This is a genomic window from Neorhodopirellula pilleata (assembly GCF_007859915.1).
Lineage (GTDB): Bacteria > Planctomycetota > Planctomycetia > Pirellulales > Pirellulaceae > Rhodopirellula > Rhodopirellula pilleata.
In genome coordinates this window covers 189,346-247,016 of sequence record NZ_SJPM01000002.1, presented here as the reverse complement: position 1 = coordinate 247,016, position 57,671 = coordinate 189,346, and the positions used below count along the sequence as shown (strand labels likewise).

The 57,671-nt window shown below is 56.0% G+C and carries 52 protein-coding genes and 1 tRNA gene; 28 read left to right on the top strand and 25 right to left on the bottom strand.

Going from position 1 to position 57,671, the window contains the following annotated elements; genetic code table 11:
• Window positions 1-79: 79 nt before the first annotated feature.
• Window positions 80-1,771, bottom strand: a complete 1,692-nt coding sequence (groL, locus tag Pla100_RS06080) for a chaperonin GroEL (RefSeq protein WP_146576805.1) — start codon at window positions 1,769-1,771, stop codon at window positions 80-82.
• Window positions 1,772-2,216: 445 nt separating this feature from the next.
• On the opposite strand from groL, the gene Pla100_RS06075 reads away from it, so the two are divergent.
• From Pla100_RS06075 to Pla100_RS06055, 5 genes are all read left to right on the top strand, one after another.
• Complete coding sequence (locus Pla100_RS06075) at window positions 2,217-2,873, top strand: hypothetical protein (protein ID WP_146576804.1); 657 nt, start codon at window positions 2,217-2,219, stop codon at window positions 2,871-2,873.
• Window positions 2,870-3,520 carry a sigma-70 family RNA polymerase sigma factor gene (locus tag Pla100_RS06070; protein WP_146576803.1) on the top strand — a complete coding sequence of 217 codons (651 nt, stop codon included), beginning with the start codon at window positions 2,870-2,872 and terminating at the stop codon, window positions 3,518-3,520. The genes Pla100_RS06075 and Pla100_RS06070 overlap by 4 nt, the downstream gene beginning before the upstream one ends.
• Entirely contained in the window at window positions 3,517-5,787 is a 2,271-nt protein-coding gene (locus Pla100_RS06065; protein WP_146576802.1) for a serine/threonine-protein kinase, read from the top strand. The genes Pla100_RS06070 and Pla100_RS06065 overlap by 4 nt, the downstream gene beginning before the upstream one ends.
• 234 nt (window positions 5,788-6,021) lie before the next feature.
• Window positions 6,022-6,333 (top strand): hypothetical protein, encoded by a 312-nt coding sequence (locus tag Pla100_RS06060; protein WP_146576801.1) that lies wholly within the window; start codon window positions 6,022-6,024, stop codon window positions 6,331-6,333.
• A gap of 214 nt (window positions 6,334-6,547) precedes the next feature.
• A complete protein-coding gene (locus Pla100_RS06055; RefSeq protein WP_146576800.1) occupies window positions 6,548-8,815 on the top strand; it encodes a SulP family inorganic anion transporter in 2,268 nt (755 codons plus the stop codon).
• Between the two features lie 147 nt (window positions 8,816-8,962).
• On the opposite strand, the gene cysC is transcribed toward Pla100_RS06055, so the two are convergent.
• Together cysC and Pla100_RS06045 are read right to left on the bottom strand one after the other, a co-directional pair.
• Window positions 8,963-9,673: an adenylyl-sulfate kinase gene (gene cysC, locus Pla100_RS06050; protein ID WP_146576799.1), complete on the bottom strand. Its 711-nt coding sequence runs from the start codon at window positions 9,671-9,673 to the stop codon at window positions 8,963-8,965.
• Entirely contained in the window at window positions 9,670-11,163 is a 1,494-nt protein-coding gene (locus Pla100_RS06045; RefSeq protein ID WP_146576798.1) for an SMI1/KNR4 family protein, read from the bottom strand. Before Pla100_RS06045 ends, cysC begins: the two co-directional genes overlap by 4 nt.
• A 122-nt stretch (window positions 11,164-11,285) precedes the next feature.
• Between Pla100_RS06045 and Pla100_RS06040 the strand changes: the two genes are divergently transcribed.
• Window positions 11,286-12,701 (top strand): glucuronyl esterase domain-containing protein, encoded by a 1,416-nt coding sequence (locus tag Pla100_RS06040; RefSeq protein ID WP_231602771.1) that lies wholly within the window; start codon window positions 11,286-11,288, stop codon window positions 12,699-12,701.
• A 132-nt stretch (window positions 12,702-12,833) separates the two neighbouring features.
• Here the strand turns inward: Pla100_RS06040 and Pla100_RS06035 are convergent, their stop codons facing one another.
• A complete protein-coding gene (locus Pla100_RS06035) occupies window positions 12,834-14,303 on the bottom strand; it encodes a DUF6513 domain-containing protein (RefSeq protein ID WP_146576797.1) in 1,470 nt (489 codons plus the stop codon).
• Window positions 14,304-14,591: 288 nt separating this feature from the next.
• On the opposite strand from Pla100_RS06035, the gene Pla100_RS06030 reads away from it, so the two are divergent.
• From Pla100_RS06030 to Pla100_RS06015, 4 genes are all read left to right on the top strand, one after another.
• On the top strand, window positions 14,592-17,885 hold the full coding sequence (locus Pla100_RS06030; protein ID WP_146576796.1) for a fused MFS/spermidine synthase: 3,294 nt from the start codon (window positions 14,592-14,594) through the stop codon (window positions 17,883-17,885).
• A 184-nt stretch (window positions 17,886-18,069) separates the two neighbouring features.
• Window positions 18,070-18,249 carry a hypothetical protein gene (locus Pla100_RS06025; protein WP_146576795.1) on the top strand — a complete coding sequence of 60 codons (180 nt, stop codon included), beginning with the start codon at window positions 18,070-18,072 and terminating at the stop codon, window positions 18,247-18,249.
• 3 nt (window positions 18,250-18,252) lie between these two features.
• Window positions 18,253-18,513, top strand: a complete 261-nt coding sequence (locus Pla100_RS06020; RefSeq protein WP_146576794.1) for a GlsB/YeaQ/YmgE family stress response membrane protein — start codon at window positions 18,253-18,255, stop codon at window positions 18,511-18,513.
• 46 nt (window positions 18,514-18,559) lie between these two features.
• Window positions 18,560-19,393: an MBL fold metallo-hydrolase gene (locus tag Pla100_RS06015; protein ID WP_146576793.1), complete on the top strand. Its 834-nt coding sequence runs from the start codon at window positions 18,560-18,562 to the stop codon at window positions 19,391-19,393.
• 55 nt (window positions 19,394-19,448) lie between these two features.
• On the opposite strand, the gene lepA is transcribed toward Pla100_RS06015, so the two are convergent.
• The gene (gene lepA / locus Pla100_RS06010) at window positions 19,449-21,248 is read right to left on the bottom strand and encodes a translation elongation factor 4 (protein WP_146576792.1); all 1,800 of its coding nucleotides are present in this window, start codon (window positions 21,246-21,248) and stop codon (window positions 19,449-19,451) included.
• A 110-nt stretch (window positions 21,249-21,358) separates the two neighbouring features.
• Between lepA and Pla100_RS06005 the strand changes: the two genes are divergently transcribed.
• Entirely contained in the window at window positions 21,359-22,975 is a 1,617-nt protein-coding gene (locus Pla100_RS06005) for a cation:proton antiporter (RefSeq protein ID WP_146576791.1), read from the top strand.
• 155 nt (window positions 22,976-23,130) lie between these two features.
• Here the strand turns inward: Pla100_RS06005 and Pla100_RS06000 are convergent, their stop codons facing one another.
• Complete coding sequence (locus Pla100_RS06000) at window positions 23,131-23,580, bottom strand: hypothetical protein (protein WP_146576790.1); 450 nt, start codon at window positions 23,578-23,580, stop codon at window positions 23,131-23,133.
• Between the two features lie 374 nt (window positions 23,581-23,954).
• The gene (cutA, locus tag Pla100_RS05995) at window positions 23,955-24,317 is read right to left on the bottom strand and encodes a divalent-cation tolerance protein CutA (RefSeq protein WP_146576789.1); all 363 of its coding nucleotides are present in this window, start codon (window positions 24,315-24,317) and stop codon (window positions 23,955-23,957) included.
• A gap of 491 nt (window positions 24,318-24,808) precedes the next feature.
• Between cutA and dnaN the strand changes: the two genes are divergently transcribed.
• The 6 genes from dnaN to Pla100_RS05965 all read left to right on the top strand — a co-directional run bounded on the left by dnaN (window position 24,809) and on the right by Pla100_RS05965 (window position 31,797).
• Entirely contained in the window at window positions 24,809-25,927 is a 1,119-nt protein-coding gene (gene dnaN / locus Pla100_RS05990; RefSeq protein WP_146576788.1) for a DNA polymerase III subunit beta, read from the top strand.
• 357 nt (window positions 25,928-26,284) lie between these two features.
• Window positions 26,285-26,635 (top strand): DUF721 domain-containing protein, encoded by a 351-nt coding sequence (locus Pla100_RS05985; RefSeq protein WP_231602770.1) that lies wholly within the window; start codon window positions 26,285-26,287, stop codon window positions 26,633-26,635.
• Window positions 26,636-26,669: 34 nt separating this feature from the next.
• A complete protein-coding gene (hisF, locus tag Pla100_RS05980) occupies window positions 26,670-27,437 on the top strand; it encodes an imidazole glycerol phosphate synthase subunit HisF (RefSeq protein WP_146576787.1) in 768 nt (255 codons plus the stop codon).
• Window positions 27,438-27,716: 279 nt separating this feature from the next.
• Complete coding sequence (gene purH, locus Pla100_RS05975) at window positions 27,717-29,288, top strand: bifunctional phosphoribosylaminoimidazolecarboxamide formyltransferase/IMP cyclohydrolase (protein ID WP_261344777.1); 1,572 nt, start codon at window positions 27,717-27,719, stop codon at window positions 29,286-29,288.
• Window positions 29,289-29,290: 2 nt separating this feature from the next.
• A complete protein-coding gene (gene trpC / locus Pla100_RS05970) occupies window positions 29,291-30,073 on the top strand; it encodes an indole-3-glycerol phosphate synthase TrpC (protein ID WP_146576786.1) in 783 nt (260 codons plus the stop codon).
• Window positions 30,074-30,411: 338 nt separating this feature from the next.
• A complete protein-coding gene (locus Pla100_RS05965; protein ID WP_197167733.1) occupies window positions 30,412-31,797 on the top strand; it encodes a VWA domain-containing protein in 1,386 nt (461 codons plus the stop codon).
• Window positions 31,798-31,833: 36 nt separating this feature from the next.
• Here the strand turns inward: Pla100_RS05965 and Pla100_RS05960 are convergent, their stop codons facing one another.
• The 3 genes from Pla100_RS05960 to Pla100_RS05950 form a co-directional block, all read right to left on the bottom strand.
• Entirely contained in the window at window positions 31,834-32,166 is a 333-nt protein-coding gene (locus Pla100_RS05960) for a hypothetical protein (protein ID WP_146577300.1), read from the bottom strand.
• 38 nt (window positions 32,167-32,204) lie between these two features.
• Window positions 32,205-32,735, bottom strand: a complete 531-nt coding sequence (gene tsaE / locus Pla100_RS05955) for a tRNA (adenosine(37)-N6)-threonylcarbamoyltransferase complex ATPase subunit type 1 TsaE (RefSeq protein WP_231602769.1) — start codon at window positions 32,733-32,735, stop codon at window positions 32,205-32,207.
• Window positions 32,736-32,799: 64 nt separating this feature from the next.
• Window positions 32,800-33,003 (bottom strand): hypothetical protein, encoded by a 204-nt coding sequence (locus Pla100_RS05950; RefSeq protein ID WP_146576784.1) that lies wholly within the window; start codon window positions 33,001-33,003, stop codon window positions 32,800-32,802.
• A gap of 366 nt (window positions 33,004-33,369) precedes the next feature.
• On the opposite strand from Pla100_RS05950, the gene Pla100_RS05945 reads away from it, so the two are divergent.
• From Pla100_RS05945 to Pla100_RS05920, 7 genes are all read left to right on the top strand, one after another.
• Entirely contained in the window at window positions 33,370-33,897 is a 528-nt protein-coding gene (locus Pla100_RS05945) for a malate synthase (RefSeq protein ID WP_146576783.1), read from the top strand.
• Between the two features lie 264 nt (window positions 33,898-34,161).
• Window positions 34,162-35,112, top strand: a complete 951-nt coding sequence (locus Pla100_RS05940; RefSeq protein ID WP_146576782.1) for a transglutaminase family protein — start codon at window positions 34,162-34,164, stop codon at window positions 35,110-35,112.
• Window positions 35,113-35,236: 124 nt separating this feature from the next.
• Window positions 35,237-35,692 (top strand): 50S ribosomal protein L13, encoded by a 456-nt coding sequence (gene rplM / locus Pla100_RS05935; RefSeq protein ID WP_146577298.1) that lies wholly within the window; start codon window positions 35,237-35,239, stop codon window positions 35,690-35,692.
• Window positions 35,693-35,704: 12 nt separating this feature from the next.
• The gene (gene rpsI, locus Pla100_RS05930) at window positions 35,705-36,118 is read left to right on the top strand and encodes a 30S ribosomal protein S9 (protein ID WP_146576781.1); all 414 of its coding nucleotides are present in this window, start codon (window positions 35,705-35,707) and stop codon (window positions 36,116-36,118) included.
• A gap of 13 nt (window positions 36,119-36,131) precedes the next feature.
• Window positions 36,132-36,353, top strand: a complete 222-nt coding sequence (infA, locus tag Pla100_RS05925) for a translation initiation factor IF-1 (protein ID WP_146576780.1) — start codon at window positions 36,132-36,134, stop codon at window positions 36,351-36,353.
• 66 nt (window positions 36,354-36,419) lie between these two features.
• Window positions 36,420-36,518 carry a 50S ribosomal protein bL37 gene (locus Pla100_RS32385; protein ID WP_390620563.1) on the top strand — a complete coding sequence of 33 codons (99 nt, stop codon included), beginning with the start codon at window positions 36,420-36,422 and terminating at the stop codon, window positions 36,516-36,518.
• A 3-nt stretch (window positions 36,519-36,521) separates the two neighbouring features.
• The gene (locus Pla100_RS05920; RefSeq protein ID WP_146576779.1) at window positions 36,522-37,058 is read left to right on the top strand and encodes a 3-hydroxyacyl-ACP dehydratase FabZ family protein; all 537 of its coding nucleotides are present in this window, start codon (window positions 36,522-36,524) and stop codon (window positions 37,056-37,058) included.
• Between the two features lie 329 nt (window positions 37,059-37,387).
• Here Pla100_RS05920 and Pla100_RS05915 read toward each other — a convergent pair whose 3' ends face one another.
• Window positions 37,388-39,505: a family 16 glycoside hydrolase gene (locus Pla100_RS05915; protein ID WP_146576778.1), complete on the bottom strand. Its 2,118-nt coding sequence runs from the start codon at window positions 39,503-39,505 to the stop codon at window positions 37,388-37,390.
• A gap of 252 nt (window positions 39,506-39,757) precedes the next feature.
• Window positions 39,758-39,889, bottom strand: coding sequence for a hypothetical protein (locus tag Pla100_RS32150; RefSeq protein ID WP_261344776.1), 132 nt, complete (start codon window positions 39,887-39,889; stop codon window positions 39,758-39,760).
• Window positions 39,890-40,113: 224 nt separating this feature from the next.
• On the opposite strand from Pla100_RS32150, the gene Pla100_RS05910 reads away from it, so the two are divergent.
• Both Pla100_RS05910 and Pla100_RS05905 read left to right on the top strand, forming a co-directional pair.
• A complete protein-coding gene (locus tag Pla100_RS05910; RefSeq protein ID WP_146576777.1) occupies window positions 40,114-40,335 on the top strand; it encodes an addiction module protein in 222 nt (73 codons plus the stop codon).
• Entirely contained in the window at window positions 40,332-40,631 is a 300-nt protein-coding gene (locus tag Pla100_RS05905; protein ID WP_197167732.1) for a type II toxin-antitoxin system RelE/ParE family toxin, read from the top strand. Before Pla100_RS05910 ends, Pla100_RS05905 begins: the two co-directional genes overlap by 4 nt.
• Before the next feature lie 848 nt (window positions 40,632-41,479).
• On the opposite strand, the gene Pla100_RS05900 is transcribed toward Pla100_RS05905, so the two are convergent.
• From Pla100_RS05900 to Pla100_RS05850, 11 genes are all read right to left on the bottom strand, one after another.
• Entirely contained in the window at window positions 41,480-41,947 is a 468-nt protein-coding gene (locus Pla100_RS05900; RefSeq protein ID WP_146576775.1) for a four helix bundle protein, read from the bottom strand.
• 172 nt (window positions 41,948-42,119) lie between these two features.
• Complete coding sequence (locus tag Pla100_RS05895; protein ID WP_146576774.1) at window positions 42,120-42,323, bottom strand: hypothetical protein; 204 nt, start codon at window positions 42,321-42,323, stop codon at window positions 42,120-42,122.
• Window positions 42,320-42,748, bottom strand: coding sequence for a DUF6932 family protein (locus Pla100_RS05890; protein WP_146576773.1), 429 nt, complete (start codon window positions 42,746-42,748; stop codon window positions 42,320-42,322). The genes Pla100_RS05895 and Pla100_RS05890 overlap by 4 nt, the downstream gene beginning before the upstream one ends.
• A 319-nt stretch (window positions 42,749-43,067) precedes the next feature.
• Window positions 43,068-45,047, bottom strand: a complete 1,980-nt coding sequence (locus Pla100_RS05885; protein ID WP_197167731.1) for a hypothetical protein — start codon at window positions 45,045-45,047, stop codon at window positions 43,068-43,070.
• Window positions 45,044-47,386 carry an ABC transporter substrate-binding protein gene (locus tag Pla100_RS05880; RefSeq protein WP_390620578.1) on the bottom strand — a complete coding sequence of 781 codons (2,343 nt, stop codon included), beginning with the start codon at window positions 47,384-47,386 and terminating at the stop codon, window positions 45,044-45,046. Before Pla100_RS05880 ends, Pla100_RS05885 begins: the two co-directional genes overlap by 4 nt.
• A 40-nt stretch (window positions 47,387-47,426) precedes the next feature.
• Window positions 47,427-50,837 carry an outer membrane protein assembly factor BamB family protein gene (locus Pla100_RS05875; RefSeq protein ID WP_146576771.1) on the bottom strand — a complete coding sequence of 1,137 codons (3,411 nt, stop codon included), beginning with the start codon at window positions 50,835-50,837 and terminating at the stop codon, window positions 47,427-47,429.
• A 141-nt stretch (window positions 50,838-50,978) separates the two neighbouring features.
• Window positions 50,979-51,470, bottom strand: a complete 492-nt coding sequence (locus Pla100_RS05870) for an ExbD/TolR family protein (protein WP_146576770.1) — start codon at window positions 51,468-51,470, stop codon at window positions 50,979-50,981.
• Between the two features lie 98 nt (window positions 51,471-51,568).
• On the bottom strand, window positions 51,569-52,423 hold the full coding sequence (locus tag Pla100_RS05865; protein WP_146576769.1) for a biopolymer transporter ExbD: 855 nt from the start codon (window positions 52,421-52,423) through the stop codon (window positions 51,569-51,571).
• 22 nt (window positions 52,424-52,445) lie between these two features.
• Window positions 52,446-52,889, bottom strand: a complete 444-nt coding sequence (locus Pla100_RS05860; RefSeq protein ID WP_146577297.1) for an ExbD/TolR family protein — start codon at window positions 52,887-52,889, stop codon at window positions 52,446-52,448.
• Window positions 52,890-53,035: 146 nt separating this feature from the next.
• Entirely contained in the window at window positions 53,036-53,746 is a 711-nt protein-coding gene (locus Pla100_RS05855) for a MotA/TolQ/ExbB proton channel family protein (protein WP_146576768.1), read from the bottom strand.
• Window positions 53,747-53,797: 51 nt separating this feature from the next.
• On the bottom strand, window positions 53,798-54,826 hold the full coding sequence (locus Pla100_RS05850) for a hypothetical protein (RefSeq protein ID WP_146576767.1): 1,029 nt from the start codon (window positions 54,824-54,826) through the stop codon (window positions 53,798-53,800).
• A 114-nt stretch (window positions 54,827-54,940) separates the two neighbouring features.
• On the opposite strand from Pla100_RS05850, the gene Pla100_RS05845 reads away from it, so the two are divergent.
• Window positions 54,941-55,013, top strand: a tRNA-Phe gene (locus tag Pla100_RS05845).
• Here the strand turns inward: Pla100_RS05845 and Pla100_RS31510 are convergent.
• Window positions 55,007-55,348, bottom strand: a complete 342-nt coding sequence (locus Pla100_RS31510; RefSeq protein WP_231602767.1) for a hypothetical protein — start codon at window positions 55,346-55,348, stop codon at window positions 55,007-55,009. The two genes, Pla100_RS05845 and Pla100_RS31510, sit on opposite strands and share 7 nt — an antisense overlap.
• On the opposite strand from Pla100_RS31510, the gene Pla100_RS05840 reads away from it, so the two are divergent.
• Window positions 55,338-56,261, top strand: coding sequence for a substrate-binding domain-containing protein (locus Pla100_RS05840; RefSeq protein WP_231602766.1), 924 nt, complete (start codon window positions 55,338-55,340; stop codon window positions 56,259-56,261). The genes Pla100_RS31510 and Pla100_RS05840 overlap by 11 nt on opposite strands.
• 208 nt (window positions 56,262-56,469) lie before the next feature.
• Here Pla100_RS05840 and Pla100_RS05835 read toward each other — a convergent pair whose 3' ends face one another.
• On the bottom strand, window positions 56,470-57,444 hold the full coding sequence (locus tag Pla100_RS05835; protein WP_146576765.1) for a transposase: 975 nt from the start codon (window positions 57,442-57,444) through the stop codon (window positions 56,470-56,472).
• Window positions 57,445-57,671 lie beyond the last annotated feature (227 nt).

The window sequence follows — 57,671 nt, the reverse complement described above, 5'->3', positions numbered from 1 at the left end:
TGATTGGTTGAAGATTTGGTTGAAACGATAAGGGTCAGTGTCACTCGCGGCTGGGAACCGGCCGAGAGCCAACGGCGGCTTACATCATGCCGCCCATGCCGCCCATGCCACCCATGCCACCCATGTCGGGCATTCCGCCGCCCATGCCGTGGTCGTGGTGATCGCCGCCGCCTGCTTCTTCCTCGACAGGAATCTCGACGACGAGCGATTCGGTGGTCAACAGCAACGAAGCGACCGAAGCGGCGTTGGTCAACGAGGTGCGGACGACCTTAGCGGGATCGACGATCCCGGCGGCGACCAAGTCACAATACTTGTCGGCGTTGGCGTCGTAGCCTTCGGTCTTGCCCTTCATTTGCAAAACGCGATTGACGACGACGGCACCATCGAGGCCGGCGTTGTTGGCGATCGCACGCAGTGGTTGGTCGAGGCAATTGCGGATGATGCGGACGCCGAGCTTTTGATCGCCTTCGGTTTCCTTCTCCAACTTCTCGACAGCCTTTCGGCAATGCAGCAAAGCCGTTCCGCCACCGGGGACGATGCCTTCTTCGAGAGCCGCTTGGGTGGCCGCACGAGCGTCGTCGATGAGGGCTTTGCGTTCCTTCATCTCGGTCTCGGTGGCCGCACCGACGTTGATTTGAGCCACACCGCCGGCGAGTTTCGCCAAACGTTCTTGCAGCTTCTCTTTGTCGTAATCTGAATCGGTGTTTTCGATTTCGCGACGGATTTGGGATACGCGGCCTTCGATGTCCGCTTTCTTGCCGGCACCGCCGACGATGGTGGTCGCTTCGCTGGTGATACGAACCTGTTTGGCACGACCGAGGTCGGTCATCTTGACACTTTCCAGGTCGATGCCGAGGTCCTTGAAGATCGCCTTGCCGCCGGTCAACACGGCGATGTCACCGAGGATCGCCTTGCGACGGTCGCCGTAGCCGGGAGCCTTGACCGCACAAGCCGACAGGATGCCACGCATCTTGTTGACAACCAACGTCGCGAGGGCTTCGCCTTCGACGTCTTCGGCGATGATCAATAACGGCTTCTTGGCTTGGCTGATCGCTTCGAGCAACGGGATCAACTTCTTGTTGTTGCTGATCTTTTCTTCGAACAACAGAATGTGGCAATCATCTAGTTCGACCGAAACTTCGTCTTGGTTGGTGACGAAGTGCGGCGACAGGAACCCACGATCGAACTGCATTCCTTCGACGACGTCGACATAAGTTTCGTTGGAGCGGCCTTCTTCGACGGTGATCACACCGTTCTTGCCGACCTTGGTGAAGGCGTCGGCCAGGACGTCACCGATTTCAGGATCGTTGTTACCGGCGATGGTGGCGACTTGCTTGATGTCGCTCCTGCTTTTCTCGTTGATCGGCGTGGCCATCTTGGCGATTTGGGCACAGCACGTGTCGACGGCCTTTTGAATGCCTCGCGACAACGCCATGGGGTCGGCACCGGTGGCGACCATCTTCAAGCCTTCGCGGAAGATCGCTTCGCTGAGCACGGTCGCGGTGGTAGTTCCGTCACCGGCGACGTCGTTGGTCTTCGAGGCGGCTTCCTTGACGAGTTGGGCACCGAGGTTTTCCAGCGGGTCATCGAGTTCGATGTCTTCGGCGACGGTCACGCCGTCTTTGGTGACCTTGGGTGACCCCCAGCCTTTGTCCAAAACGGCGTTGCGACCACGGGGGCCGAGGGTGCTGCGAACGGCACGAGCGAGTTTGCTGACGCCGGCCAGCAAGGCTGCTCGGGCTTCATCGTCAAAAACGATTTGCTTTGCCACGATGTGAATCTCCTGAGGGGGTGAAGGGGGGCGGGACATCCCGGTGGGCTGGCGATCGGCCGGCTCCAGGTCTCGACGCCCGTTCACCGGTTGGGAACGAGGTAGTGGATACGAAGTAATGGGTCGTTGTGGGTACAGCGAGACCGGTCGCGTCGGTCAGACGGGCACACTCCCACTGCGAGTGGAAGCAGGGAGCAATCGGCGTACCGAACACCCGAATGCATCCGTAAGGTGTTTGCAGGCAATCACTTACGCGTGTCCAGTGCTCGCCCGACAAAATCGGTCACGGGGTCGCCATGCCAGGGTGGCAGAGATCGCCCGGGACGGACGCGGCTTGAGATCGACCAAGAAACTTCGCACGAGGCCCCCGCCGAACGCTACTCAGCGGCCCGCCGGTGGGTACGATTGAGGGGACCAACCAGCTCTTTTCTTTGGCGATCGCTTCATGACGGCTTTCAATCCTTTCGGCTCCCCCGCGCTGGCACAAGACTCGTTCGACCAAGAACCGGGTGCCGCCAAGGGCACATCGACGACCCTGCACGGTTATGCGTTTACCGGCCAAATCATCACGTTGGCCTTGGCGAAAGGGATCCTCATCATCGGCTTGATTTTCGGCGTTTTACTGATGGACGACGAACGTGCGTTTGGCAATGCAGCGATCCTGTTGCCGCTCGGCGGCGGATTATTCGTGGTGATGTTGGCCGGTGCGTTCTTCGTTTCCAAGATGTTGCGGTCCGCAGGCGTCACGCGACTACGACAACACCCCGAAGTCCATGCGATGCACGAAGCCACGCCGGCGAACACGACGATGGCCGTGATGCGAGAGGAGTGGATCCAGTGGGACAACAAATCGCCACTGCCTTTGCCCTTGCGACCGTTCCTCGCCGGCGAACAGTCGGCCACGATCGTTGGTCAAGCGATGCTCGAAGGATCCGCCGTCATCAACTTAGTGTTCGCCTTGCTCGACGGATCCTACGCCCATTTCTTGTTCGCGTTCTTGGCCATGGTTGGTTTGGTATCGATGATCCCCACGACCGGAAAGTTGCGAAAACGGATCGAGATCGCGATCTCGCCCGAATCGATCGAAGGGCCCCGACGATGACAGGCAATCCAGACCTGCAGTCCGAATCGACGACGGGGTTGGTGGTGGCATCCAAAGCGGGCAACAACGAAGCCTTGGGGGCGTTGCTGTTGCGATATCGTGGTTTTCTGTTGATGCTCGCTCATCGCTATCTTTCCGAACAACTGCGTCGCCGGATCGATCCGGCCGATATCGTGCAGGTCACCTTTTTGGAAGCAAAACGCGACCTGCACGCGTTCCGCGGCGACACGCCGGCCGAGTTCGCCGGATGGTTGCGCGGAATGCTCAAGAACAACGTCGCGTCGGCGCTGTCGCACCATGTCATGACTCAAAAACGCAGCACCCGCAAAGAGGTCTATGCGGGCGGTGAAGACGACGGCAGCTCGCGTCAAAATTGGATCCACCAATTACCCGGCGGCAAGACCAGTCCCAGCGGCATCGCGGTGCGCCAGGAAGCCGTGTTGGCGATGATGAACGCGCTGCACGAACTTCCCGAAACCCAAGCCGAAGCGATTCGGTTGCGTTACATGGAGGGTTTGCCACTGAAGGAAATCGTCGAACGAATGGGCAAGAGCGAGACCGCCGTGGCGGGGCTTCTCAAACGCGGCCTGCAAAAATTGCGCGCCCTGCTCGACACCGGTAGCAGCCCTTGGTGGACATCCGCATGAATCAACCACCTTCAGATCCATCCATTGACGAACAGTCCTTTGACGACCGCCCCGACGATGCCGAATTGAACTCGCAGCTTGACGAAGCATTCGCACTTTACCTGAGCGCCTGCGATACCGGCGAATTGGACTCCCGCGAAGATTTTCTCAAACAGTTCCCGAGCCTGTCGGGGCAACTCCGCGAGTTGATGGAAGCCGCCGACATGATCGGCAACTTCACTCAAATCAGACCCGCCATCTCCGACCCACTGGATTCCCCCGGACCACTGGATCGATCGAGTCCGCCTGAGACGATCGGCATCTCTGAAATGGGAGCCGGCGAATCGGCCGGTGACTTTTCCGCGATGGACCCGCACGCGACCTTGCCGATGGCCAACCGACCGACCGGCGACTTGGGACCCTCGTTGCCGTTCGAAATGGAAGACTACACGTTGTTGAAGGTCCTCGGCGTGGGCGGCATGGGCGTGGTTTACCTTGCCAAACAGCGTGACCTCGAACGACTCGTCGCGGTCAAAATGATCCGCAGCGGGATGTTGGCAGGCACCGAAGAAGTCAAGCGTTTCTATACCGAAGCCAAAGCTGCCGCGTGTTTGCGGCATCCCAATATTGTCGCCGTGCATCAGTTCGGCCGACGGGCCGGTCACCACTTCTTTTCGATGCAATACATCGAAGGCGAAGACTTACAGCGGGTGCTCAAGAAAGACGCCCTGCCACCTCGCCGTGCCGCTGAAATCGTTCGCGACGTCGCCCGCGCGATCGATCACGCTCACCAACGAGGCGTCTTGCATCGCGACCTGAAACCGGGCAACGTGCTGATCGATCCTCACGGCCAAGTTCACGTGACCGATTTCGGACTCGCCAAACATGTCGACGCCGACAGCAGCCTAACGGGCACGGGCGAGGCCGTCGGCACGCCACATTACATGGCTCCCGAGCAAGCGATCGGCAAAAGCGAGCAAGCCACTCACGCGACCGACATCTATTCGCTCGGCGCGGTTTTGTTCGCCGCCGTCACCGGGAATCCGCCTCTGGTCGGCGACACGATCATGCAAACGTTGATGAAGGTCGCCCATCATCCCGCCCCGACGTTGCGATCGGTTTGCCCGGAGGTCGATGCCGACTTGAGTGCGATCGTCGAGAAATGTTTGCAGAAAGAACCCGCCCGGCGGTATGCGTCCGCGTCGGCCTTGGCGGACGACCTGCAACGCTATTTGACCGGCGAACCCATCGCCGCCCGATCGATGGGGCCGATCGGGCGGATCGTGCAATGGACCAAACAAATTCCCGTCGTCGCGGCCATCGCCGGGCGTCATTCCACCGACGCGCCGATCAGCCAACGTCGACTGCAAACGGCCATGATCGCGATGTTGTTTTTGATGCCGGTCGGACTGCTCAGTGGGGCTTGGTTGCAACATCGCGCCGCCTCGGCGATGCCGAAGCAAGTTCGATTGGCGGGCGGTCTGGTAGGCGGTTTGTATACCGAAACGTCTCGCCTCCTCGGCTCGAAGATGCACGAGATCAGCGGCGTCGAATTCGAAGTCACACCGACCGGGGGAACGTGGGACAACCGCGATCGCTTGATCCGTGGAGAGGTCCATTTGGCACCGATGCAAGCGTCCGCCGTCGGTGGCGAACAACTCTCCGTCGTGGCACCTTTGTTCTACGAAGCCGTCCATGTCTTGATCCGCAAAGACGGTCCGGTGCGCTCGATCGGTCAGCTTCGAGGTCACTCGATCGCCGTCGGCCCCGAAGGCAGTGGATCTCGCCGGGCAGCCGAATTGGTGCTCGATTCGCTCCAACTAGGCCCCGCCGAATGCCCGCGCGTGGTCATGAAGTGGCCGCAGTTAAAAAACGCTTCGCGGGAAAGCTCCATCGATGAGATTCCTTCGGTCGCGATCATTTGCATCGGTCCAGGCAGCGACCTCGTTCACGATCTTCTCGTCGATCAGCAGTGGCAGTTGATGTCGCTAAGCGGCAGCGTCACGATCGCCTTACAACACCCGACCCTGCGACCGATGACGCTTTCGGCGGAAGCTTATCCCGAGGCGATGCTGCCGGCCGAAGGCATCGAGACGGTGGGCACGACCGCGTTCCTGGTCTCGCACCAAAACGCGCCGGACCGCTTGGTGGAGTTGGCTCTCACAGCTTTATATCGCGAGCCGGGGATCGTCGGACTAATCCCCGCCGAGCGAGCCGCCGAATGGCAAGGCCTCGCTTTTCACCGCGCCGCCCGGGCGTATTTTGACGCCGTGGCGATCATTCGATAGCGACTCGACCCTGAGGCGAATCACGCAGGATCGGTATCGAAGCCGTAAGGCATCAATATCGATCAATCCACCAGCCCGTCCTCGTTATCGCTTGTTCCGAGGCCGGAAAACTGTCAGACTAAATAGACTGGCGCTATAACATCTTAGCCTGGCGCTATGGATTCTATTTGTCTCTCTGGTTGTGAATTGTTGATTCGAACGTTATCCCCCCATCGACCCGCTCGATTAATCGGCATGATGCTTTGCACCACGTTGATGTTGGCCGTGTTGCCGAGCATAGGGCTCGGCGTGGTGGGAACGGAAGCATTGCTCGACGGCGAAACGTCGCCTTTTTCGGAAGAAGATTTCGAAGGACGCAGCTTCCATTCGCGTTCTCGTAAGGAACGAATCACGATCGCTCGTCAATCATCAATGACGATGGCCGCACTTACATCGCCGTGGCAGTATCCGGCTCGGATCGCCTCGCGAGCACGGCCGTTCGGTCCAACACGGGCGATCGAAGGGCATCGACGCGCCGACGGCTCGCTCGCTCCGATGCGTTGTTAGTGAGTTCTTGTGCCCGTCTTTACCGGGCACCTTCGTTCAATCTCATCGGAGGCCTGCATGCCCAGGGGACGATCTGGTCTCACCTTTGCAGCACCGTTTGGGCCGGTACTCGTGGCATCGCAATGCTGCCGCAGCGGGACAGGATCGGTACCCCATTGGGGAACTCATCAGTCTCACTAAGCGAATCTCATACTCAATTGTCCAAGAATCATTCATGACTTCACCATCGCCCACCTTTTCGTTTTCGAATGTTCTCAGAGACTTAGTCGCGGGTCTTGTCGTTTTCTTGGTCGCGTTACCACTTTGCCTTGGTATCGCACTGGCATCGGGCGCGGAGTTGTTTTCGGGTTTGTTAGCTGGGATCGTGGGAGGCCTCGTCGTCGCCACAATCAGCGGTTCACATACCAGTGTGAGTGGTCCTGCGGCCGGTTTGACGGCGATCGTTGCGGCGCAGATTGCCTTGCTCGGTTCGTTCGACGCCTTCTTGCTGGCGGTCGTGATTGCTGGTCTTATCCAAATCGGTTTTGGGATCGCCAAAGGTGGAGCGCTCTCCGCGTTCTTTCCTTCGAGCGTGATCAATGGGTTGCTCGTGGCGATCGGGGTGATTCTGATCTTGAAACAGATTCCACACGTCGTCGGTCACGATACCGATCCCGAAGGCGAGATGTCGTTCATTCAACCTGATAAAGAGAACACGTTTTCTGAAATCATCGATACCATCGCCGGCGATATCCACGTCGGTGCCATGGTGATTGGGATCTTCTCGATCATCTTCCTTGCGTTGTGGGATCGATTCCCGGCTCTCAAAAAGTCAATCGTGCCCGCACCGCTGCTGGTGGTATTGGCGGGCGTGGCGATCAGCCTTGGCTTTGAAGGGATGGGTCCCGATTGGGAAATCGGCGAGTCGCATTTAGTGCTGATCCCGATCGCCAAGAGCGCGTCGGAATTCTTCAGCTTCATCCGACTGCCTGACTTCTCGCAACTGGCCAATCCAGCCGTTTATATCGCTGCGATTACGATCGCGGTGGTGGCCTCTCTCGAAACGCTGCTCAACCTCGAAGCGGTCGACAAGATCGACTTTGAAAAACGCAGCTCACCGCCGAGCCGCGAATTGATCGCCCAGGGCTGCGGTAATTTTGTTTGTGGGATGATCGGCGGATTGCCGGTCACGTCGGTGATCGTCCGGGGCAGCGTCAATGTCAACGCCGGCGCGAAAACCAAGGTCTCTGCAATCTTCCATGGCCTGCTGTTGTTGCTGAGCGTGGCGATTCTGCCACGTTACATGAACATGATCCCATTGTCGGCCCTCGCCGCCATTCTGCTTGTAACCGGGTTTAAACTGGCCAGCCCGGCCATGTTTCGTCGAATGTGGGACGAGGGACGTTATCAATTCATTCCGTTCATCGTGACCGTACTTGCCATCGTCTTCACAGATCTGTTGATCGGAGTCTTAATCGGCCTGGGCATCGCGGTTTTGTTCATTCTCAACAGCAATCTACGTCGCCCCATTCACCGAATGGTTGAATCTCATTCGGCGGGCGATATAACGCACATCGAATTGGCCAACCAAGTCAGCTTTCTCAATCGAGCGGCGATCGAAAGAGTACTTGACGAAGCTAAACCGGGAAGCCGATTGATGATCGATGCGAGCGGTTCCGACTATATCGATCCTGATGTTCTGAGCCTGATTCGAGAATATACCGAGACCACCGCTCCGGCCCGAAAGGTACTGGTGAATCTTGTCGGCTTCAAAAGGAAGTATCAACTTAGTGATAACGTTCAGTTCGCCGACTACACCACCCGTCAACTACAACGCGATGTCACTTCCGATCAAGTAATTCGAATCCTTTACGAGGGCAATCAACGTTTTGTCAGTGGCCTGCGGTTGAACCGCGATTTAGGACGCCAAGTCAACGCGACCGCGATCGGGCAAAACCCTTTGGCGGCGATCCTGAGTTGCATCGATTCCCGTGTTCCCACCGAGCTGGTTTTCGATCTCGGCGTGGGGGATATTTTTAGCGTCCGCGTGGCAGGCAATGTGATCGGAACCAAATCACTCGGCAGCGTCGAGTACGCGGTCGGCGTTGCCGGCGTCAAATTGGTCGTGGTCCTCGGACATACTCGCTGCGGTGCGGTCACCTCTTCGGTCCAATTGGTCTCCACCGGACAAAATGCCAAAGATGCGACTGGTTGTGACCATTTGCAATCGATCATCAATGAGATCGCACCCAGCGTTGTCGACCTGCCTTCCACGCCCATCAGCGAATTGCCAGCCGCCGAGGCCGAGTCATATATCGATGAAGTCGCACTCCGAAATGTGCTGCACACGGCCGAACAGATTGTGACTCGCAGCGAAGTCATTCGGACCGCTGTGTCGGAAGACCGCTTGAAAGTCGTCGGTGCCGTCTATGACGTGAAAACCGGGAAGGTCGATTTTCTAAACCTCTCGCTCAATGAAATCAAAGACGAGCTATCTCATTGATCGTACGCCGGTTTATCACCTATCCGATCGAATGAAATTCCGATTACGACGTCAAAACAAAGACGAACTCCCACGATGCCCGTCGCTGATCGCAACGGGCATCGTGTCTTCAACAGAGACTCAGACGCCTAGAACTCGGCATCTCGCCTAATGACTGATCACACCGCACCGAAGTAGTGCGTCAAAAATCTCTTTTGCTTGATCTGTCGGTGTCGCGTCTTCACGGTGCGTCAGATGAATCTCTGGTTTCTCGGGTGCCTCATATGGATCGCTGATCCCGGTAAAATTCTTGATCTCGCCGGCGATGGCTTTCTTGTACAAACCTTTGGGGTCGCGTTGTTGGCAAACCTCGATCGGCGTGTCCACGAACACTTCAAAGAAATCTCCTTCTTGCCCGGACGTTTCGACCATTTTGCGGACTCGGTCGCGGTCACGCCGGTACGGACTGACGAACGCCGCCAAAGTGATCAATCCGGCCGATGCCATGAGCGTCGTGACCGCACCGATCCGGCGGATGTTCTCTTCACGATCGATCGCGGAGAACCCCAACCCGAATCGAGTCGCAAATTCATCACCGTGTTCGACCGCCAATACCGCCGGAGGCGCGCACAAGCCGTGACGGACGTTGTCCCCGTCGAGCAAGGTCGACGCCGCTCCGTGCTCGATCAACAACCGGTCCAGTTCATTAGCAATCGTGCTCTTGCCACAACCGCTCAAGCCGGTGAACCACACCACGCACCCGCGTTGGTCCAAATTCACCTCGCGATGTTCGCGCGTGACGGTGTCTTCGTGCCAGACAATGTCTTTTGAAACGTCGTTGTCTTTCGATGCGCCGTTCGGGCTGAGTGATTCATTCATAAGTTGTATCTCGATTGGAGCCCACGTCGGTGGACGCGGGCGAGTCGTTCATGACCGGACCAACCGGCTTGATGACAAGCGTGGATGTAGTTGTCAAGCAGTTCGCCGTAGCACTTCAACGGCTCCGCCCCGAGATCCCAGCCGGCGCAGTAATACAACCGAGCGGCCGTCGCCGGAGACTCGTCAACGGCGGCTTTGGCGGCGTCCATCAACATCGCCGAATAACGACTGCGAACCGATTCGGCATTCTCCGAGGTCGGCTCACCGAGCTGCCGTGCCAGCGTTACCGAGTCGATCCGCCCGGGAACCATACCTAGCTGCTCGATCGTGGCAGATGTCAAGTCGCCGGAAACACCGCTTTCGGGCATGCTGTTTTCGTAATGCTGGTGAATCAAGAGCAGTTCTTGAGTACCCAAAAACCGAGCCGCAAACTTGGCAACGCCGTTGGACGACGTGGCCCAGTGAGTCCGCAATCGAACGCTCTGATCGGTGAAGACGCTGCACCGGATCGCTAAGCGAAACGACTCGCAAGCCGCACGATGGTCGCCGCGACGAAAACGACAATAGCCAAGCAGATCGTGACCCCACGACAAATCGCTGGCTTGTTTCGCGATCGCTTCGGCATGCTCTTCGATTACGTCCCATTGTTGTTGATCGGGTTGGAAGTCGGCCGGCGTGACGCCGAGTTCGTTCTGCAATCGCATCGCCACCGATTCAGGAAGTTCTCGCAAATCGAAACACCATCGCATCAAGTCGTTCCAAGACAATCCGAGTTGATGAGCGGACTTGGGTTCGAGTTGATTCAACAGAACACTATCGAGACTATCGATCGTCAATTGACAACGCACAGGGATTTCGCAAAGCCCGGCGGCGATTAACTCCTGTCCGAGTTTGAGAGGAGAGCAATGATTGAAATCAATGGAGTCAATCGCGGGTAAACACGACTTGGCCCATTGAACCCAAGGATGATCGGTTTGCTCAAGCGGCGAACGGTCGTTTGAATCGGTCGACGACCCGCCCATCCATTCCGCCGGGTCGGCATGACGTCGATCGGCCTGCGGAAGACGCGGCAACATCCAATCGAACAACAAAGCTTCCGCCAACGTGTTACCCCAAGGCAACCAGTCGCCACCCCCGTGATACCAATGGCACACGTCGGTCGCCCGGCCGGTCGCCGCGGCGACATCCGGATCAAGCAATCGCAAACACAGCCAATCGCCAATACCGTTGCCCACCAATGGGAGAAAATTGGGCGGCATCAACGGCGGCCAAACCGCGTCGGGGACTTCCGACAACAACGATTCGGGAGTCGCCGGGTGCCGGTATTCTCCCGGACCGAGCGTTTTCCAAAGTGGGACGCGGCCTTCGCCGGCGTCCCACCATTGACGCAGCGGCTCGGTGATCGGGATGCCGAAACGTTCGCAAACCGACTCGGCGTACGAACCCTGCGCAGGGTCTTCGTCGTCGGCAGTCGAATCGGCAGCGTTCACGAGTTATGATCCATGGGCCGATCAATCGGCCCTGTTTTCGTGCGAAAAGATAAGAAAAGATCGAAACAGAGTAACGACGAAGGACTACCAAAGGCAAGCGAAGTGATTCTATGTCAAAAATAATGAGATTTTTCGGGCCCGCATTTCGGTTGACGGTGTTCTTGGTGGTCGCTTCGCCATTGACCGCATTGCCGCTCAACACGGTTTGGCGACGGCTTGAAGCAGCTTCGCCCGCTGACACAAAGCCCGCACCGACGAAATCCGCAAAGTTTGTTCCGAATTACGACGAATCGAAGATTCCCGAGTTCACCCTCCCAGATCCACTCATCGATGCCAACGGTGAACGCATTGACACACGGAATGATTGGGAATCCCGACGCCGAGAGACGCTGCTGAAGTTCGAACACCACGTTTTCGGATCCATGCCCACCCAACGCCGCATCCACACCGAGATCGTCCGTCGCGATCCGACTTGGAACCATGGCAAAACGACGCGGTATGAACTCACAGTCACCCTGTTGCCGCTAAGTGAATCCAATGAGCAGCCCGATACCAACCAGCCCGGCTTGGACCTGATGGTCCTGATCGACGTCCCCTCGTCCGCATCCGCCGACAACCCCGTACCGGCTTTCTTGGGATTGAACTTCCAAGGCAACCACACCGTCACCGACGATCCGTTGGTTCGCATTTCACCGTCGTGGGTACGCGACCGTCGAGATGCCACCAGCCGAGGCAACACTCCGCTGGATGCCGGACGGGGCGTCGCGTCGGATCGTTGGCCGTTGTCGATGATCAACGACCGAGGCTACGCAGTGGCGACGTTGTATTACGGCGACATTGATCCCGATTTCGATGATGGGTTCCAAAACGGCGTTCACGGGTTATTTGCCGATTGGATCGAACGATTACCCGCCGACATCCGCCCCGGTTCGATCGCCGGTTGGACCTACGGATTGCAATGCGTGCTGGACGCGATTGTACAAACCCCTGCACTGGGGATCGACGCCGACCAAGTCGCCGTCATCGGTCATTCGCGTCTGGGCAAAACCTCGCTTTGGGCGGGCGCGGTCGATCCGCGTTTCGCGGTCATCATCAGCAACAATTCAGGATGCGGTGGCGTGGCACTGTCGCGTCGAGCGATCGGGGAAACCGTAGGACGAATCAACACCTCGTTCCCGCATTGGTTCTGTGATCGCTTCAACGACTACAACGAAAATGAAAACGCCCTTCCTGTCGATAGCCATCAACTGATCGCGCTTGCTGCCCCGCGCCCGGTCGCGATCGGAAGTGCCACCGAGGATACGTGGGCCGATCCGAAAGGCGAATTCCTGGCGGGCGTGCATGCCTCACCGGTTTATCAATTATTTGACAAACCGGGCTTGGTCGATGCCAACGGGCAATCCCCGACTCTGATGCCAGCCCCGAATGAAGCGTACCCCGACGGCACGATCACTTATCATCTCCGCGACGGAAAACACGACTTGACCGAGCATGATTGGAAACGATACCTCGACCTGTTCGATCGCGTACGCGATTGATCGAACGAGAACGATAGCTTCGTTGACCTCGAAGCCGTAGGCTGATCGAATCATAACCCGATGCGTAAGCGAGGGATGAGTCAATATCAATTATCCCTCGCTCATGCGTCGGGTTGCGATACGAATTTACGTCTACGAACGTTTCCGGTGCCGACTCGTTCGTGCGATCCGATGCAAATCCTCTTCCACCGTCATATGTCCCCATCGTAATGCTTGGTCTTGATCGTATTGCTTGCCCAACTGCAACGCGATCGAGGCTTTGGCCATTTCGTACCCGAGGTAGAACGCGTGGGACGGGTCGACGTTATCTGACTCAGGCAAGGACAACAATTCTTCCATGATCGCGAACGGGTCGGTGCCTTGTAGATGCACTCCGGCGCTGAGCAGATGCAACGTGTCGTCCTGAGCGATGATCCGGTAATTGTTATCGCGGATCCCTGATGCAATCGACTCGATCACCTCGGACGCGTGCGGTCGCAGTTTTGGATCTCGCAACATCACGAGTTGATCGGACAAACGTTTCGGTGGGACTCCCTGCGTGATGCTGTAATGAACCAAACGCCTTGCTAAATCGCATTCCTTGACGCTCGAACGAGCCCAGTTAATCACCTGTGTCGTTAACACGCTATTGATCGAGAACTCTTGGCAAAACGCTAGCAACACGAAGTTCAACCCTGCCGAGTCCACGTCCGTCAACTCCGTGAGATTGCCGATTCCCATCATCATCGCGTGCTCGGGATACCGCCGACGAACTTCCGCGTAACGCAATAAACTCTCCCCGAATCCGAACCCGATCGGTTCCAAGATCGGATCCAAACGAAACGGCACGCTATGCCGAGAAAGAAATGCGATCGTCGCATCCAAACTATCCAAGTCGTCGGGAGTATCCGGAATCGCAACGACCTCACATCCCCAATCGATCGCTTGATCCCGGTTGGATGAATTGACCGACAACACCAACGATGCCCCCGCCTCGATTGCGGTGGCCGCTTCCCATGCGTCGAAGGTATCGATGCTAATTTTGTGTCCGGCGGCAACCAAAGCCGAGACATAGTCGCCGATCGTTTCGCATCGTCGCGACGGGTCACAACCTACGTCGATCCGATCGGCCCCTTCGCCGCGCAATGCACCCGCGATCGCAACCACGTCGTCGATCTTCATCCGAGGTGCGTGGTTGATCTCCGCAATGATTTCGATCGAATGTCGGCTCAAATCCGGTTGAACGATCTTGCCACCCAACCAAGCATCCAGGTCGCGACAATCCTTCGGACCGCATAGAACCGATTCCGCCGGAAGTTCAGCAGCGTCGGCGATCAAAGTCCGCCAAGTGCGTCCCTCGGCATCGCCGGAATCGTCCAGCGACGCCTCGCAAAACCCCGGCAGAATCAAATGCGTTGTCCCATCGGGCACCTGCAAATGCCTCAGCAACCACTTCGGCGTGATCAACGCCGCCACCGTGATCGGCAATACCTGGACCGTGAATGCGAACGGCTCACGCTCAATAGCGATCGAAATCTGGGAACGCAGCGACACCTCGGCCAACTTGCCGGTGACGAAATGCAAACGAGCGTCGGACGAAAGATTCGGTGCAGCAGAACTCATCGCATCAGTGTGATCGCCTAGCACAAACTTGACCAGCTCAAAAAGGTGTCAGGACTCCTTACCGGCACTTTCCGAACGATTAGCGTATGTGCGTGCCACGTCCCACGCGAGCCGACCAAGGTGATATCATCTATCACGCCCTCAACCGTGGCAGCCCTTTGGGTCATGAAAACTGGGTGGAGTCCGTCGCCCGACGGTTTGATCTTGAAATGACCCTTCGCCCGCGTGGACGACCGCCTAAGAAGCCGATCGGTTCCCACCATGGTGGCGTAAAACGGGAAGGTGAGTATGAAACAGAGTCCCGACACCTTTTTGGTCGTAGCGGTTTGTTTTTGGTTGAGCGGGTTTGCGGCGTTGCTGTATGAAACCGTTTGGCTGCGACTGTTCTCGATCCAGTTCGGTACGTCCGAACAATCACTCGCGATCGTTTTGAGCACCTACATGGGCGGACTAGCGTTGGGGTCGCTGCTTGCCGGTTGGTGGTTGTCTCGCGATCGAAATGGACGTTTGGCGTCGCGACCGTTGTTGGTGTACGGGATCTTGGAACTAGGCATTGCGGCGACGGCATTGTTGGTTCCGACGGTGTTGTGGGCCGTCCGTTATGTGCAGATCGGCTTGTACGGCGGTGCGGACGCGCCTCCCGATGCGGGTGATTTCAGCCAGATCTCGTTTGCTTTTGGTGGTGCTTTTTTGGCGACGATCTTGCCCACGACGATGATGGGCGCGACGTTGCCGATGTTGTCCAAGCATGTCGTTTACCAAGACGCGCACCTGGGAAAACGAATCGGGGCACTCTACGCGATCAATACGCTCGGGGCGGTCATGGGTACTTTATTGGCCGCTTTCGTTTGTTTGCCGCACTTGGGTCTGTTCCGGACGATCCTGGTCGGCGTCGCTATCAACGTCTTGGTGTTTTTGATCGTCGCGTTGATTTTACGTCCCACATCGATCTCCACCGCCCGATCGGAGCAGGAACCGATCCGCTCGACGGCCGGTCGGGCAGGAGAATCACCCGAGCCTCCGGGAACACGGATGCCGGCGGGGTCGTTGCCGGCGGCGGACTGGGTATTGTTATTGATTGGTTGCAGCGGCGCTGTTTCCTTTGTTTACGAGATCTTGTTCACGCGGATGCTCGGCCATGTGTTGGGCGGATCGTTGTTCGCGTTCGCGTCGATGTTGGCGGCGTTTCTGACCGGGATCACGATCGGCGGGGCGATCGCGGCCCGTTTGGCTCCCGACCGACACGTCGCTTCGCGGGGGTTTTTCTACGCTCAGTGTTTCACAGCGTTGCTCGCGTTGGGTTCTTGGTACGGATTGGAATCCTTGGCCGGGTGGATCAATGAGTTATCTCTGGTAAGGCAAACCGAATCGGTTCCTCGGGTGTTGTTCAGCGTGCTTTTGTTGGTTCCTCCCGCAATCGCGATCGGAATGAGTTTCCCTTGGGCGATCCGAATCCACGCCCGTGGTGAACACGACGCGGCGGGTTCTTCGGCGAAGGTGTACGCGTGCGGAACGATCGGCAGTGTCATCGGCGCGTTCATCACGGGAACTTACTTGTTACCGATGAGCAATTACCAAACGACTCTTATTGTTGCCATGATGGGTAACCTCATCATCGCGGCGTGTTTCCTGTTTTGGTCCCAAATCCCCAAGAATCACTTCGCCTTGATCGCGATCATTGTTTTGGTCGGTGGATGGGCGTTTCCGACACAACCGTCGGAACTATTGCGAGTCAGCTCGTTTGAAAACTATGTACGTGGCGGCCAATTGACCTTCGTTCACACGGGTCGATCGGCCACCGTCACCATACACAATCAAGCGGGCGCTTTCCTAATGTCGACCAATGGATTGCCCGAGGCGACGGCCAGCCCCAAGGGATCGATGTTCAACTGGAAACGCACGACAAATTGGTTGGGCGTTTTACCGGCATCGCTGTTTCCCGAAGCCGAAACGATGCTTGTGGTGGGTTTTGGAGGCGGTGTCGCGCCGGCCCATGCACCGGATTCGGTACGCGAGATCGATGTGTTTGAGCTCGAAGAAGGCATGATCCAAGCCAATCGGATCGTCGCGCCACTCAGGCAACGAGATCCCATTACCGACCATCGCATTCGGATCATCCTGAATGACGGACGCAGCGGTTTAGCGTTAACGCAGAGGAAATACGACATCATCGTTTCCCAACCTTCGCACCCATGGACAGCGGGCGCATCGCACCTCTACACGCGTGAGTTTGCTCAACTGGCCTGTGATCACTTGACCGATCAAGGCGTGTTCGTGCTGTGGATGGATCGACAATTCGTCGATTTAGATCTTTTCCGGTCTTTAGCGGCTACGATGGGTGACGTGTTCGAACACATCGCCTTGTTTCAACCAAACGAATCGGCGTTATTGTTTGTGGGGTTGCGTTCTTCCATCGATTGGACGCAGAAAAATGGACGCGAGCTTTATGCCGTGTGCCGTTCCATGTCGGATCGAGCTTTGTATCGACAAATGGGACTCAATCATTCCCACGCTCTCGTCGCCGCTTTAGCGCTCGACGATGAAGGGTTGCGGCGACTCAGCGAGAACGCACCGATCACCACCGATAACAACAATCTGCTGGCGATGAAACGGATTCGATCTGACGAGCACGAACGAAACAAGAACAAGATTACCGAGGCCATCAATGAATATGATCCGTTGGTAAGAGAGTCAACAATCGGTCGAACCTTCGATTCCGATGCTCGTCTTGCGATCCTTCTTCGCCGTTTCGCGGCCGGTCGCGACCGCAATGCAGAACGATTGCTTGCAACGATTGATGATCTTTCGCGCCGCGAGTTTGCCCAAGGTTATCTTGCGTTGGCGAACAAAGAACTCGAGAAGGCACTTCACCACTTTCAACTCAGCACCAGCGCGGACCCCTCATATCAACCGGCTTGGGTGAACCAGTACTTGGTCATGCGGGAGAGCGTATCGGCCAACGATTCAGATCAAGAATCGTTGCGAAACTTGAGTGCCTCTGTGATTGAACAACTGCGATCTCCCTACAGCGCGATCGCCGAAGCGATCGAAGCGATGCGGGAAAAAGACTATTCCAAAATGAAAGCGATCGACGACAAACTCGCTCGGTTTTCGGTGGAAAATCCTGTTTTTGGAACCGCCGCGATCCTGCGTGTTCAGTGGCGAGAAATCGATCCTTCGTCCGGATCGGTTCGTAGTCGTGGCCAGGAAAATCTGAAGTTACTTGAAAGTTGCATTCCTTATTTGAGCGAAAAAGACCTCGCCATGTTTCGATTACGTGCCGCTGTCCTTGCGGGCCGGCCGAAGATCGTACTGACGACCGCCCAGATGATCGCCGAGCGGATCAACGGCGAACTCGATCCTCTCGCCGTCGACAGTGGCGAGGAACAGAGTTGGAATCGTTTCGACGAATCAGACACTGATCCGGTCAACCTACCGAACATGCAAATTAAACTACAGAATTGCTTGACCGCGATCGCACCACTGGAAGGCGATTCGAGAGTAGCTCGTTCAAGATTCTACGGCGTTCGGATGATGATCAATCAAGCATTAGCCGACGTGCAGCAACGGATGGCTAATTAGCCTTTCGAATCACCGATTCGCCGCCGGGTACGGACTTCGGCTCGAATGAAAAGGGATCTCTGGAAACTCAAACGTCGGATTGTGATCGGTTGGGCATGTTTACGGCACGCAACATGCTCTTTCTAATGCCATCGCATGAGCGATCAAACAAAGCAAATTCACTCTTAAAAACATGAATCGACCTATGACTATCCCCATTCAAACCGTTCACGGCGTTTGCCATCCGGTTGTTGTCCAACCGATCCCCTCGGAGCCTGCCGAAGCCGAAGAGTCCACGACGACCCAACTTTATCGCGATGAGACGGCGGCGCGTTTGATACAGAACAACAAGAAGGCAACCGTTGCCCGAAAGAACCGAAGGTAACGCATGTTTTCCATCATCGGCTGGGTTCTTTTCGGGTTTCTTGTTGGTCTGATCGCTCGGGCACTCGTCCCGGGTTCTCAGCCGATGGGATGCGTGCGAACGATTGCCTTGGGCGTCGCCGGCTCATTCATCGGCGGTGCAATCGGGTTCCTGCTTCGCGGAGGCAGCGTAGTTCAATCGAGTGGTTGGTTTGGGTCCGTCATCGGGGCGATCATTCTGCTCGTGATGACTGTTCGACATCGACGGTCGACCGATCCACGTTGAGGTGGTCCCTGCCAGTTCGGTCGAGTTTGCGGTACCATCTCTGGCCATGAACACCCCCCGAACCAGCAATCCCGAATCGCCGCCGAATCAGGCCACTGTGTTTCCTGAGGTGGTTTTCTTAGGAACGGGTACCAGCGTGGGTATTCCTGCTCTGGGTTGCGATTGTGAAGTCTGCACCAGCACCGATCCTCGGAATAATCGAACCCGCTGCGCGATCCTGTTTCGATTGCCCGCCGGAAATCTATTGGTCGACACGCCACCGGATTTACGAACTCAGTTACTGCGTGAGAAAATTCCATTGATTCACGCGGTGTTGTTCACTCACGAACACACTGACCATCTTTTCGGGCTGGACGATCTTCGATTGTTTCCGTTTCGTCTGGGCCATGGAGTCCCCCTCTATTGCGAATCACACGTCGAGCGGCGGATTCGTAAAGTTTATGACTATGCCTTCAGTGACCGAGAGGCAACACATCCGGGTTCGACACCGCAGCTTGACTTCGTCACGATTACCGGAACTCCATTTGAAGTTCTTGGCATAGAGGTCATCCCTATACCGCTCAAACATGGACCTTATTTTGACGTGTTGGGTTTTCGCATCGGTGATTTTGCTTACTGCACCGACACCAACGAGGTACCCGAATCGTCTATCGAACTACTACGAGGGGTCAAGACGCTTGTCATCGACGCTCTTCGATATCAACCGCACCCGACGCACTTCAGCGTCGACGAAGCGATCGAAGTGATTCGAAAAGTTCAACCGCAAGAAGCTTACCTGACGCATATCTGTCACGACTTAAACCATCCGGTCGCCGACGCTGAATTGCCTGAGGGAATTCATCTGGCCTACGACGGGCTACGATTGCCGATGAACCTCTGACCAACAACCCTGCAGGCTCGCACACTGCATAATCGTGGTCAAAATTCCGCTTTGATTATGCTTCCTTATTCGTTCGTAGGACCGAGATGAATGCTTTTTGCGGAATCGTGACGCTGCCGAATTGCTTCATCTTGGCTTTTCCTTTCTTTTGTTTCTCGAGCAATTTTTTCTTACGCGAGATATCGCCGCCGTAGCATTTGGCTGTCACGTCTTTGCGGACCGCAGCGATCGTGGCTCGAGCGATTACGGTTCCACCGATCGCGCCTTGGATCGGGATTTTGAACTGGTGACGGGGAATCGCATCGGCGAGTTGTTCGCAATAGTGCAATGCCCGAGCCCGCGACTTTTCTCGGTGAACGAGATACGCGAGGGCATCGACGGATTCTTGATTGACGAGGATGTCGACTTTCACAATATCGGTTTTGCGGTATTCGATCGGCACGTAATCGAACGAACCGTAACCGCGAGTGATCATCTTTAGTTTGTTGTAGAAATCAAACAACACTTCGCCAAGCGGCATCTCGCTGGTCACTTCGACGCGCCCGGCCGAGAGGTAGTTCATCGTTTGCGTTTCGCTGCGGTGATCGCGACACAACTCCATGACCGGTCCGACGTACTCTTCGGGGATCAAGATCTGAGCCCGGATATACGGTTCGCTCGCCGAATCGATCGTCGAGGGGTCTGGCCAATGGCTCGGGTTGTCGACTTCGAGCGTCGAACCGTCTTTGAGATTGAGTTGATACTTGACCGACGGGGCCGAAATGACCAACCCGATATCGAACTCGCGTTCCAGTCGTTCTTGAACGACATCTAGGTGCAACAATCCCAAGAAGCCACAGCGGAATCCGAATCCGAGAGCCGCCGAACTGTCTTTCTCGAAAGTCAATGCGGCGTCATTGATCGATAGTTTTTCGAGAGCCTTGGTGAGGTCTTGGTATTCGTCAGTACTCATCGGATAGATCGACGAGAACACGACCTGCCGGGCCGGTTGGTAACCGGGGATGGGATCGGTGGCGGGATTTTTGATTGACGTAATGGTATCGCCGATCTCGATGTCTTGGACCGACTTGATTCCCGCAACGATGTAACCGACCTCGCCGGCAACGAGCTGTTTCTTAGGCACCAATTTGAACTGGTTGTAACCGAGTTCATCAACACTGAATTCACGTTGGGCGTGCATGAAAAGGATCTCGTCCTTCGGCTTGAGCGTTCCCTCCATGATCCGGCATTGCATGATCACACCACGGTACTTGTCAAAAAATGCATCGAATATCAATGCTTTCAGCGGCGCCTTCGGATCGCCTTTGGGTGGCGGTAGATATCCGACAATGCCTTCGAGAACATCGTCGATCCCTTGACCCGTTTTCGCCGACACGGGAATCGCGGCAAAGGGATCCAAACCAAGGTCTTCATCGATTTCTTCACGAACCCGCTCGACGTCAGCGGCAGGCAAGTCGATCTTATTGATCACCGGCAACAACCGGAGGTCGTACTCCAACGCCAAGTACAAGTTGGCGACCGTTTGCGCCTCCACCCCTTGGGAAGCATCGACGACCATCAATGCGCCTTCGCAAGCCATCAAGGACCGCCGAACCTCGTGCGAAAAATCCACGTGTCCTGGAGTGTCGATCAAGTTCAATTGGTACTCTTGCCCGTCCTTGGCCGTGTAGCTGAGCGTGACGGTGTTGCTCTTGATCGTGATCCCACGCTCTCGCTCGATATCCATCGAATCAAGCATTTGGTCGTGGAACTCCCGTTGAGTGATCCCGCCGCATGCTTGGATCAAACGATCCGCCAACGTGGACTTGCCGTGGTCGATGTGAGCGATAATGCAAAAGTTGCGAATTTGTTTCATACGTCGGGATTCAAAGCGAAAATGGACTCGTTTTGGCGCAAGATACTCTTTTCCATTGACAATGGCGAACCCACCGTGACCGATTCGGGCAAGAAGATTCTACTGGGCAAATGACGCAATCTCTGATCCACGACCTATTCCTAATCCTGACCGCCGGGTTGATCGCGGCCATGATCTGCCGATCGCTGAAATCGTCGGTTCTCATCGGATATTTGCTGGTCGGCGCGGTTCTGGGTCGCGGTATTTCCGGCTGGGTGCTCGACGAAAACCACGAACTCGAGCATTTTGCCGAGGCGGGTGTGTTTTTGTTGTTGTTTTCGATCGGTCTCGAATTTTCGATCGATGAACTGAAACGATTGGGACGGAACTTCGTCATCGGCGGTGCCGTGCAGATGTTGCTGGTGATCCTTCCCGTCTCGGCGGCACTGATGAGTTGGCAGATGGACTGGCAATCGTCCGTCCTGATCGCCTCGGCGGTGGCGTTCAGCTCCACCGTTTTGGTGTTCAAATCGCTCTCTGAATGGGGGCAAGTGCAAAAGCCCCACGGGCAACGGGCGATCGGCATCTTGTTGTTTCAAGACGCCGCTTTGGTGCCATTGTTGTTGATTTTACCGATGCTCACCGGCGACCAACCCGCAGCCGGGTTTTCCCGATACGCGTCGACGGTGGGTGTCTCGTTTGCTTTCGTGATCAGCATCATCGCCTTGCGTCACGCGCTCGCCCGATGGTTGATTCCCTGGTTCGCCGGTTACCGCAGCCCCGAGATGGTGATTTTGTTCACGATCGTTTCGCTCGGAGGCGTCACCTTGGCCGCCTATCACATCGGCTTGCCCCCGGCGGTGGGGGCGTTCGCGGCTGGCTTGATTTTCAACGGAAACCGCTGGACTTCGCAAATCGATGCGTTGGTCTTGCCGTTCCGCGAAACCTTTGCGGCTGTGTTCTTCGTCGGCCTCGGCTTGATTCTCGATCCACGGTTGTTCTGGAATGAACCGCTATTGATCGGAGGAATGTTGTTCTCGTTGATCGTTGTCAAAGCGATCGCCGCCACCGTCGCTCTCCATTTGACCGGAATGAACTGGCGTCACTCCTTCGCGATGGGAATCGGGTTAGCGCATGTCGGTGAGTTCGCATTCGTATTGGCGCTCGTCGGATTGGAAGCCAACGTGTTGACGGAGATTCATTATCAACGGATCGTCGCCATTGCCGTCGGATCGTTGTTGTTGACACCGCCGTTGATGAAATGGGGCTTAAGAAAGATTCATGATCCGGTCGAGGCGAACGATTCGGTTCGGCTCGACACTTCGGTCTCGATTCAAGGGCATCGAACGACGGTCATTGGTGCCGGACCGATCGGCACTCGGGTGGCGGCCCAATTCGAAACGATGGGCAAAGACGTTTGTCTGATCGACTTCAGTCCGATGAATCTGCACGCGTTTGCCCAAGCCGGTTTTCGGACGATCGCGGGCGACGCGACCAACCCGAAGATTCTGGAACTCGCCGAAGCGGATCAATCGTCGGTGATCGTCGTGTGTGTCGCCGATGACAAAGCCGCCATGCGAATCGTCCGGGCGATCCGGCGGGTCAATCGCGAAGCAAAGTTGATCGTACGGTGCCGATATCAATCCAACGTCAGCAAGCTCCGACGACTGGGAGCCGATAACATCATCAGCGAAGAAATCGAAGCCACGATGGCGTTGTTGCGGATGCTCGGCTCGGCCGAAAATTAAGGCCCTCGCCCGTCCCCCGATTGGCCAAAACAAGTTAGTAAGCATCGCGTGAACATTAAGTGGTGGCGACTTTCAGTCGCCAAACCCTGAAACGTCGACTTTCAGTCGACGCCACGTTAAGAATCCATCACTTGTTGATCACGCGATGCTAAGTGTTAGCGAATCGGCACTCCCTGGAAAGTCTGAATCACGCCGCCGGGATAGGTGTTCAGTTGCACGCCGTTGTTGAAATAGCCGTAACCATACGGAACGGCACCATAGCCGTAATTGCCATACCCGTAGCCGTAGGGTGAATAGACCGGTTGCGGGTATCGGTTCGGATACCCGTATCGATAGGCTCCGTAGCGATACCCCGATTGAGCGGGCAGTCGGTACGTTTGCCCTGAATTGAACTGCGAGCGGAGCCCGCTTCCCTGGCTCGGTGGAGTGCTCGGTAGTTGTCCCCATCCGACGCCACCGGTGAACCCGTAACCCGTTCCATACCCTGGCAAGGACTGCGCGTTGGCCGGCCGCTCGGTCGCGACAGTGAGGACCCAGCAAACCGCGACGACGGCCGCCATTTGGCTCCACCTCGTCCACTTTCTATTAAAAAACGTCGTATTCATCTGTTCGGTTCCCATTGGTTGACTTTGATTTGGAAAGGGTGCCGGATATCGGACCTTTCCGTCTCTCTCATCATACCGGTGGAGCGAATGCCAGGCCAAAAATTATTGACAAGGCCGCCGATTCAATCGCCCATTTCCCAGCGTCCCGTAGGCTGGGTCGCAGCGATAGCGAAGACCCGTCATTGGATCGCTCAGTGTTTCTAAACTTAAACTTAAACCTAAACTCGCCCTAGCTCCCTCCACAGGGCGAAGACACCCAAGAGCGTTGCTCGCTTGACTAGGCGTAGGTTGAAGTTGAAGTTTCGAACACGAGCCAATAAGGCGCTATGCCGGGTGTTCGTCGCAAAGCCTCCTCCACCCAGCCTACAAGTGTCTCAACTAGTTTGAGCGGCCGCCCAAGAGAGGTAACCGGGCGACGTTTCGGTGACCGGTGTGACGAGGATTTCTGGCTCTTCGTAGGGGTGGTTTTGGGCAAGCCAATCGATCACATCGGCTACCTTTTCGGACGTCGTTTTGATCGCCAATCGGTATTCATTTTCCACCTGCATTTCTTCCTTCCAAACATAAGTGCTGCGGATCGGCCCGTCGGTCTGGACACATGCGGCCAATCGTCGTTGGACGAGTTCCCCGGCGATCGATTGGGCTTGTTCGGCATCAGCCGTCGTCGTCCAAACGATCGCCAACGACCCTGGGTTGGGTACCTGAGAAGGGTCTTTACTCGTCGATTTCTGAGTCATTTTTAAACTTTCTTGATGACATCCCATATTACCTAAACACTCCAAGCTTCCGTGGAAAACTTGTCGTCTGAATGTCTGTTGATTGTCCTGTTTTGTCTGAGTTAATGAAGCCGGTCACTTCCGAGTGTCTTGAACTGTTTGCATTCTCGACAAATCACGACAGTATTCAGACATCCTGGCGACAGGTTTTCCACAGTCGATTTCCGCCTATTTGCTAGGCTATTTGCCTGTGATTCTCGCGAACTGAACCTAGTTTGCGACACTCGCTCCTCGGACATTACGACGACGACGATTAAAGAGATTAGTTCTTTTGATGGCAAACCCGCGTGAACCATGAGTTCGTTGCTAGCAATGCTCACCACGTCGATCGACGAACTCGTTCGTAGGGGGTGCGTCGAAGGCATCGGATCGTTAAAACATTCGATGCCCACGGCCCCGCCAGCGATAACCCATGGCCCCGCCAGCGATAACTCAGCGAAGAACTTTTCAAGATGAAGATCACCTGCCAACGTGACCAACTCGCCAACGCGTTCAGCCTCGCCGCGAGCATCGCCCCGAGCCGATCGCCCAAAGAGATCCTGCAGAACGTCAAGGTAACCGCCGCCGGTGGCAAGCTGACTTTGTCGGCGACCGACCAAGAGGTCGGAATTCGTTTGGACGTTACCGAAGGGGTCGAGATCCACACCGAAGGCACGGCACTCTTGCCGGTACAAAAGACCGGAGCGATCTTGCGGGAAAGCAACGACGAGAGTCTGACGATCGAGACCGACGAATCAGGGATCCGGATCGCCGGCAGCCGTAGCAAGTTCCGATTGCCGGGGGCGAACCCGGACGAGTTCCCGTCGGTGCATGAATTCGACGAGCAAAAGTACCACCAAATCAGCACGCGACTGTTCCGCGAGATGTTACGACGAACGGCCTTCGCGACCGATTCCGAATCGAGCCGCTACGCTCTTGGCGGCGTGCTGTTGGAAATGGAAGAGGGATCGGTGATCGCAGTGGGCACCGACGGGCGGCGGTTGGCTCGGATGGAAGGCAAAGGCGACGCGGTCGGCGGTCACCAAACCAACGGAATGACTACGATCGTTCCCACCCGGGCGATCGCACTGATCGAAAAGGCCCTCAGCGACAAGGACGACACCGTCGACGTCGCCTCGCGTGGCAATGATCTGATGATCCGCACGCCGCGAGCGGTCATCTCCAGCCGTCTGGTCGAAGGACGCTACCCGAACTGGCGGCAAGTCCTTCCCAAACGCGAAAACGCGGTTCAGTTGGACGTGACGGTCGGGCCGTTGTTCGCGGCGCTTCGTCAAGCCGCGATCGTGACGGACATCGACAGCCGGGGCGTGGATTTCACCTTCGCCGACGGAACCTTGAAACTTGAAGCGTCGACGGCGGACCTGGGCGAATCGCAGATCGAGCTGCCGATCAGCTACGACGGCGAGCCGATCACGTTAACGATGGATCACCGGTACTTGGCGGACTTTTGTAAAGTCATGGACGGCGAATCGGTTTTCGTGATGGAGATCGAATCGTCCAAATCGCCCGCACTTTTGACGACCGACGACGGGTATGCTTACGTGATCATGCCGATGGCCCGAGACCGATAAGAAACGCATGAACAAGAAGTGGCATAGGCTTCCAGCCTTTTTATACCCCACATCTTTTTTGACCCCCACGAGCTCGTCTCGTGGGTGAATAAGGTTCGCAAGCTAGACAACGACGCCCTCCCAACCATCCGATTTTCACTTGTGCTCGCCGCTTCAAGCGGCGAGCACAAGTGAAAATCGGATGGTTGGAGGAATAGCGGCTCGTGTCTAGCTTGCGAACCTCGGCTTCCTGCCAGACGAGCTGGCAGGGGAGCAATACATGAGAACTTGTGTGGTATAAAAAGGTTGGAAGCCTATGCCATTTTTTAAAAGCGACAGTCATTGTTCGTCGGCCCGTCTTCTCGACCGAGAATCCAAGTGCCTCCACAACCTGCCAAGAAACCGAAACCGGCCGGTTCAAAAGCCGACGAGCGGGGAACCGGAGCCCGTAAGATCGGGACGATCGTTTCGCAATTGATGAGCCGACGAGGCTATGCGTCGGTCGGAATCGAACATGCCATGACCGCTTCGGTGGCCGCAGCGGTTGGTCCCGGGTTGAACGAGTCGTTCCAGATCGGCAAGCTAACCAGAGGTGTCCTGCACATCTACGTCGTCGATAGTGTGACGATGCAGGAGTTCACGTTCCAAAAACGCCAAATCCAAAAACGGCTGCTCCAAGACCACCCCCAAGCCAAGATCCAAGACATCCGTTTTCGTCTGTCCCAGTGAACACTCTTCACTCTTCACTCTTCACTCTTCACTCATGCTAGCCGCGCGCATCATCCCCTGTTTAGACGTCCACGGCGGGCGAGTCGTCAAAGGGACCAATTTCGTTAACCTTCGCGACGCCGGTGACCCGGTCGAAGTCGCCCGGCGATACGAAGCCGAGGGAGCCGATGAGTTGGTATTCCTGGACATCACGGCCAGTCACGAGGAACGGGATATTCTCTTGGACGTCGTCCGCCGGACGGCCGAGCAGGTATTCATGCCGTTGACCGTCGGCGGCGGCGTTCGCACGGTCGACGACGTCCGAGCTTTGTTGTCGGCGGGATGTGATAAGGTCTCGATCAATTCATCGGCCGTCACCGATCCTGATTTCGTGCGGCGAGCGGCCGACCGGTTTGGGAGCCAGTGCATCGTGGTCAACATCGACCCCAAGCGGATCCAGCGAGACGGTCAAGAGTTCTGGGAAGTCCACATCAACGGCGGTCGCAAACCGACGGGTTTGCAGGCCGTCGACTGGGCGCGGGAGGTCGAGAAGTTGGGAGCCGGCGAGATCGTCTTGACCAGCATGGACGCCGACGGCACGAAGGACGGATACGATATCGAGATCACCCGAGCGGTCAGCGAAGCGGTCTCAATCCCCGTCGTCGCCAGCGGCGGAGCGGGCCATCCGGATCATTTGGTCGCGGCGATTCGCGATGGGAAAGCGGACGCGGCGTTGGCGGCGAGCATCTTCCATTTCGGCACCTTCACAATCACGCAAACCAAACAAATCATGCAAGCCGCCGGAATCCCCGTCCGCCTGTAAAAAACCTAAACTTAAACCTAAACTTAAACTTAAACCTAAACCTAAACTCGCGTTCGCCCCCTCAACAGATAGAGCGTCGCTCGCGTCTGGAGGGGGCCGTTTAGGTTTAAGTTTAAGTTTAAGTTTAAGTTTTTGAGAAACCCATTCAGCCCCTGCCGGGTCTCCGCTATCGATGCGACCCAGCCTACGTGATTCTCTCCACCTTGACCATTTTGAATGGGCCAACGAACATACGGTCCGCTCGCATCCGTCCTGTTTCTTTTGCCAAAGTGAATCCTAGTGTCCGACGTGGTACCAGCTCGAAATGCCTTAATCAGCGTCAGCGACAAAATGGGGCTAACCGACCTCGCAGCCGGATTACAAGCGGCGGGAGTGACGATTTACAGCACCGGGGGGACGCGTACGCACCTGCAACAATCCGGCATCGAAGTCGAAGACGTCGCCGAGTACACGGGCTTTCCCGAAATGCTCGACGGACGCGTCAAAACGCTGCATCCGCGGATCTTTGCGGGCATTTTGGCACGCCGCGACCGGGACGATCACCTGGCCAAGCTCGACGAACATGACATCGAACCGTTCGACATCGTGGTCGTGAATTTGTATCCCTTTGCCGCCACTGCCGCTCGTCTTGGTTCGACGCGGGAAGAATGCGTCGAACAGATCGACATCGGCGGCCCCAGCCTCGTGCGTGCGGCGGCCAAGAACCAAAACGACGTGGTCATCGCCACCAGTCCCGAGCAATACAGTGAAATCATCGAACAGCTCGACACGCTCGGCGGCACGACCTTGGAACTGCGCCGGCGACTCGCCGCTGAAGCTTTCGAACACACCGCGACGTATGACCGCAGCATCGCCGATTATCTTTCGGGTGATCATGTCAGTGGTGAATTTCCGGGAACGATGAACGTGTCGCTGCGTCGCAAAGCCCAATTGCGATACGGCGAAAACCCACACCAACGAGCGGCGTTATACAGTGACCCGTCGGAACGTTCGGCCAATTTGGTTTCCGCCCGACAGATCAGCGGCAAGGAGTTGTCCTACAACAATCTGTTGGACCTCGACGCGGCTTTGGAGATCGTTCGCAGCTTTGCCGAACCGGCCGCCTCGGTGATGAAACACAACAACCCCTGTGGCGCGGCGACCGACTTAACACTTGTCGACGCGGTCGAGAAAGCGATGGCGGGCGACCCGCTCAGCGCGTTCGGATCCGTCATCGGATTGAACCGCACCGTCGACATCAAGACCGCCGAGTTATTGTGCGAACCCGGTTTGTTCATCGAAGCCATCGTGGCTCCTGATTTCGAAGCCGGAGCGGTCGGCTTGTTGACGACGCGGCCGAAATGGAAAGACAACGTGCGATTGATGCAGGTCGGACGGTTGGATACCCTCGGACCGAAGTTCTCACGCCGGTTCATCAGTGGTGGGATGTTGGTCCAAGACGCCGATCGAATGACCAGTTCGCCGTTGCAATGGAAAACCGTTACCGAAACCGAAGTCGACGACGATCTATGGGACGACATTTCGTTCGGTTGGGAGATGGTCCGGCACGTCAAAAGCAACGCGATCGTCCTCGCCAAAGAAACCGCGTTGATCGGTGTCGGCGCGGGCCAAATGAGCCGCGTCGATAGTGTCGAAATCTCGATCGACAAAGCCGGCGACCGGGCCGACGGGGCGATCCTCGCCAGTGACGCGTTTTTCCCGTTCCCCGATTCGATCGAGTTGGCGGCTAAAGCCGGGATCATCGCGATCGTACAACCGGGCGGTTCGCGCCGTGACGACGAGGTCATCGCCGCTTGCGACGAATTCGAAATCCCGATGGTGTTCACCGGTCGGCGTCACTTCAAGCATTGATCATGAGCATCCTCGACGACATCCTCGTCAAAACCCGTGAAACGATCGCTCGCGATCAACAATCCACTGCACCGGAGAGACTTCGCGAGCAAATCGCGTCGCTTCCGCCCTGCCGCGACTTTCGCGGATCGCTCGCGGCTACCGATCAAGTCCGGCTGATCGCGGAAGTCAAAAAGGCGAGTCCGTCGGCCGGAGTGATTCGAGAAGACTTCGACCCCGCCACGATCGCCCGGGCATACCAAGACGGCGGAGCGGCTTGCATTAGTGTTTTGACCGACGAACCGTTCTTTCAAGGCTCGCTGGAGTATCTCAAACAGGTGCGAGCGGCCGTGGATCTGCCGATCCTGAGAAAGGACTTCATCGTCGATGAATATCAACTCTTGCAAGCCCGAGCCGCCGGAGCCGACGCGGTGTTGTTGATCGCCGAGTGTTTGACACCGGATGAACTGATCCGGCTCGACCAGCAAGCCACCGAGTTGGGATTGCAAACCCTCATCGAATTGTATGAACCGGATAATCTGACCGCCGTCTTGGCGACGTCGACGCGGATGGTCGGCGTCAACAACCGCGACCTCCGCACCTTCGTCACGGATCTGGACCACACGGTTCGTTTGGCCCGAGACATTCCTAGTGATCGGTTGATCATTGGTGAAAGCGGTATCCGGACTCACGACGACGTGCGACATTTGGGAGCCGCCGGAGTCAAAGGCATCTTGGTCGGCGAGTCATTAATGCGGCAAACCGACATCGCCGCCGCCACGAAAACCCTACTGGGACCGAATTAAAACAAGCCCGACGCGCCAGCGGCGTGTTGATTGAGTGCACGTTTGGGCGTTTTCGTTTAACGGCAAGCCGCAGGCGCCAGCGTTTTCAAACTCTGTCGCCTGCGGCTTGCCGTTAAACGATTGAACCAACACGCCGTCACGCATCGGGTTACGATTCAATCAACACGGCGTCGGACTTGGAGGTATGCCGCGTAGCCAGCCTAGAATGAAAAATCCGGGTCACTTATCCGCGAGCAGGTGCTAAGATAAAAGTCCGCACGACGATGTGGGATCGATGCCGAATCCGCGTTGATCCAGACGATGGGAGCTTTAGAGCGATTCGGGGGGACCAAGATCAGATGAAACGATTGGGGTTATGCGTCGTCTTCGCAATCGCCATCTCAGGCGTCCTGGTGCCGAATTGGTTGCCTGGAGTTTGCCTTCATTGCGTCACCGCAGACGAGCCTGCCGACGATTTTCAAACGGCGGCGCAGCGGCGTTTGTACCGCATTTTGATCGGACGCAGCGAGAAGTCTCGCGCTAACGTCGTCAGCCGTTTGGCGTTGTCTCCTGAAGATATACACTCGGAAATCGAAGTGCTCGTCGCTGCGGCGGAAATGCTATTGCAGCAGCGGGCTGACGAACTCGCCGCCGAGAAACCAGATACGAGAACGCGTCAGTCCGGCGAATCAACGTCCGAAAGTCTGTTGGCGATGATCGCGTTGATCGCCAAAGACCCATCGCCGTTGGCATTGCCATTGATTCAAAAGGCACTCCATCATGAAGATGATTTGATCGCGATGGCTGCCATGGATGCCGTCGGATCCCATGGCCTCGACGACGCTCTGGATGACTTGACGGCGCAGATCAAACGACCCGAGTTTGACGAACGTTACGCCTATCGGTTCGCGCTGGTCCGGGCGATCGCCCAACTGCACGATCCCCGGGCCATCGAGTGGTTACAAAAGCTATACCGGCAACTCGATGGTCAATTGCGGCACGAAATCCAAGGTCGTCTGGCGGACGTGGATCTTCGTGATTTTGACGGTGACGCGGAACGATTGCGGCAATGGCAAGACGAGCATCCGATCAGCGCAATCTTGGATCAAGTTCTGTTGGATATCGAACCGCCGGTAAAGAGCGAGACTGAATCAACGACCATCGAGTTGCAACCCGTGACGTCGTCGTCGGGACAACGACCCAAGTTAGCACGAAACCAGTACTACGGAATCGATCTCCATGCGGCACGGATGTTATTCATCATCGACCGTTCGGGCAGCATGCGAGAGCCGGCACACTACGGGACGCGTTTGCAACGAGCCAAGACGGAATTGGTGCAAACGATCAACGGTTTATCATCGCAAACCCAGTTCGGCATTATGGCTTTTGATACCACGATCGGTTTGTTTCGTGATGAGTTAGTCGATGCCACCGACGAGAACAAACGCGCGGCGACCGCGTTCGTCGATCGGATCATGTTGGGACAAAAAACCAACACGCACGGGGCGTTGGTCGATGCGAGCGATTTTGACGACCAACTCGAAGCCGTATTCTTGTTGACCGACGGACGACCGACGTTCGGAAAAGTGACACGGCCGGACTTGATCATCGAAGACATGATCCGTCGCAATCGCACGCGACATCTGAAGTTCCACACCATTGGCATCGGTGACCTAGGCAACACGGTCGTGTTCTTAAAAACGCTCGCCGAGGAAACCGGCGGCGAATTCAAGCAGGTTCCTTAACGCGTCGAAGCAGCAACTTGGGCTTCCAGCCTGTCGTCAAACCAATGACGGCTGATCCGTGTACAGTTCCAGCATTTGGCTTTGTACCTTCACGGCACGCAGCAGCGTCCAAAGTTGGTCCGGTGAGAACTCAATAGGGGCATCGCCGAGCATTTGATCGAGTTCGTCGACGATCGCTTCGTGTTGATCCGACGCGGCTTCGAACCGAAACGAAGCGTTCCGCCATGCTGCCAAACGGGCTTTCGGATCCCGCAAACGTTCTGGGGATCGTTCGCGGTTGAGCAGGATCAAGCACAAACGGGCGACTTCGACGGGCGTTAAGTCCGGTCGATCGGCGGCGAGTTGTTCGGCAAGCTCGTGGCAGTTCATAAACAAGACTAGGTTGCCACGAAGCAAAATCCACCGACTTAAGGATTTTTTGCCAACTTCATCTCAGTGGTGACTCGTTCCCACCAGATCGCGTGTTCAGGATGCTGGCAATGAACCAAAATTTCTCGTGCCTCGCACTCACCGCGGGTTGACAGGCGTATCTCGATCCAAACCGTCTCGGAGGGCATTTGATCGGCAAAACGGTCGGCCCATTCCATCACCGTCCAAGCACCACGTTCGTCCCACAATTCTTCGATCCCGATCTCCCAAAGTTCGTCCTCGTCCCTCACCCGATAGAGATCCAAGTGATGCCAGCGGCGAGGCCGATTCGGCTCGCGCTCGGGGCTCTCTAACCCGGTGCCCCCAAACCTGGGGACTTCATAGCTACGCAGCAACGTGAACGTAGGAGAAGTGACTTCGTCTGAAGCAATATTCAGCGAACGGGCGAGTTCTTGACAGAACCGCGTCTTTCCGGCACCCAATGTGCCGACCAATCCGATCACGACGGGTGACTCGTTTGAATCCGACCGACACGAGGTCGCAACCATCGTGTCGGTAAGAATGGACAACAGATTCAGATCCACGAGAGGAAAATGGGCGACTCGCGGGAACTGTTGGTAAGGCTTCACCAAACTACGGGGTTTCGGGGGTTTCGCTGCCCGTGGTGACGTTATCCGTAGGAACTTCCGTTACGGCGGTCATGTTGTCATCCGCAGGAGCGACCGGTGCGGTGGTGGTGTCGACGCTGACGTCCGCTTCGGGTGCGGGTGGCGGGCAACCGACGGTCGTGGTCAACAAAGCCAGAGCGAAAACGGAGTAGAGGATCTTTTTGGTCATGGAATGACTCCTGCAAGATGTTCGAGTTTCGGAATTGACCAACCAAGAGTATTCATCGTGATGACTCACGAGGAGACGGACTCACGGGGTCACTGTGTTAAGATTAGCAGAGTTGTCATTTTTTGCACCCACACGCTTGGATTTCTCCATGAGTTTTTCTGGCCGACAAGTTCGGCGACCTAGGGCGTCAATCGCTTTGTCCCAATTTGCCTACCTTATTTAACCCGAACGACGATCGCTGTCGCATCGAGAAAGCCAAGCGGTAGGTTCATCCCGGACCCCCAGAATGTCGATCAATCTCTTACGCGTTCAAATTAGCTTGCGCGGCCCCCGATGGGCTGTGTCTTTATTCGTTGGGCCTTCGTAATGAAACGTTCACCCGCCATTCTGATTCCTACCTTGCTTCTCGCGGGGTTGGTTTTGATTCAAACGGCTTCAACCGCCTCGGCTCAAGGACTCGATGATCTATTCGAGCGACCAACCGACGCGCGGTTTGAAACCCTTCCGACCGAAGAGCCTCAAGGGCCGGCGGATGAGTTCAAACCCGCCTCTTCATTCGGGGAAGGGAGACTGCAGTCGAGCGGTCCGGCGGTCGAGCGGATTCCGTTCTCCGACCGCAGTCTCGCGATGCTGCCGGTGAGTAGTCCTTCGGATCTGAAGTTGGTCGACGAGCACAACGGTTCCAAGTCTCGTGACCCATTGAGAATGACGGCGATGGAGCTTCGCCAAGCTAGAGCGTTGGAAGAAACCCGCAGCCGGATCGCTCGATTGGAAGCCGCTCGATGGGCGGGAAGCCCTACGTTGCGTCCTAGCTGGAATCCCAACCCGACGACGGCCAGCCGTTTTTCGAACCGGAACATCATGCAGGTTCCGATCTACATCCGCACCCGATAGAGTGTCCCGTCATAAGAGAGTGTCCAGTCATAAGAACGTTTGGTCATTGCCAAACTTCCACCCTGTGCGCAGCCGGAGTCGCAAGACTTCGCAATTGTCGAGTTAGATCATTGAACTTTTGCGAGTCCAGATACCACGAAGTGGAGTTCAACTCGCATGTTCATGAGGTCGGAATGTTCCCAGTTGAAGTTGTCATCCCTACAATGATCGCGAAGGATCGCTCTCACCTAAGGGGCTTTCTGCCGTTTCGACTTCGGGCCCCTCATGACCGCCACCGCTCAGTATCGCATCCTGCACTCGACTTCGTATCAATATAGTGAGCCGGTCGCGCTGTGCCAAAACCAACTTCGGATGCGGCCGAGGACACAGCCCCATCTGACGTGCCACGAATGTCAGGTTCAGATCGAGCCGCAACCGCTATCCATTGACACCCATCCGGATTATTTCGGCAACATCGTCGATTCGTTTTCGATCGAAGCGTTGCACCGATCACTCATAGTCAACGTTCGCAGTCGCGTCAGCGTATTCGCCCCCGAGGCTGAGAACTTATTAGATGCGCCCGCGTGGGAAACCTTGGTCGGCGATGTGCGTGCGGGAACGACACCCATCGATTGGCAAGCCCGCGAGTTCACATTCGGGTCGACGCGAATTCAACACGATCCTCGATTCGCCGACTATGCGCGTCAGTGCTTGTTGCCAGGCGTTTCGGTGACCGAAGGCGTCGACGCCTTGACGCGGAAGATTCATCGGGATTTCCGATACGACACCACCGCAACAGACGTGAACACCTCCACCTCGCACGCATTCGAACTCAAAGCCGGCGTCTGCCAGGACTTCGCCCATATCCAAATCGCGTGTTTACGCAGCATCGGATTGCCCGCCCGATATGTCAGCGGCTATTTGCGAACGTATCCACCGCCTGGGAAACCTCGCTTGGTCGGATGCGACGAGTCTCACGCTTGGATCAGTGTTTATGCCGGATCTCAAATCGGTTGGGTCGATTTTGATCCGACCAACGCGGTGCGAACGGGGACCGATCATATCCCGATTTGTCATGGTCGAGATTACGACGACATCAGCCCCATGCGAGGCATCGTGCTCGGGGGCGGAGCCACGACCCTGCGAGTCAGCGTCGACGTCGCACCCGTGGAAACAACCGCCGAACCAGCCCTCGGACCGCCGATCGGGCCTCCCTTGGGAACGCCGGTGAATTAAACCTCCCAAACATTCCCCCGAAAAACCGAAATCCGTTGCCCAGAAGGCCTTGTCTTCCTAGGGGTCGGTCGAGTACGCTCTGCGATTCAAATTTTTGATGCCTCCCCCGAGAAAAGTTACCCCCGTGGCTGTTCAGCGAACCTACATGGCCAAGCCTGGCGAAGTCGAAAAGCAATGGCACGTCGTCGATGCGACCGATGAGACTTTGGGCCGATTGGCCAGCGATATTGCTGTGATTTTGATGGGCAAACACCGCCCTGAATACACCCCGCACGTCGATTGCGGCGATTTCGTCATCGTTACCAACGTGGATAAGATCGGCATGACGGGCAACAAAATGTCCGACCGCCACTACACCTGGTACACAGGCTATCCCAGATTGAGACTTGAGAGCTATCAAGATCGGCAAGCTCGCAAGCCGGAAGACTTGCTCTTGCATGCGGTCCGCCGAATGCTCCCCAAAAACAAACTCGCTCGCCATATGCTGAGCAAACTCAAATTGTACGCCGGCCCAGATCATCCACACGCGGCTCAACAGCCCGTCGAATTGGTCCGCAAAAGCAAGAAAGTCAACGCTTAAGGTATTCGTCCCATGATGGCAGTAAAAAAAGACAAGATTAATGGCGATGCCCTGGGCACAGGTCGTCGTAAGTCCAGCGTCGCCCGCGTTCGCGTTCGACCGGGAAGTGGCACGATCACCGTTAATGGCAAATCCTTAGCAGAATATTTCGTCAACGATCAGCATCAATTCGCTGTCATCCAAACGCTCGAAGCGGCGGGACTCGCCGGTCAAGTCGACGTTTTGGTCCGCGTTTCCGGTGGCGGCATGACCGGACAAAGTGGTGCCATCCGCATGGGCCTGGCCCGGGCAATTTGCAGCCACGACGAGTCGCTGCACGATCCTATGCGTATCGGCAGCTTCCTGACGCGGGATTCTCGCATGAAGGAACGCAAGAAACCTGGTCTTCGTGGTGCTCGTCGCGGCGTCCAGTTCAGTAAACGGTAAACAGGTCCAAGTTTTGAGTAAAAAAGAGGAAGCGTTCGAAGTCGAGGGGACCGTCACACAGGCGCTCGCCAACACCCGATTCCGCGTTCAATTAGAAACAGGCAACGAAGTCATGGCGCACGTCGCCGGACGGATGCGAAAACACTTTATCCGGATCGTTCCGGGCGATAAGGTTCGCGTCGAGTTGTCACCCTACGATTTGACCAAGGGGCGAATCGTCTATCGCGAACGCTAGCTCTTTCGCCGTCGGAACCTCTTTTTACTCGTATCCATTCCTCTGATTCTTCAAGGTGTTCACGCCGTGGCCAAACCACACCATAAGCTCAAGAAAGCCAACCACGGGCGTCGCCCGGCAAACGCGAAAGCTCGCAAGGCCAAACGGAAGAAACTCAAGACCTGATCCGTGGCCAAAAGCGAATTCATCATCGACCCCAGCCTGTTGGATTTCGACAACCCGATCGCCGATATCGAAGCGATCCGGAAGTTCAATCCCCAACGGCACGAGATGGAACAACTGACCGCGATCCTCTGTGAGGATCTGCAACAGAATGCTTGCGCGGCCTACAAAGAGGTCACCGAGCATGAATTTTGGGTTCGTGGACACATGCCCGGCATGCCACTGATGCCGGGAGTCGTGATGCTCGAAGCCGTCGCACAGCTTTCAAGCTATTACACGCAAAAGCACGATCTTCTCGGCGCCGCCATGGTCGGTTTCGGAGGTGTCGATGAAGTCCGCTTCCGTGGCGTCGTTGTCCCCGGCGACAAACTCGTCTTGATGGTCCGCTTGGACAAAGCCCGACGAGGCCGCATGATTGTCGCCAGCTTCCAAGGCATCGTGGGCAACAACCTCGTCCTGGAAGGTTGTCTCCGTGGCATTCCCATCCCGATCGAAGCCGTCACCGGCCAACTCGCCGGCGGTCAAGCCAAGGCGACTTCTTAACGGCCCAAGACAACTCGAATGTTGCCTTTGACTCATTGATGAGATGAACGCGCGGCCGGTCCTGCGTTCCCCCCTTTTCGCTGATCACGTGCTCGTGCTCAGCAACGCGGTGCTCGTACTCGTGCTCGATCGCTACGGGATAGGCCTATGAAGACTCTTCGACGCCGTCAAACGATTGATCACGAGCGTGGCGATGCAAACCGCTCAGAGATTTTGAAATCTTGAAAGCCGTGGACACACTGCATCAATTGATTGGCGATCGCAGTTCGAACGTTCGGCTGACCTCTTTCGCGATTGAGTGAGTGCAATCGTTGAAGTCTTCGCAAGGCTCAGTCTTTTTTGATCGGGAACACGAACCGACTGACCTGTTTACCTGATACATCGTGGTGGTGGATGGTTAGTCTCGTTTCTTGGTCGTTGCCATGGTGACTGACTCTTCCTGATAGGAATCCCCCATCGACTCGTAGGAATTGATGAGCGGGGCGTTCGTCACCGCGTTTCCAACCCATTTGATGTTTTTCGCTACCGGGGCCACAGCCAAATTCCCATACGCCGGTTTCTCCGTCCACCGAAGCGTACTGCCAGTGACGGTCGCCGCACAATACGATGGCTCCCGGTATGGTCGCAAGTTGTTCGCGAATCTCATTGCCCTCGTAGGCATAAGTGTCGTTCGCGTGATTATCTTTTTTGTTGTTGCGATCGGGACCGACGATGGGTGTTGGACTACAGATCAACTTAAACTTCGCATCGGAACTTGCGAGTGTCTCGAACAACCATGCCTTCTGCTCCTTGCCTAGGATCGATTTTTCTGGTCCGTCGGGCATATGGTTTGGGCTGCGGTAGTCTCGTCCTTCCAGAATCCAGATCTCCAAATCGCGGCCCCATCGAATACTCTTGTAGCGAGGATCGCGGCTTGGGAATTGTTCTTCATTGAAAAGCTGAACGCCTTCTTCGAAAGTTACCGAGCCGAAAGTGGTCCCCGGCCAACAATCATTGGCCAGGGTGTCGTGATCGTCCTTGATGAAGTAGCTCGTCGTGTGGTGATAGAAACGACGATTGTTGGGTAGCGCGAAAATACGCCCCCATTTGAAACGCATCAATGACTTGGTCAACGCCCACGGATCAGGCTTGTCATAGTATTCGATGTCTCCGGCGTGGACGACAAAATGAGGATTCAGCTCGCTCATCGCCGGGTAAATTTTGTGACCGTTCATGCCGTCGTCCCGTCGGATGAAATCATGGCAGGTAGTAATGCAAAAGTTGACATCCTGGACTTCATCGGATTCGGGAGCGGTTCGGAACGCACCTCGAAGCACAGCCGATGGTTCTCCATCGAGCGTTTGCGCTTCAACGATCGTGACGTAATTCGAGTTGGCCTTTAGACTCTCGAGTTTCCATTGCGCTGTGAAGTCGCTTTGAGCGGAAGTAGTGATCCAATGGGTGTTCTTGATTCGCTGATGTTGGCCAACGGGATGGTAGGACAGCCGAACCTTGCCTGGTGCGCCAGGGCATGCACCGAGCATTTCATCCAGACTCGCACCGTTGGGCAATTGAAGATTGAGAAGTTTCTCGGGGTCTTTTTCGTCTGCGAGCTTTCGAGCTTGCTGTTCGGCTAACGTCACAAAATCTCGACCATCAACCAACATCTCTGGGTTTCGTGTCGTACGCGTCCATAACACGATGCTATTCTGGTCGGCCCAACTGTTGCGAGTTGCATTGGCGAGGAATGGGCCGGTTGGTAAGGTCTGCTCGGACGCGGCTGCGTCCACTTCGGTAAACTGAAAATTTCGAAACGTCACTTTTCCGCCGTGATCAGTCAACATGACGCGACCGCCAGGAACCGGTAGACCGAAACCGATTTCCCCACCAAACTTGCTTAAAGCGATTCGGGTTTCCCAAGCCGGTCCTTCGGTTGACACCGAAGCCACCATGTCGCCATTGAGATAGTGGGTAATTCGGCTGCCCGTGGCGACGATGCGTGATTGATTCCATTGGCCCGGTGGATGTAACGTTTTGTCTCGTGCCGGCCCGACAAGATCATAGACGGCTGCGGTCGAGCTATCGCTCGTGCTATCCGGCTTACTATCGATCAGCTGATACTCTAGCCCAAGATAGCGTCCCTCGAATCGGCGCACGCGGTACTTCAATCCGCTGTTAACACCCTTCTCGATCTTCCATTGCCACGAAAGATCAAAGTTGGCGGGCAAGGGTGGTGACAGAATATTGCCGCCTCGACGCGGTGCGACCAAAGAAATCTGTCCGTCGGTAAACTCCCAACCGCTCGGCACGGGATCGCCGTCGTCGGTCCGCCAAAAACCTCGTGAAGTCCAGTCCGCGTTCTCGGAAGAAAGCTCTTGTTTGTCGTCCGCTGTGTCTGCGTACAAACAAGTTGACAGGGTAAATAACGTTAGAAGTAGGGTCGAACGATGCAGATTCAACAGGCTCATGGCATTCGATCCAGAAGATTTCTATCGGTTAAACCACGCAAGCCAATTTTTGGTGCACGGCTTGGTTCTCACTCTCGTTCGTGCTCAGCATCGCGGTGCTCGTGCTCGTAATCGATCACCGCCGGATAGTTGTACGATGGCTCTTCGACGCCGTCAAACTTGATCGCCATCCGAGTCAACATTGCAACGATTCATTCAGGCTTCGTTTGCCATTGCCCTCGGCGCTGTTCAACGGAATCCCGATTGTCGTGATTATCCGCCGTCTTGGGGCGTATGACTGGGCGTGGCGTTGCGAGTTGCAGCGTCGCAAACAAGAGCGGACACGAAGCCGATCCCCGCACCGACGCTGCCAAGAATCGGGGAAAGCGGAAAGATGAGGAGCATAGCGCCCGTCGCACCATTCCCGCAGCGTGGTGAGTTCGGGGGAAGTGTCGCAGCGAGGCAATGGCGGCGTCATGTTAGTTGCGGGGTTTGGATGAGAGCGTATCGAGCGTCCCAGTCGGATAACGAAATGCGATCTATCCGACTGAGAACACGGTAACTCGCGAGCATTCTGTTCGCTCGACCTTCGGCTCACTCTCGGCTAAAATATTGCCGGAGGATGTATCATGAACGTTGACCAAACAATTTCAGACCTTTCCACGCTTCCGGTGGGGGATCGCTTGCGTGTCGTGCATGCGATCTGGGATACCCTGCCTGACGATGTTGATCTTTCGCCGTCGGCGGAACAGCAAGCCGAAATGGACCGTCGGCTTGCTGCACACCATGCAGATCCATCGACCGCCATTTCGCACGACGAAATGATGCGACGCATTGAAAAGCGGCGGTGATGTGGCTTCTTTCGTATCGTCCAGAGATTGAGGATGATGTCTGCGCCGCCGCCCTGTGGTACGACGACAAACGCCCGGGGCTCGGCGATGAATTTATTGCCGAATACGTTTCGGCGATACACCGAATTCAGGACAACCCACTTCTTTTCGCGATCGCCAAGAACGGACTGCGCCCATGCCGACTCAAGCGGTTTTCCTACATCATTCATTTCAGGGTCGATCGCAGCGATATCTTGATCGTTGCGTTAATGGGCGGTGGTCGCGATGACTCCTCGTTCATTCACCGCAACGGATAACCATGCTCGGGAGCCTCGCGCCCGCGTCTGACCCGAGCGAAACGCTCTCGAAGAATTGAGCTTCGGCTAGTGGCGCTGGCGTCGCGCAGCGACTTACGAACCAGCCAAGAAAAAGATTCAAACTCAAACCACGCCTCGCCACGAAGTCGAATCCCTATTGGTTATCCGCCGGTTGAGTAGGAGTAAAGAGGGCCGCTGGGCTAGGGTTTAGCCAAAACTGGTGAACGGTCCTGAGATCAGCCGAGAATGATCCCGACACAAAGGACTAGGAAGAACGGAGCATTCAGAGCAATTGCAATACTGTACCGCCCACGCCACCAGCGCGAAGCAGCGAGGACACATGAAAACCCGGCGACAAAATACAAAACGGCAAAAGTAAGCAATAAAGGCATGTTACTTGTCTGCATCTCCCTTTTCCAGTCTCCCATTTCGCCCCACCCGAGCACAATGAGAAATGCCCCTAACAGTCCAGGGGCCATGCTAGCAAAGCCTATGATTGCCGATAACGCAGCAGGCAGCATTCTCCAGCGAGAAAGCGAGGTGTCGTCTACAACGTCTCCCGCTGGAGGCTGGTACGGGTCGGTTGAGGTCATTCTTGAGCCGATGATTGCATTGCAGCAAAGATATGACATTCCAGTCTAATATCGAAAGTGTCATAAGCCAACCGGCGTGAACTCGACGCCAAAAACGAATGCCACCAACAACCGTGACTGCGGCAAGGAAAACAATTGCAGTGATGCAAAAAACGTCTTGAGGTAGATGTCACCGAGATTCATTCTGTCGACGAACGGACGCCGTCACCTAGGACGGACGATTGAGTTTCGATTTGTAAAACCGCAAAAGCCGTCCTAAGGTGCACGGCCTGGTTCTGGCTTTCTTTCGTGCTCGTGCTCAGCATCGCGGTGCTCGTGCTCGTAATCGATCACCGCCAGATAGTTGTACGATGACTCCCCGACCCCGTCAAACTTGATCGCCATCCGAGTCAACATCGAGGCGACTCGTTTGAGCGTCAACTTCATGTCACGGCTTGTCTTGATATACAATCCACCGGACACAACGAGCACATCTTGGATCGCATCGCATTCAAAGGCTGACCCGCGAGCGATGTCGAAAAAACGAGCACGATCCTTCACGCTTCGCTTGCAATTGCCCTCGGCGATGTTCAGAGGAATCGATTGCGACGCACGGAGCCATTGATCACGTGCGTGGCGATGCAAACTGCTCAGCGATTTTGAAATCTCGAAAGCCGCCGAAACATACTCGATGGACAGACGGTAAATATGCAGTCGATCGTGGTCAAAGATTGGATCGGTCATCAAAGCTGCTTTTCGATTACGAGCACGAGCACCGTTTCACTGAGCACGAGCACGATGGGGCACTTCGTGCCAGAATGTTGGAAATCACACGGCGGCGCGGAACCACTCTCTTTTACGTTCGAACTCGGCCACGCCGTTCGTGTGCATTTCATGGTTCCCCACAAAATGCAGTCTAACCGGTGGTGGATGATCTCGCTTCTGAACTGCCCTCAAACACTGCGAGCTCTTCATTCAGTCGAGCAATCAGTTTACGAATCCCAGCCTTGGTGAAACCCTTCTCGCCGATCGGATGCTCTGCCTGCAGCGTCTCCAGACGCGATTGCAAATCGCGCAGTTCGGATTGGGCTTTCTCGTATTCGGTGGTGTTATGAATCATAGTTTAATCTCGACTAAACCCTTGCGTCGATTATCTGACTCTCGAGTCCTGCCAAAGAAGTCTACCCAATCATCCCAGTCACGTCGATCTTCGGCGGCGAACAGTTCTTCAGGACGCCGAGAAACAAGCATGGAATCGAGTTCCACTGCTTCCAAATCACCGCGTTCCAGTCGTTCAGCGAAATTATCGGGAAGCCACACAACCGCATCCACGTCATCGGGTTCCGATTTTGAAGTGACGAAACTACCATCAACGAAAAATCGTTTCGCGTCAATGATACGTGCAAGTTCGAGCCATCGCCGAAGCCGCAGGGCAAGCCACTGTCGCTGCCGCGTTGCAGTGCCGAAACGAAACATGACATCGGCTTCGGAAGCAACGTGCAAACCATCGGGCAAGTATCCATCGCCTCTGAATTCAGGAATCACGTTTGTTTGATACTCCGTGTTGTGCCTGATGGGGAACGAGGTAATTATCCCCGGTTGTTCCGGACATAAGGACGCGAGAAGGGTGTTATCGCCGGTTGCATGATGACTTATCTCCGGGTAGCCGGACTTATCCCTGGGTCGGTCGGAAGGCTAATATCTGGCCTCTCCGATGGTGGGTCGAGCAGTTCTTTCGAAGTGGTCGAAAATTGGGTTTGCGATCCTTTGCCGTTTCCTCGGTCGCAAGCCGCAACCGATTCCCCATCTCAACTCCGCGTGTGAATCTAGAGGCTGCGCTTTTGAGAGTGTAAACCCGAAGCCTTCATTCCTCTTCGGCGGGCAATTTACCGCCGTTGGCTTTGGCCTGGATCATCGCTTCTTCGAGATCGTTGACGAGTTTCGGGTTGATGTGTTGAGACAACAATTTTCGCGTCGTGCTGAACATCTCATCGACCTTGCGTTGTTGATTCGCGTTGCGTCCGATCGCCTTGAGGAACTCGGTTTGTTTCTTACCCATGTCGTTGGCGATCCGTTCATTGGAAGGCTCGTTCCGTAATGCTTCTAGCAATTCATCGGCTTCCTTGAGTTCGCCTTTCTTAAGCCGCAACATGATACGGGCTTTGAACAGTTCTCGAATCGCGACCAAATCGATGATCACATTTTGAACGCCACGGATGTACGACTCGGCTTGCAATCGCATGTCATCGCCTTCCAAGTCGGCGACGGCGGTGGGGTGATGGCCTGGCACGATCGGTAGCCGTGCCAAAACCGCACCTCCGTTTTTGACATAAAGCAATCTTAACGGCGTCTCGATCTTATCAACTTCCATGACGCCGTTCCAATTCGTGCGTCCGACGAATGTCATGTTCGTGCCTTCAAGATCCTTGTCGTAGATCTCATATCCGATTAACGGTAGGTCGGGTTTGCCTTTGGCATGTAGTCTCAGCGTGGTGTCGTCTCGACTTGGACGGCTGACGATACCCATTCGGTGCGTACGATTGTTCTTGCGTCCTTGTAACCCTCCCATTCGCCCGGCGTGAAAATCCATTTTGACTTTATGACCGTCAACCTCTTTGGTTAATAGATAGGCCCAATCGAGTGGCCCGATCGTCATCGGTTTGCCGTTGCGATCGTCCTTGCGAACCATCGGTTCGAGAATATCGCCGACGCGGACGTGGGCGGGCGAATCCGGATCGAGGGCCAAGCCGGAGGCCCGGACGAGTCCGGTAGCATCTTTTTGTCCGGCATCGTCAATCCGAACGACGGGCGAGAAGGTTTCACGAACGGCCGCACCGATGACTTCAGGCAGTTGCGATTGAACCCCCAGCGTCATCGTCGTTAGGGATCCGAAGTGTCGCATCAGAGTATCCAATTCGCTGACTTGGACGCTCATCGGCGATTGGCGAGTTTGCAAACGTACGAAGTAAATTTTGTCGAACCCTTCGATCGCCTCAACCACCTGTCCTTCGACCGGTGGCACGATCATCTTCGCACTGGGGTCGTCGAATGTCTCGGCCATCCCGCGTGAGACCAACACCGCTTCGGTGGCTTCGTCTTTCCACAATTCTTGCACCGCGACGGCGTCCCCGTCGATCGCGACGAGTTTCTCTTTCCACGCAAACTTGGCCGGTGTGGTTTCGTATTCCGGGTCCGCTTCGATACGCCGAATGATGTCGCTCACTCTTCCCTTGGTACCTTGGATTTGTTTCAAGAAGCGACCGGCGTCGGCGGCGAAGTGGATGCGAATGGAATCTTTGTGAGTTCGTTTGATGGCGATGACCGGATCCGATGCGGCGATCACATCGAAATTCAACGCAGCCAAATCTCGCTGAGCGACGGTCGCGACGGCGGGCGGTGCATCGGCGATCGCGGTCCGCCAAATCGAGAAGAAATCGCGGTCAAGATAATCGAGCAAGCGATCTTCGATCGACGCCGCATTGATGCGTGGGTTGTCTGATGCGATCCAGATCAACACACGGTAGGGTGAGAAATCGAACGGTGCCGGATCCTCGGGGCGTTCTTCGATTTCATCGAGCGCCTCGGCGACATCGGAAGTCTCCGGCGCAGATTCGGGTAACACGGTGGAGGCTTCCGGCGCAGCTCCGACCTCAGACGTCATTGCCGCCTCGGGTGATCCTAAGGCCTCGTTGTTCGATGCGATGCTTGGCTCGACAACAACCGTTTCGGCCGGCGCGGAATCATCTTGATCGATCGCAAGGAGCGGCAGTGGCACGAGGATCGCGAGCAGCAATACGTAGGGAAGCTTGCTGTGACGGGAGCGGTCCGTTGAGGTTTTATTCATAGCGATAACCTCCACTTTTCGGCGTTCTGGTAGAGGGAAACGATATCCGAGCCGACGCCAAGCAGGTTCCGATTGTAGGCGTACGAATCGACGAGTTGCCAAAGCGGCAAAACCGGCAATTCATTGTTGGCGATGAAGTGCAGATCGAGCAATCGATCGCGGGCGTCTTTCCAGTTTTTGGACTCTTCCAACCGACGCAGACCTAATCCGACCAATTGATCGGTACTGCCGGCCATGCCATCGGGGCCGAGGACTCGGCGAGCGTCGATGATCGGTTCCCAGACGGCGGCAGCGACATAAGCCAAATCCGCTTGGCCTTTCTCCGGGAACGCTTGACCGACCGGCAATTCGATCAATTCAATTTTGAGATCCAATAATTCCCACTGGCTTTTGATCGCTTCACAAGCCGTTCTTGACAGGTTCTCGGGCGGGAATGCCAATCGAATCGGTTTGAGTTCGGGCACTTCTTCCTTGCGACGTTTGGCCAATGCTTCCATTTGATTGGTGTTCATGGTCATCAACAGTTTCGCCAATCGGGGTTCGTACCGACGTGGTTGAATGTTTTGGTCGTAGGCGTAACCGAGAGGATCGTTGTCTTCGAGTCCGGCCGGAAACGGTCCCGACAGCACGCGGCAGCCGGGAACCTCGAGGCTCTCGAGCAACTCACCGGACAGGATGTCTTCGCGGTTGGTGCCGTAGACCAAGGCGCGTCGGAAGGTTCGTTCGGCCAGGTAGGCGTGGTCGCTACACGGGACAAGCATGTGGATGCTCGGTAACGGATACTTTGCAACGCGGACGGACCGGTTCTTTTCCAAGCGGACGGCATCGGCGGGAAACAATTGATCAAGCACATCGACCTCGCCCTGCAGCAATTTGGCGACACCGTCGCTGGCCGATTCGGTGCGGATCTCGACGATCTCGCGTGGTTGGGTGGCGGTGCGTTGTTTCCCGACGAGGGTATAACGAATGACATCGCCCTCGACGACATCGCGTCGGTAGTCACCGGTCGGTGATCCCGGTTTGCCGCCGAACCAACTTCCGTCGACGGTCATTTGGATCAACGCGGAGGGCAATACGTTCGGTCGTCGCAGAGTGCAATCGATCTGTTTGGGGCCGTCGAGTCCGATCGCGTTGACAGCGGCTGCCCAAGGCGAGAAGTACACGTCGCTGCCCGGATCGACACGTTCGGCCAATCGATCGGCGATGAAGAATCCGTTGACCGAATTCAGAGGCGGCGGAAGTTTCTCTGGGGCCAAGATCATCGAAAACTTCATGCGGTCGGGGGTTTGTTCGGTATCGCCGAACAGAAACTCGTACTCGCCGCCCTCGGGTCCGGCACCCTGCATTTCGAACAGCACTCGATACAACAATCGACCGGCACGCCGCGCGGCCCAGTTGTCCAATCGCGTCGGGTCAGGGTCTTTGGCGGTTTGCAAGACACCGACATTGACCAGCGGGTAAATCTCGTCGATCTTACGAACGAGTTCTTTCCCGCCTTCGATGGACGGTTTTAAGTATAGGCATTCACGTGACAGGCGTCGGGCGTTGCGATAGTTTTGAAAGACGTTCGTTTTGATTCCTTCCTCGAGTTCCTTCTCGGCGGCTTCTTTTCGTTGCAAAGCCATTTGGTAGAACGTATCGTTCCACTTTTTGATGGAGGTTACCGGTTTGCCAAAGTAGTCTTTTTCCAAGCGGGCAAGCAGTTTCTGAGCCAGCTCCAATTCCTTCTTGTTCATTAAGTCTTGCATCAACAAGTCGGTCATCCTGGAAATCGCCTGCATCACGATGTCCGATCGGTACTCCGGTGCATAGCGATGTAACTCTTCCAGCATCGCCAGGGCCGGGCCGACTTCACCTTGCTTCGCTCGCCGCCCGGCGTCGCGGAAGAGAAACTCACCGCGAAGCGTCCGTAGGTTGGGGCGGTTGGGATAGTCGCGTATCAATACCGACAAAAATGGATAGGCCCCAGGGAAATCTTCGTTCTTGATTCGCTCTGTGGTTTCACGTTCCAAACGGGTTTCCCAGAAATCGATCATCTCGATATCTTCCCACTTCGCCGTGAAGTCTTTGGCTTCGATCCCTTTAATCCGAAAAACCAGGCTACCATTGGGAGAGTCCGGCATCCGGCGACCGGGCAATTCGAGCAAATGCACCTTCACCCATCCGCCACCGGCAGATTCTTTGAACAGGATGATGTCGTGAGGATCCTCTTGCAGCAGTTCCAAACCGGGGTCTTCGGGTCGGCCCTTTTCGGCGTAATTGATGATCTCCGCCCGCACGGACGTGGCCGTCAAGCTTCCCCAACTGAACGCGGCGCACCATAACGTGCACCAGAACAACAGCCGAACTCGTTTTGTATGAATAATGTTATCCACGGGGTTATTCTTTTCCGGGAATGTTGGTGATGTAAACGACACCCTCGGCGCCGGGCACCAATAGCTTGTTGCCGACCGGCAGGGGACTCGCCGACAACGGTTGTCCCAATTCGATGGTGCCATCGATCTCGCCGCTGGCCGGATCGATCGCGACCAGCCAACCGTCTTGGCCGGTCAAGATCCAACGGCCTTGAATCGCGACGATCTCCTCGATCGGCACTCCCGCCACCTGCATCGGAGTTTCGAACACTTGAGTTCCCTCGGCATCGAATCCACGCAGGATGGAATCATTGGTGAGCACCAAGGCCAATTCCCGATCATCGGATTTCGCCAACGACGGTCCCCAAGCGATCCGACCGTCGAGTAGTTTTTTGAACTTCTGTTTCAACGAATCCATCTCGTATCCGATCAGGAAGTCCGCCGCCGGACCATTGGCACCGCCTATGAAAACATCATCGACGCCGATCGTTTGTCCGAGGAAGGGGGTTTCCAAGTCGGCGGTGGCCAGGTCAGAGATTTGATCGCCGACACGAAGACGATAGATTTTTTTGCGACTATCGGCGATGACGACTTGATCAGCGTCGTCGGGCAGTACCACCGGTGTTGTCCACGAGACCGTCGCGGTCGGATCACTGAGCGGTTGGAAAGGCGACCCTTTGTTTTCGGCCGTCGATCCTCCTTCGGTTCCGGTTTGCCAATCCATCAAGACGGCTCGTCCGGAATCCAGCGGCAAGAAAATCCCGCCACCGCTGAAGACGCCCACGCCGGTCGGCTTGGGGCCGGTCAGGTTGAACGTAATCTTTCTCAACTTTTCGCTGCGACGATTCGGGTCATAGATCATCGCTTCGCCGCGTTGCGATTGATTCAACAGCACGCGCCGATTGTCGGGCAATTCGATCGGCGTGCTGAAGTTCATCTTGATCGAATTGGCACCCGGGTTTTCGATCGGTCCTTGAGTCGAACCGCTCTGCAACGATTCACGATCAAGTTCGAACAATGCGCCTTGGCTGGTGACCGCGTGGAAGCCGCCCTGAGTTTGCGCGAGCATCGAGATCGGGGTACCGACATCGGTCCGCCATAATTCGTTGCCGGTCTTTGGTTCGGCCGCTGTCACGCGGATCGCCGACGTGCCACGCAACACGCGAGCGTGGATCAATGTGTCCTCAAACGCGAGAGGTTGGCCGACGAACGAGTCACCTTCGGCTTTGCCCCAATCGTAGACAACGCGTCCCGTGTTGATTTGCAACTCGTATCGGCCGACCCGCGTGCCCGTGATCCACATTTGGCTGCGGCCGACCGCCATACGGGTCAACGTCGGCGTGTCGTAGGAGGCGACCTGCTCGGCGATCCGTGAGACTTGTTGTCGCTCGGCGGTCGGTTCGATGTCGTAGACGGCGACTTGACCTCGATCGGTTAGAACGATGATACGTCGTTGTTGGATCACCGGTGGGACGATCACATTGCCGACCAAACGAAACGGTTGTTGAGCGACCTTGAGTTTTTCACCGCGTTCATCCATTCGCAACACGTGAACTTGAGCGTAATCCGCACCGGCGTTTTCGATCACGAATAAGTGCCCGAGCAACGATACAGGAGGCACCACGACGGTGCCTTGTTCATGCCCGATATAGAAACTTTCCACACACTTGCCCGTGCGGGCGTCGAGCGTGTAAAGGTTGCTGTGGTTTCCGGGGATATAAACCCGTTGCAATTTGTCGTCGAGCCCGGCTGGTGTGACGAGCGGTTGTGGCAATTGGGTACCCCAATTCGGATCGCCGGTTTCCGAATTCAACGAAATCAACCGCCCCGATTTCGCGGAAATCAAAATGGAATCTTTGCCTGCGACGGGTTCGACGAACGATTCGCCGATATCGGATCGCCATTGCAACTTGCCGTCCTGGCCTTCGCACCGCCGGACTTCGTTCGTGGCGATATCACTGAGCAACACCGCGTCGCCTTCGTTCAATCGGATCGGCGTGTGGTCTTCGCCATAGCCGGTGAACTGACGCCACAACAAACGTCCGTCATGGGCAGAGAACGCGAGCACGCTGCCTCCGGCTCGCAGATAGAAAATCTCACGTTCCAATCCGGGAATCGGCGAGCCTTGCCGGGTGGTCAACACGATTGATTGCAAGGTCGCGTTTTCTTCGTTAGCGATCGCGGGCTCGGGTACGTTCTTGGTGGGGGCCACCAACGTCTGTTGGATTTCGCTGGCCTGCTTGATCAACACCGTCAGACGTTCATTGACAGCGAGTTCGGGAAAATCACGCAGCAACGACTTGCGGAAGTCGTATGAGGCTTTGGTATCTTTCTCGGCGAGGGCGGTTTTCATCGCCGCTTCGGTTTCATCCAAGCGGATGTTTCGATCGATGTCCCGTTTGACTCGGTTTTGAGTTTCGGTGATTTGCAACACGCGACCCTCGAGGGTCGTCTTCATTGACGCGAGCATGTAGTTCGGGTTGTTGACCAATTCCCATTGCTCATTGAGCCGGTTGAGTAATTGTTGCTTCTCTTCGGTGACGGTGGCTTTGCTCGCCGCTTCGGCGATGTTTTCGGCGATGTCGACTAACAGCGCCGCGAGGTTGCCGCGTTCCTGGTTCAAGCCTTCTTCTTCGACGATGCCCGGCAGTTTCTCCTGGCACAGTTCGAGCGCCTTGGTCGGATCGGTCATCTGCTCGCCGCGATACAATTCGCACATCGTGATGCGAGTTCGCGCGAGTGAGGAGTACTGGTTCTGTTGACCGAACGAGGCCAAGAACCCGAGGTAGGCGTCTTGGGCCGGTTGATAACTTTGCGAATCGTATTGCTTGTTCGCCAGCGCGATCACATCGTCGGCGTTTTGCTTGGTCAGGATAAAATAGAACCCGAACCCGGCGATGATCAGGAAGCCGATGATTCCGAGATAACCGTAGACCTTGAACGAGTCCCAGACCGACTTGTGTTCGGGCGGTTTGACGCGACCCGGCGGACGTCGCTTGGGACGTTCGCCGTCTTGACCGGCAGAATCGTAGCCTCCTCCTCCACCGCCACCGCCTCGAACCGGTTGGGCCGCCACGGCCACCGGTTCGGCTTCGACCAAGACCGGTTGGTCGTCCATCATCACCGCCTCGGCTTCAAAGACATTGTCGATCATATCGGCTTCGGCGATCTCGTCTTCGAACGCCTCGGCGACGCCCAACTCGTCTTCGATTTCGACGACTTCGGCGGCGTCTTCGTAGTCTTCGTTACGAATTTCCCCGATCAACTTGGTGGCTTGAAAGCGGGTCAGTTGGCCGTTGTCGACGAGCAACTTTGCGACGGCTTCGGGCGTGACCCGAGCCCCGCCTTCGGTGAGTTGTTCCCGCAGGGCTTCGATGATTTCTTGGTCGAGCAGACCGCGACGTTCCAAGAGATCGATAAGTTCGTTAGCAAGCATAAGAAAAGAATGTTTGGCAATGGATGAAAAGTGCCTATCTGAAAAGGGGTCTGACCCTTTGGAGGCGAGTCGGTTTTCGTTAGTTTTTTGGCCTTGCCGGAGAGGGTCAGACCCCTTTTCAGATAGGCCTCTAGCCGGTCGTTAATCGCGGATCGCCAACCGAGTCGACGTTTCATGAAGCAGACGAATTTGAATATCGGTGATTCCGGCGAGGGTCCCCGCGTCCATTCCATCGACGAGTCGCTGCAACTTCGCATCCTCGTGAACCTTGATATCCAGTTTCAACGGATCGCGTCGGTTGCCGACCGCTTCTTTGAACGTGCTCACCAAATTCTGCTTTCCGATCGGTTCACGTTGCCAATCTTTCGATAGCACCAAGAACGCACCTGATTCGTCGATTTCCAGTTCAATCGTTTCACGGTCGATCGGGTCCGAATCGACCGGCGAAGGAGAGGGTTGTTCGGAAGTTTGACGCGGCATTTGGATCGATCGTTGCATCGAAAAGCTGGCCGTGACCATGAAAAAGATCAGCAGTAAGAACGTCACGTCGACCATCGGCGTCATATCCAAGTCACCCGCAGGACGAGTCGATCGCCGAGGGACTTCGTCATCGGGTGAAAGGGATTCGGACATGGTTGGACTGATTCGTTGAAAAGTGTGAATAAGTAGCAAATCGGCTGTAGAACGCAGCGATGCGGTCCCGTAACGAAGCCAAAGAAAATTGTCTTGCCTCAATCGAATCCGTCGACTTCGGTGACTTGGATTTGAGTGAATCCGGCGATGGTACCCGCATCCATTCCGTCGACGAGCATTTGTAGTTTGGCGTTTTCGTGAACCTTGATGTCCAGCTTCATTCCGTCCCGGTTGTCACCGATGGATTCCTTCAGCGCCGTGATGAGATTTTGTTTTCCGGGTGTCTCGCGTTCCCATTCCGGAGCGAGGACCAAGAAGGCACCTGATTCGTCGATTTCCAATTCGACCGGGTCGAGTTCTTCGGTTTCTTCTTCGACGTTCGACATGCTGGGCAGATCCGAAGATTGACGCGGCATTTGAATCGATTTTTGCAAGCTGAAGCTGGCCGTCACCATAAAGAAAATCAGCAACAAGAACGTCACGTCGACCATCGGAGTCATGTCCAACTCGCCGTCTTCGCGTTTCTTGCGCGGCGGGACGAGATCGTCATCTTCGTCGTCTTTTTTTATCGGTTCGGGCGTGTCAATCCGAGGTGCCATTGCCACCGATGGCGGCGTCGCGACGGCGGTTCCGGCCCCAGGAATTCCTCGGTCGGACGTCATCTTGCCGCTCGCGACTCGGCCGTTGGCCGATGAAGCCGTGACGGCGGAGCCATTGACCACCGAGGTCGACGAGACCGGATCAGGAATGTAGACCGGTTCGACCTCCATCGCCTCGTCCGAGGCCAACTCGTTTTGAGCGTTTCGAGCAACGGGAGTCGCGCTGGCTACCGGGGCCGGCTTCGGGATGGTCAGCGCTTGTTCGCATCCGGGGCAACGAATGGTGCGCCCGGCCAACCGTTCGTTGACCTTCCGCTTCGCTCCGCAATGTTCGCACTGGACTTGAATTGACATCGTTGGTTCGTTGGAAGTTAGTTCACTGCTCTTTGACGGCGATATAAGTGAATTCCATTTCTTGGAATTCGTCGCCGATGATCTTTTGGACTCGGGTGACGTCGGAGACCTTGACCTCGCCGTCACCGAGCAACATGACTTGGTCTTTGTTTTTGCTGATGGATTTTTCGAGTTCGTTGGTGATGTATTCGACGATCTCGCTCGCTTGAGCTTCTTCGTCACTGCTGAATTCACTACCGTCACGCCGTTTCAACACGACTTTGTCTTTCCCGATCGGTTCGATGAAGATCACTGCGGAGTCTTTGGCCGAGATCGCCAAGCCGTTTTCGGCGTCAGGAATCTTGCCGGTTTGGGTGGGGTCCATCTTTGACGCAACGACGAAGAAAATCAGCAGCAGGAACGTGATGTCGATCATCGGCGTGATGTCCATCTCCTCCTCTTCCCGTTTGGCACGCGCCGGTACCATTTCTTCGTCATCGTCGTCGTTCAATTGCGTGTCTCAATGAAATGAAGGTTCGTCACGGTAACGACTGGCGAAAATCGACAGCCTGTTTCTACGCAGGCGGACCCGCGATGGTTTGAGGCGGGCGGTGCCGCCACGATGTGGGAGGCTTAGCTTGAAACGGCTTCGGCGTACGCTTCCTCTTTGGCAGCCGGCGCGACCGCTTGACCGGACTCCTCGAGTGCCAAGCCGCCCTTGAACGCATCGAAGAATCGCATCAAGCCTGAGCCGACGAGATCTTCCATCTTGGCGATTCGGATGTTCACGCTCGCGACCAAAATCATCAACGGAATCGCGATCGCCAAACCGCTGGCCGTCGTCACGAGCGCGACTTGAATGTCACCGGCGAGCAACGATGGCTCGACCGATTCGGCCGTCGCGAGCGTCTTAAACGCACCCATCATCCCGAACACCGTCCCGAACAGCCCGATCATGGGAGCGCTTTTGATCACGGTGCTAACCCAACTGAGCCGATACTCCAAATCACTCATCACGTCGCGTTGAAACCGGTCCATCATGATCTGGCGGGCTCGGCGAAAACCATGGCGGCGGTTGTCGATCGCCATGTGCATCATCTGCGGAATCGCCCGGGTGTCGCCGGCACAATATTCTTCGACGCCTTCGAAATCGCCGACTTGAAGCATTTGTTCGCAATCGTCCATGAAAGTGTCCTGCTCCTCCTCGGTCTTGAAGCGTTTCTGGGCGACCCGCGTCCAGACGATCACAATTTGATACAGACCCCACAAAGCGACAATCGCGAGGGCACCGTACGTCGAGTTCGAAATCAGGGTGTAGAGGTCAGCCGCAGCTAAGAGAAACAATGTTCAGTTCCCGAATTGATTGAAGATTGAAGATTGAAGATTGAAGAGGACTTACTTGCCTTTTCGATAACGTTGTTCGGTCACTTCAAAAGCGTATCCGTTGCCGGAGGATTTGCTCATGAAGATGGTTTTGGCGATCTGGGTGACGCTGTTGTAGCCCTTGGCCATGGCGTAATCCAATTCGGTTCTTGCCAGTTGATTTTCCAGGTTCGGCGGGATGAACTTGAGAATTTGTCGCCCGCCGGTATTGATCCCCGCCTTGCCCAGCAATTGAATGTCAAAATCCTTCAGCGGACTAGCCGACGCCCACATGAAATACAGTCGTTTTTCTCCGGCGCTGTCGTCGTTGTGCCGTTTCTTGGGGCTGCCCGAGAGGTTACTAGCGTAGTCAACACCTTGGACCCCGCCACCGAGAGTGCCCAATTCGATCTCGTAAAAATCGAGCTGTTGGGCGTAGGGCTGAATGCCTTTGGACGAAAAGTTCAATTGCCATCGCTCGAATCGTGGGACAATGTCTTCGCCTTCGCCTTCGGGCCCCGGCGGACGGGAGTCGCCTTTTCCGGTGCCCGAGGTGCTCGCCGAGGCGTTCGTGTTCATCGTGTCGAGTGACGCCGCGACACTCGAGACCGCTTCGGTGACCGCTTCGATCGTGTCCTGAAGCGTCGGTTCCATCAGTTCTTCGACTTCTTCGGCACCAGGGGGCTCGAAATCTCGCTCGAAACCTTCGGCATTATCAGCCCGTCCGGCAGCGTTTTCGATGATCGGGGCGATCGGCTTGACCCGTTCAGGCATCCGCATCGTCAACCACACCACGAACAACATGAAAACGAAAACCCCCAAAAAGAGGATCGTCGCCATGAAAAACGAGGTCACCGCATCGAAAGAACTGGTTCGAAGTTTTTCTCGCTCTTCGAGCCGTTTTCGCTGAGCCGGGGTTAGATCCTGATTCGCCTTCTTCTTATCGCGAACATTCACACCCGAGCCGGATGAATGCGGATCATCCCCGGACATATCGTCAGAAACCGCGTCCGCCTGGGAATTCGGCTGAAATTCAGAATCAGGGGGAGCTACCGTGCCCATGGTGAGTTATTTTTTGAGAACTTTGAGATGAGATTGTCGCGGGGGCCAATTGACGCGAACCCATATGATAGCGTAGTTTTTAGTTTGACGCAGCAAAAAAGCGTCCACCATCGAGGTTAGATAGCTCAGTTGGTAGAGCACGGCCCTGAAAAGGCCGGTGTCGGCGGTTCGAGCCCGCCTCTAACCACTTCGGATCACCAACGCCGACGAATAAGATGATAAATTGATGGCACTGGATCGATCGCCCCGTGTGATCATCCAATCTGTCACGTCCTCTATTTCGTCCCCGTTGGTCATTAGGTTCACGATGCGTTTTTCGATCCCCCGCTGGCTCGTTTTGTCAGTTTGCTTGTTGTTGTGTGGTTCGGGATGCAATCGTTCGGGGACGTCTGCGGCGACCGCGCCCACCGGAACCGATGGATCAGGCGTGGCCGTGGGCGATTCGTCGGCTCCTTCGACGGATTCGTCCAGCTTTCCTCGCAAAGCGGGTAAGTACACCGTTTTGGGGATCTTGACCGACAATCAGGACAATTCCAAAGCCAAAGAGAACGCCGAAACCACGTTGCTTCGGCACCCCGATGTGGCCTGCCTCGTCGGACTATGGAGCCAGAACACGCCGATGATTTTGGCCGCGCTGCGGAGCAGCGACGCGATGGGCAAGGTCGCCGTCGTCGGGTTCGATGAGCATCCCGATACCCTCGCCGGAATCCGCGACGGAAACGTCTACGGAACGATTGTTCAACAACCTTACGCGTTTGGTTACCGATCGGTGCAGTGGTTGACGACTTTGGCGACCGGCGGCCAAGTCGATGTGCCCGACTCCGGTATGATCATCATTCCCCACCGAACGATCACGTCGGAGAATGTCAACGAGTTCGCCGCTGATATCGAAGCGATGAAGTCGGGCAACGGACCACTGTTGGCCGATGGCGACGATGTCAAGATCGACGGGGCGGGCAAGCGGGTCGCCTACATCACCAATTCGCTCGATCCGTTCTGGACGCTTGCCGATGCCGGTTGCCGACGAGCGGCCGAACAATTCGGATGCCAAGTCGATGTGCAGATGCCCTCCTCCGGTTCGATCGAAGAACAAAAACGGTTTCTTGAATCGAACGTCGCGGCGGGGATCGACGGCATCGCGATCAGCCCCATCGATCCGGAAAATCAAGTCGGCATGATCAACGAAGCCTGCCAAGCGACGACGGTGATTTGCCAAGACAGCGACGCGCCGGCATCGCAACGAAAATTTTATCTCGGCACGAGCAACTACTTGGCCGGTCGGGCCGCCGGAAAGTTGATCCAAGAAGCCATCCCCGATGGCGGCGAAGTGATGCTATTCGTCGGCAAGATGGAAGTCCTCAATGCACAAGAACGCAGCCAAGGCATCATCGACGAACTATCCGGTCAGCCGATCCCGGACATCCTGGCCGAGTAGGTCAGGGTTTTGATTTTCCGAATGGGAATTGAGCCCCGTGGTCACTCGAGAACAGATAAACAGCCACTTTCCCGAACGCGGCGGTTTGATAACCGAGTTCATCGCCAGTAGCCGGTGGTCGAGCGAAGCGAATGCCACCGGATGACGCCTGTGTCTAACGGCTTGCATCCCTTCGGGATGATTGAGCAATGGCTTCGGGGCGGCCAGACTAGGGATTTAGGCTCAAGCGTTTCTCGATCTTGCGTATTCGACGGTCAATCTTCGGATTCTGCTCGCGGGCACTTCGAGCGCGTCTGACCAAGTCCCCCGAGCTGTCGCGGTGGGTTAAGCCAAAGGTACTCGACAACTCCGCCAACGTTGCCGTCGTGTGGCGGCGACACAAATAGGCCGCCACATCGCGACCGGGGGCAATGCTGCGAAATCCTTGATAGTCCTCTGGCTCGACCCCGTACTCTCGCGCCGTTGCCGCAACGATCGCTTCGACGGTTTGCTTCGCCTTGCGGATGCTCTGCCGAACTTCGATTGATTCGTCTTCACGGTTCGCGAGCTCGACCATCTTTCTCAGAAACTTCTCTCCACCGTAAACCCAATTCTTCAATCGATCGACGGTTGGATCAACCGGGTTGAGCATGCCCGCTTTGACAAATTGCCGGTAGGCCGATTCGGGGTCACCACCATGGCGGGCCTTCCAATACCGGTGGTGCTGGTCATAGTCGATCCAATCGACTCGTCGAGTTTTTCGTGCGTATCCCGCGTAACTGCTGTGCGGATACCGCTCCGGCGTCTCGACTAACGGCTTCCCCCCATTGCAAGGATTGAGGTGAATGTACCGACTCAAATTCCAGTAGTACCCTTCGTCCTCGACAGGGAACGCCTTGTACCGTCCTTGGTAAAGGTGCCCGGTGCGTTGATTTCGCTTTGCGTACCAGTTCGCGTAGCCGCTGAGCCAATGCTGCATTCCGCGGGAAAGATTCGGCTGGGGCGTCCGGATCAGGGCATGGATATGGTTCGGCATCCAGCAATACGCGATGACCTGCCAGCCGCATCGGTCCACCTGCTCTTGGAGTCCCTTGGTGAAGCGTTGGTAGTGCCCTTCGTCAAGGAACAACCTTCGCCTGCCATCACCCCGGGTCACGATGTGGTAGATCGCATTTTCGTACTGCAGTCGTGGTAGACGAGGCATTTCTCCCCCAGACAGGCTCGATCCCAAAAGCGGTAAGTTTGGAGCGAACAAACCCGTCCGTCAATCCCGAATCCCGCGTCTGACCCCGGCGCGCGCCCTCCTGTTCGCTGTGGACAGCTCATCAACTCCTCCTGTTACAGGAAACTTTCGATGTCCAAGTATAGCAATAACAGCAGCCCCAATCCACTCGGGCTCTTCTTTCCCGCTGCAGTTCGCCAGCGACTCTC

Bases quoted from the DNA above. Each gene is read 5' to 3' on its own strand.
- Pla100_RS06035 (WP_146576797.1), bottom strand. From the start codon at position 14,303: ATGAGTTCTGCTGCACCGAATCTTTCGTCCGACGCTCGTTTGCATTTC.
- Pla100_RS06005 (WP_146576791.1), top strand. From the start codon at position 21,359: ATGACGCAATCTCTGATCCACGACCTATTCCTAATCCTGACCGCCGGG.
- Pla100_RS05835 (WP_146576765.1), bottom strand. From the start codon at position 57,444: ATGCCTCGTCTACCACGACTGCAGTACGAAAATGCGATCTACCACATC.
- Pla100_RS32150 (WP_261344776.1), bottom strand. From the start codon at position 39,889: ATGCTCCTCATCTTTCCGCTTTCCCCGATTCTTGGCAGCGTCGGTGCG.
- Pla100_RS05850 (WP_146576767.1), bottom strand. From the start codon at position 54,826: ATGGGCACGGTAGCTCCCCCTGATTCTGAATTTCAGCCGAATTCCCAG.
- Pla100_RS06015 (WP_146576793.1), top strand. From the start codon at position 18,560: ATGAACACCCCCCGAACCAGCAATCCCGAATCGCCGCCGAATCAGGCC.
- Pla100_RS06065 (WP_146576802.1), top strand. From the start codon at position 3,517: ATGAATCAACCACCTTCAGATCCATCCATTGACGAACAGTCCTTTGAC.
- Pla100_RS05915 (WP_146576778.1), bottom strand. From the start codon at position 39,505: ATGAGCCTGTTGAATCTGCATCGTTCGACCCTACTTCTAACGTTATTT.
- lepA (WP_146576792.1), bottom strand. From the start codon at position 21,248: ATGAAACAAATTCGCAACTTTTGCATTATCGCTCACATCGACCACGGC.
- hisF (WP_146576787.1), top strand. From the start codon at position 26,670: ATGCTAGCCGCGCGCATCATCCCCTGTTTAGACGTCCACGGCGGGCGA.
- Pla100_RS05945 (WP_146576783.1), top strand. From the start codon at position 33,370: ATGAAACGTTCACCCGCCATTCTGATTCCTACCTTGCTTCTCGCGGGG.
- Pla100_RS05875 (WP_146576771.1), bottom strand. From the start codon at position 50,837: ATGCTTGCTAACGAACTTATCGATCTCTTGGAACGTCGCGGTCTGCTC.
- Pla100_RS05940 (WP_146576782.1), top strand. From the start codon at position 34,162: ATGACCGCCACCGCTCAGTATCGCATCCTGCACTCGACTTCGTATCAA.
- Pla100_RS05860 (WP_146577297.1), bottom strand. From the start codon at position 52,889: ATGGTACCGGCGCGTGCCAAACGGGAAGAGGAGGAGATGGACATCACG.
- rpsI (WP_146576781.1), top strand. From the start codon at position 35,705: ATGATGGCAGTAAAAAAAGACAAGATTAATGGCGATGCCCTGGGCACA.
- Pla100_RS05900 (WP_146576775.1), bottom strand. From the start codon at position 41,947: ATGACCGATCCAATCTTTGACCACGATCGACTGCATATTTACCGTCTG.
- Pla100_RS05965 (WP_197167733.1), top strand. From the start codon at position 30,412: ATGAAACGATTGGGGTTATGCGTCGTCTTCGCAATCGCCATCTCAGGC.
- Pla100_RS06020 (WP_146576794.1), top strand. From the start codon at position 18,253: ATGTTTTCCATCATCGGCTGGGTTCTTTTCGGGTTTCTTGTTGGTCTG.
- cysC (WP_146576799.1), bottom strand. From the start codon at position 9,673: ATGAATGAATCACTCAGCCCGAACGGCGCATCGAAAGACAACGACGTT.
- Pla100_RS06040 (WP_231602771.1), top strand. From the start codon at position 11,286: ATGAGATTTTTCGGGCCCGCATTTCGGTTGACGGTGTTCTTGGTGGTC.
- trpC (WP_146576786.1), top strand. From the start codon at position 29,291: ATGAGCATCCTCGACGACATCCTCGTCAAAACCCGTGAAACGATCGCT.
- Pla100_RS05870 (WP_146576770.1), bottom strand. From the start codon at position 51,470: ATGTCCGAATCCCTTTCACCCGATGACGAAGTCCCTCGGCGATCGACT.
- Pla100_RS06075 (WP_146576804.1), top strand. From the start codon at position 2,217: ATGACGGCTTTCAATCCTTTCGGCTCCCCCGCGCTGGCACAAGACTCG.
- Pla100_RS05960 (WP_146577300.1), bottom strand. From the start codon at position 32,166: ATGAACTGCCACGAGCTTGCCGAACAACTCGCCGCCGATCGACCGGAC.
- Pla100_RS06070 (WP_146576803.1), top strand. From the start codon at position 2,870: ATGACAGGCAATCCAGACCTGCAGTCCGAATCGACGACGGGGTTGGTG.
- Pla100_RS06025 (WP_146576795.1), top strand. From the start codon at position 18,070: ATGACTATCCCCATTCAAACCGTTCACGGCGTTTGCCATCCGGTTGTT.
- Pla100_RS05950 (WP_146576784.1), bottom strand. From the start codon at position 33,003: ATGACCAAAAAGATCCTCTACTCCGTTTTCGCTCTGGCTTTGTTGACC.
- Pla100_RS06060 (WP_146576801.1), top strand. From the start codon at position 6,022: ATGATGCTTTGCACCACGTTGATGTTGGCCGTGTTGCCGAGCATAGGG.
- dnaN (WP_146576788.1), top strand. From the start codon at position 24,809: ATGAAGATCACCTGCCAACGTGACCAACTCGCCAACGCGTTCAGCCTC.
- Pla100_RS05885 (WP_197167731.1), bottom strand. From the start codon at position 45,047: ATGAATAAAACCTCAACGGACCGCTCCCGTCACAGCAAGCTTCCCTAC.
- Pla100_RS05910 (WP_146576777.1), top strand. From the start codon at position 40,114: ATGAACGTTGACCAAACAATTTCAGACCTTTCCACGCTTCCGGTGGGG.
- Pla100_RS06000 (WP_146576790.1), bottom strand. From the start codon at position 23,580: ATGAATACGACGTTTTTTAATAGAAAGTGGACGAGGTGGAGCCAAATG.
- Pla100_RS05865 (WP_146576769.1), bottom strand. From the start codon at position 52,423: ATGTCAATTCAAGTCCAGTGCGAACATTGCGGAGCGAAGCGGAAGGTC.
- Pla100_RS06030 (WP_146576796.1), top strand. From the start codon at position 14,592: ATGAAACAGAGTCCCGACACCTTTTTGGTCGTAGCGGTTTGTTTTTGG.
- cutA (WP_146576789.1), bottom strand. From the start codon at position 24,317: ATGACTCAGAAATCGACGAGTAAAGACCCTTCTCAGGTACCCAACCCA.
- Pla100_RS05895 (WP_146576774.1), bottom strand. From the start codon at position 42,323: ATGATTCATAACACCACCGAATACGAGAAAGCCCAATCCGAACTGCGC.
- Pla100_RS06055 (WP_146576800.1), top strand. From the start codon at position 6,548: ATGACTTCACCATCGCCCACCTTTTCGTTTTCGAATGTTCTCAGAGAC.